At 32.4% G+C, this 57,671-nt stretch carries 52 protein-coding genes, 1 tRNA gene and 1 rRNA gene (2 of these 54 cut by a window edge); 33 read left to right on the top strand and 21 right to left on the bottom strand.

The genetic code is table 11. The features are described 5' to 3' along the window. The 9 genes from iolG to Q4Q47_RS00375 form a co-directional block, all read right to left on the bottom strand. Window positions 1-583, bottom strand: partial view of an inositol 2-dehydrogenase gene (iolG, locus tag Q4Q47_RS00415; RefSeq protein ID WP_303304676.1) — the 5' portion only. Its footprint begins 422 nt before the window's first position; only the first 583 of its 1,005 coding nucleotides appear in the window; its start codon is at window positions 581-583; its stop codon lies off the left edge, out of view. Window positions 584-589: 6 nt separating this feature from the next. Then, complete coding sequence (locus Q4Q47_RS00410) at window positions 590-1,495, bottom strand: sugar phosphate isomerase/epimerase family protein (RefSeq protein ID WP_303304675.1); 906 nt, start codon at window positions 1,493-1,495, stop codon at window positions 590-592. A 13-nt stretch (window positions 1,496-1,508) separates the two neighbouring features. Next, window positions 1,509-2,984 (bottom strand): CoA-acylating methylmalonate-semialdehyde dehydrogenase, encoded by a 1,476-nt coding sequence (locus tag Q4Q47_RS00405; protein WP_303304674.1) that lies wholly within the window; start codon window positions 2,982-2,984, stop codon window positions 1,509-1,511. 28 nt (window positions 2,985-3,012) lie between these two features. After that, window positions 3,013-4,611, bottom strand: coding sequence for a solute:sodium symporter family transporter (locus Q4Q47_RS00400; RefSeq protein ID WP_303304673.1), 1,599 nt, complete (start codon window positions 4,609-4,611; stop codon window positions 3,013-3,015). A 209-nt stretch (window positions 4,612-4,820) separates the two neighbouring features. Continuing rightward, window positions 4,821-6,680, bottom strand: coding sequence for a 3D-(3,5/4)-trihydroxycyclohexane-1,2-dione acylhydrolase (decyclizing) (gene iolD, locus Q4Q47_RS00395; protein WP_303304672.1), 1,860 nt, complete (start codon window positions 6,678-6,680; stop codon window positions 4,821-4,823). 163 nt (window positions 6,681-6,843) lie between these two features. Further along, entirely contained in the window at window positions 6,844-7,857 is a 1,014-nt protein-coding gene (iolC, locus tag Q4Q47_RS00390) for a 5-dehydro-2-deoxygluconokinase (protein ID WP_303304671.1), read from the bottom strand. Further along, complete coding sequence (gene iolB, locus Q4Q47_RS00385) at window positions 7,847-8,728, bottom strand: 5-deoxy-glucuronate isomerase (RefSeq protein WP_303304670.1); 882 nt, start codon at window positions 8,726-8,728, stop codon at window positions 7,847-7,849. Before iolB ends, iolC begins: the two co-directional genes overlap by 11 nt. Window positions 8,729-8,731: 3 nt before the next feature. Then, complete coding sequence (locus tag Q4Q47_RS00380) at window positions 8,732-9,709, bottom strand: class II fructose-bisphosphate aldolase (protein ID WP_303304669.1); 978 nt, start codon at window positions 9,707-9,709, stop codon at window positions 8,732-8,734. 463 nt (window positions 9,710-10,172) lie between these two features. Beyond that, window positions 10,173-11,765, bottom strand: coding sequence for a fibronectin type III domain-containing protein (locus tag Q4Q47_RS00375; RefSeq protein WP_303304668.1), 1,593 nt, complete (start codon window positions 11,763-11,765; stop codon window positions 10,173-10,175). A 370-nt stretch (window positions 11,766-12,135) separates the two neighbouring features. Between Q4Q47_RS00375 and Q4Q47_RS23755 the strand changes: the two genes are divergently transcribed. Continuing rightward, window positions 12,136-12,306, top strand: coding sequence for a winged helix-turn-helix transcriptional regulator (locus Q4Q47_RS23755; RefSeq protein ID WP_408612107.1), 171 nt, complete (start codon window positions 12,136-12,138; stop codon window positions 12,304-12,306). Here the strand turns inward: Q4Q47_RS23755 and Q4Q47_RS00370 are convergent. Both Q4Q47_RS00370 and Q4Q47_RS00365 read right to left on the bottom strand, forming a co-directional pair. Further along, on the bottom strand, window positions 12,296-13,321 hold the full coding sequence (locus tag Q4Q47_RS00370) for a LacI family DNA-binding transcriptional regulator (protein WP_303304667.1): 1,026 nt from the start codon (window positions 13,319-13,321) through the stop codon (window positions 12,296-12,298). The genes Q4Q47_RS23755 and Q4Q47_RS00370 overlap by 11 nt on opposite strands. A gap of 24 nt (window positions 13,322-13,345) precedes the next feature. Next, window positions 13,346-13,555, bottom strand: coding sequence for a hypothetical protein (locus Q4Q47_RS00365; RefSeq protein WP_303304666.1), 210 nt, complete (start codon window positions 13,553-13,555; stop codon window positions 13,346-13,348). Between the two features lie 1,274 nt (window positions 13,556-14,829). Here Q4Q47_RS00365 and Q4Q47_RS00360 point away from each other — a divergent pair. The 15 genes from Q4Q47_RS00360 to Q4Q47_RS00290 all read left to right on the top strand — a co-directional run bounded on the left by Q4Q47_RS00360 (window position 14,830) and on the right by Q4Q47_RS00290 (window position 28,028). After that, the gene (locus tag Q4Q47_RS00360) at window positions 14,830-15,603 is read left to right on the top strand and encodes a LytR/AlgR family response regulator transcription factor (protein ID WP_303304665.1); all 774 of its coding nucleotides are present in this window, start codon (window positions 14,830-14,832) and stop codon (window positions 15,601-15,603) included. A gap of 268 nt (window positions 15,604-15,871) precedes the next feature. Then, on the top strand, window positions 15,872-16,546 hold the full coding sequence (locus tag Q4Q47_RS00355; protein ID WP_303304664.1) for a hypothetical protein: 675 nt from the start codon (window positions 15,872-15,874) through the stop codon (window positions 16,544-16,546). A 33-nt stretch (window positions 16,547-16,579) separates the two neighbouring features. Beyond that, window positions 16,580-16,990: a hypothetical protein gene (locus Q4Q47_RS00350; RefSeq protein WP_303304663.1), complete on the top strand. Its 411-nt coding sequence runs from the start codon at window positions 16,580-16,582 to the stop codon at window positions 16,988-16,990. A 513-nt stretch (window positions 16,991-17,503) separates the two neighbouring features. Beyond that, window positions 17,504-18,523, top strand: coding sequence for a DUF6620 family protein (locus tag Q4Q47_RS00345; RefSeq protein ID WP_303304662.1), 1,020 nt, complete (start codon window positions 17,504-17,506; stop codon window positions 18,521-18,523). A gap of 24 nt (window positions 18,524-18,547) precedes the next feature. After that, a complete protein-coding gene (locus tag Q4Q47_RS00340) occupies window positions 18,548-19,159 on the top strand; it encodes a hypothetical protein (protein ID WP_303304661.1) in 612 nt (203 codons plus the stop codon). Window positions 19,160-19,165: 6 nt separating this feature from the next. After that, window positions 19,166-20,020 carry a hypothetical protein gene (locus tag Q4Q47_RS00335; protein ID WP_303304660.1) on the top strand — a complete coding sequence of 285 codons (855 nt, stop codon included), beginning with the start codon at window positions 19,166-19,168 and terminating at the stop codon, window positions 20,018-20,020. Window positions 20,021-20,044: 24 nt separating this feature from the next. Continuing rightward, a complete protein-coding gene (locus Q4Q47_RS00330) occupies window positions 20,045-21,067 on the top strand; it encodes an SPFH domain-containing protein (RefSeq protein WP_303304659.1) in 1,023 nt (340 codons plus the stop codon). Window positions 21,068-21,534: 467 nt separating this feature from the next. Next, entirely contained in the window at window positions 21,535-22,170 is a 636-nt protein-coding gene (locus Q4Q47_RS00325) for a hypothetical protein (protein WP_303304658.1), read from the top strand. A gap of 28 nt (window positions 22,171-22,198) precedes the next feature. Beyond that, on the top strand, window positions 22,199-22,747 hold the full coding sequence (locus Q4Q47_RS00320) for a DUF2867 domain-containing protein (protein WP_303304657.1): 549 nt from the start codon (window positions 22,199-22,201) through the stop codon (window positions 22,745-22,747). Between the two features lie 13 nt (window positions 22,748-22,760). Next, entirely contained in the window at window positions 22,761-23,561 is an 801-nt protein-coding gene (locus Q4Q47_RS00315) for a hypothetical protein (protein ID WP_303304656.1), read from the top strand. After that, window positions 23,558-24,028, top strand: a complete 471-nt coding sequence (locus tag Q4Q47_RS00310) for a hypothetical protein (RefSeq protein ID WP_303304655.1) — start codon at window positions 23,558-23,560, stop codon at window positions 24,026-24,028. The genes Q4Q47_RS00315 and Q4Q47_RS00310 overlap by 4 nt, the downstream gene beginning before the upstream one ends. 11 nt (window positions 24,029-24,039) lie before the next feature. Continuing rightward, window positions 24,040-24,768, top strand: coding sequence for a DNA alkylation repair protein (locus Q4Q47_RS00305; RefSeq protein ID WP_303304654.1), 729 nt, complete (start codon window positions 24,040-24,042; stop codon window positions 24,766-24,768). After that, the gene (locus Q4Q47_RS00300) at window positions 24,746-25,660 is read left to right on the top strand and encodes an SPL family radical SAM protein (protein WP_303304653.1); all 915 of its coding nucleotides are present in this window, start codon (window positions 24,746-24,748) and stop codon (window positions 25,658-25,660) included. Before Q4Q47_RS00305 ends, Q4Q47_RS00300 begins: the two co-directional genes overlap by 23 nt. Window positions 25,661-26,186: 526 nt before the next feature. Then, on the top strand, window positions 26,187-27,197 hold the full coding sequence (locus Q4Q47_RS00295) for a helix-turn-helix domain-containing protein (protein WP_303304652.1): 1,011 nt from the start codon (window positions 26,187-26,189) through the stop codon (window positions 27,195-27,197). A 189-nt stretch (window positions 27,198-27,386) separates the two neighbouring features. Continuing rightward, the gene (locus Q4Q47_RS00290) at window positions 27,387-28,028 is read left to right on the top strand and encodes a class I SAM-dependent methyltransferase (RefSeq protein ID WP_303304651.1); all 642 of its coding nucleotides are present in this window, start codon (window positions 27,387-27,389) and stop codon (window positions 28,026-28,028) included. Window positions 28,029-28,707: 679 nt separating this feature from the next. Here Q4Q47_RS00290 and Q4Q47_RS00285 read toward each other — a convergent pair. Further along, window positions 28,708-28,780 (bottom strand) — tRNA-Lys (locus tag Q4Q47_RS00285). A 140-nt stretch (window positions 28,781-28,920) separates the two neighbouring features. On the opposite strand from Q4Q47_RS00285, the gene Q4Q47_RS00280 reads away from it, so the two are divergent. Next, window positions 28,921-29,442, top strand: coding sequence for a shikimate kinase (locus Q4Q47_RS00280; RefSeq protein ID WP_303304650.1), 522 nt, complete (start codon window positions 28,921-28,923; stop codon window positions 29,440-29,442). On the opposite strand, the gene Q4Q47_RS00275 is transcribed toward Q4Q47_RS00280, so the two are convergent. After that, a complete protein-coding gene (locus Q4Q47_RS00275; protein WP_303304649.1) occupies window positions 29,434-29,937 on the bottom strand; it encodes a phosphoribosyltransferase domain-containing protein in 504 nt (167 codons plus the stop codon). The two genes, Q4Q47_RS00280 and Q4Q47_RS00275, sit on opposite strands and share 9 nt — an antisense overlap. A 232-nt stretch (window positions 29,938-30,169) precedes the next feature. Next, entirely contained in the window at window positions 30,170-30,556 is a 387-nt protein-coding gene (locus tag Q4Q47_RS00270; protein WP_303304648.1) for an RNA-binding S4 domain-containing protein, read from the bottom strand. A gap of 196 nt (window positions 30,557-30,752) precedes the next feature. Between Q4Q47_RS00270 and Q4Q47_RS00265 the strand changes: the two genes are divergently transcribed. Beyond that, on the top strand, window positions 30,753-31,802 hold the full coding sequence (locus Q4Q47_RS00265; RefSeq protein ID WP_303304647.1) for an FKBP-type peptidyl-prolyl cis-trans isomerase: 1,050 nt from the start codon (window positions 30,753-30,755) through the stop codon (window positions 31,800-31,802). Window positions 31,803-31,863: 61 nt separating this feature from the next. On the opposite strand, the gene Q4Q47_RS00260 is transcribed toward Q4Q47_RS00265, so the two are convergent. Further along, entirely contained in the window at window positions 31,864-32,403 is a 540-nt protein-coding gene (locus Q4Q47_RS00260; RefSeq protein WP_456298833.1) for a hypothetical protein, read from the bottom strand. A gap of 321 nt (window positions 32,404-32,724) precedes the next feature. Between Q4Q47_RS00260 and tgt the strand changes: the two genes are divergently transcribed. The 6 genes from tgt (at window position 32,725) to Q4Q47_RS00230 (ending at window position 40,099) form a co-directional block, all read left to right on the top strand. Then, window positions 32,725-33,855 (top strand): tRNA guanosine(34) transglycosylase Tgt, encoded by a 1,131-nt coding sequence (gene tgt / locus Q4Q47_RS00255; protein ID WP_303308428.1) that lies wholly within the window; start codon window positions 32,725-32,727, stop codon window positions 33,853-33,855. 5 nt (window positions 33,856-33,860) lie between these two features. Then, a complete protein-coding gene (locus Q4Q47_RS00250; RefSeq protein WP_303304645.1) occupies window positions 33,861-34,937 on the top strand; it encodes an LptF/LptG family permease in 1,077 nt (358 codons plus the stop codon). A 132-nt stretch (window positions 34,938-35,069) separates the two neighbouring features. Next, window positions 35,070-35,981: a DMT family transporter gene (locus Q4Q47_RS00245; protein ID WP_303304644.1), complete on the top strand. Its 912-nt coding sequence runs from the start codon at window positions 35,070-35,072 to the stop codon at window positions 35,979-35,981. Between the two features lie 70 nt (window positions 35,982-36,051). Next, complete coding sequence (locus Q4Q47_RS00240; RefSeq protein ID WP_303304643.1) at window positions 36,052-37,005, top strand: acetyl-CoA carboxylase carboxyltransferase subunit alpha; 954 nt, start codon at window positions 36,052-36,054, stop codon at window positions 37,003-37,005. 168 nt (window positions 37,006-37,173) lie between these two features. Beyond that, complete coding sequence (gene dnaB, locus Q4Q47_RS00235; protein ID WP_303304642.1) at window positions 37,174-38,715, top strand: replicative DNA helicase; 1,542 nt, start codon at window positions 37,174-37,176, stop codon at window positions 38,713-38,715. Window positions 38,716-38,839: 124 nt separating this feature from the next. After that, complete coding sequence (locus tag Q4Q47_RS00230; protein ID WP_303304641.1) at window positions 38,840-40,099, top strand: asparagine synthetase B; 1,260 nt, start codon at window positions 38,840-38,842, stop codon at window positions 40,097-40,099. A gap of 177 nt (window positions 40,100-40,276) precedes the next feature. Here the strand turns inward: Q4Q47_RS00230 and Q4Q47_RS00225 are convergent, their stop codons facing one another. Continuing rightward, window positions 40,277-40,711 carry a lipoprotein gene (locus tag Q4Q47_RS00225; RefSeq protein WP_303304640.1) on the bottom strand — a complete coding sequence of 145 codons (435 nt, stop codon included), beginning with the start codon at window positions 40,709-40,711 and terminating at the stop codon, window positions 40,277-40,279. A gap of 121 nt (window positions 40,712-40,832) precedes the next feature. Here Q4Q47_RS00225 and Q4Q47_RS00220 point away from each other — a divergent pair, with 121 nt between their 5' ends. Then, window positions 40,833-41,255 (top strand): secondary thiamine-phosphate synthase enzyme YjbQ, encoded by a 423-nt coding sequence (locus Q4Q47_RS00220; RefSeq protein ID WP_303304639.1) that lies wholly within the window; start codon window positions 40,833-40,835, stop codon window positions 41,253-41,255. 378 nt (window positions 41,256-41,633) lie between these two features. Here Q4Q47_RS00220 and Q4Q47_RS00215 read toward each other — a convergent pair whose 3' ends face one another. Further along, the gene (locus Q4Q47_RS00215; RefSeq protein WP_303304638.1) at window positions 41,634-41,879 is read right to left on the bottom strand and encodes a DNA/RNA non-specific endonuclease; all 246 of its coding nucleotides are present in this window, start codon (window positions 41,877-41,879) and stop codon (window positions 41,634-41,636) included. Window positions 41,880-42,131: 252 nt separating this feature from the next. Between Q4Q47_RS00215 and Q4Q47_RS00210 the strand changes: the two genes are divergently transcribed. The 7 genes from Q4Q47_RS00210 (at window position 42,132) to Q4Q47_RS00180 (ending at window position 52,947) form a co-directional block, all read left to right on the top strand. Further along, window positions 42,132-42,722 carry an RNA polymerase sigma factor gene (locus tag Q4Q47_RS00210; RefSeq protein WP_331497761.1) on the top strand — a complete coding sequence of 197 codons (591 nt, stop codon included), beginning with the start codon at window positions 42,132-42,134 and terminating at the stop codon, window positions 42,720-42,722. 118 nt (window positions 42,723-42,840) lie between these two features. Further along, the gene (locus Q4Q47_RS00205) at window positions 42,841-43,905 is read left to right on the top strand and encodes a FecR family protein (RefSeq protein WP_303304637.1); all 1,065 of its coding nucleotides are present in this window, start codon (window positions 42,841-42,843) and stop codon (window positions 43,903-43,905) included. A 446-nt stretch (window positions 43,906-44,351) separates the two neighbouring features. After that, window positions 44,352-47,822, top strand: a complete 3,471-nt coding sequence (locus tag Q4Q47_RS00200) for a TonB-dependent receptor (protein WP_303304636.1) — start codon at window positions 44,352-44,354, stop codon at window positions 47,820-47,822. A gap of 30 nt (window positions 47,823-47,852) precedes the next feature. Then, complete coding sequence (locus tag Q4Q47_RS00195) at window positions 47,853-49,685, top strand: RagB/SusD family nutrient uptake outer membrane protein (RefSeq protein WP_303304635.1); 1,833 nt, start codon at window positions 47,853-47,855, stop codon at window positions 49,683-49,685. Between the two features lie 22 nt (window positions 49,686-49,707). Further along, window positions 49,708-51,363 carry a LamG domain-containing protein gene (locus tag Q4Q47_RS00190; RefSeq protein WP_303304634.1) on the top strand — a complete coding sequence of 552 codons (1,656 nt, stop codon included), beginning with the start codon at window positions 49,708-49,710 and terminating at the stop codon, window positions 51,361-51,363. Window positions 51,364-51,732: 369 nt separating this feature from the next. Next, the gene (locus tag Q4Q47_RS00185) at window positions 51,733-52,620 is read left to right on the top strand and encodes a glycoside hydrolase family 16 protein (RefSeq protein ID WP_303304633.1); all 888 of its coding nucleotides are present in this window, start codon (window positions 51,733-51,735) and stop codon (window positions 52,618-52,620) included. Window positions 52,621-52,746: 126 nt separating this feature from the next. Next, entirely contained in the window at window positions 52,747-52,947 is a 201-nt protein-coding gene (locus tag Q4Q47_RS00180; RefSeq protein ID WP_303304632.1) for a hypothetical protein, read from the top strand. Between the two features lie 215 nt (window positions 52,948-53,162). Here Q4Q47_RS00180 and rplT read toward each other — a convergent pair whose 3' ends face one another. From rplT to thrS, 4 genes are all read right to left on the bottom strand, one after another. Continuing rightward, the gene (gene rplT / locus Q4Q47_RS00175) at window positions 53,163-53,507 is read right to left on the bottom strand and encodes a 50S ribosomal protein L20 (RefSeq protein WP_102754534.1); all 345 of its coding nucleotides are present in this window, start codon (window positions 53,505-53,507) and stop codon (window positions 53,163-53,165) included. 143 nt (window positions 53,508-53,650) lie between these two features. Beyond that, complete coding sequence (gene rpmI / locus Q4Q47_RS00170; RefSeq protein ID WP_173282254.1) at window positions 53,651-53,848, bottom strand: 50S ribosomal protein L35; 198 nt, start codon at window positions 53,846-53,848, stop codon at window positions 53,651-53,653. A gap of 92 nt (window positions 53,849-53,940) precedes the next feature. Further along, a complete protein-coding gene (infC, locus tag Q4Q47_RS00165) occupies window positions 53,941-54,450 on the bottom strand; it encodes a translation initiation factor IF-3 (RefSeq protein ID WP_303308426.1) in 510 nt (169 codons plus the stop codon). A gap of 68 nt (window positions 54,451-54,518) precedes the next feature. Further along, window positions 54,519-56,453, bottom strand: a complete 1,935-nt coding sequence (gene thrS / locus Q4Q47_RS00160; protein WP_303304631.1) for a threonine--tRNA ligase — start codon at window positions 56,451-56,453, stop codon at window positions 54,519-54,521. 1,026 nt (window positions 56,454-57,479) lie between these two features. On the opposite strand from thrS, the gene Q4Q47_RS00155 reads away from it, so the two are divergent. Beyond that, window positions 57,480-57,671 (top strand): 16S ribosomal RNA (locus tag Q4Q47_RS00155); it runs 1,326 nt beyond the window's last position.

Raw genomic sequence — 57,671 nt, 5'->3', positions numbered from 1 at the left:
TAGCATATACCTCTTCAACTTCTTTTCCTACAACAAAGCGCGCCATATCAAAATCATGGATAGTCATATCTAAAAATAATCCTCCGGATTTTTCAATATAACTTACAGGTGGCGCTCCCGGATCTCGACTTGTAATCTTTACTAAATGAGCGTCACCAACGGCGCCATCTTTTACAAGTTGTTGTACTTTTTTAAACTCTTTATCAAAGCGCCTATTAAAACCTAGCATTAATTTTACATTGGTATCTTTTACAACATCTAAAACTTCCACAACTCTTTTCAAAGAAAGGTCTAAAGGCTTTTCACAGAAAATATGTTTACCAGCTTTTGCAGCCAATTCAACATAATCGGCATGCGTATCGGTTGGAGAACAAATAACAATGGCATCGAAGTTAGTAGATGCTAATAACTCTTTATATGTAGATGTAATGAACGGAATCTTTTTCTCCAGTGCATAGTCACGAGATTCTTTCATTGGATCCATAACAGCGACCACTTCAATAGTATTTATTTGAAGTAAATTTTCAAGGTGAATTTTCCCAATTCTACCTAATCCAGCTACAGCAAACTTTATTTTTTTCATAATGATTTATAAACCTAATGTTTTTATATAATCTCTATTGGCTTGAGCGCATACTTTCGGATTTCCCATTCCGGGTAAAATATCCTGTTCTACTACAATCCAATCTTTATAGTTTTGTTCGTTTAAAATGTTTACAATCGATTTAAAATCGACTGAGCCTTTACCTAATTCACAAAATACGCCTCGTTTAACAGCATCAAAATAATCGCCATTTGTTAAAGCTGATTCTTCAGCTACTTTTGGATTGAAATCTTTAAAATGTACATGCCAAATTCTATCTGAATATTTTTGCAAAGCTTCAGCAGGGTTACCACCTCCAAAAGCATAGTGCCCCATATCTAAACAGAGTCCCACTAATTCGGGATTTGTTAAGGCCATGAGGGTTTCTATTTCTTGAGGTGTTTCAATATATCCGGCACAGTGATGATGAAAAACTGTGCGAATACCAAACGTGTCTTTTACCACTTTAGCGATCTTTTCAACGCCTTGTGCATAGATATACCATTGTGTTTCGGTGAGCCCTAAACCTGGTTTTATTCTTCCTGCATTTTGAGTACGTTCTAAAACACTACAGTTGTCATCTGCTAATACAATAAAAGCATTTTTATAACCAGCTTGATACATGAGTTCAGCAACTTTTAAAGCAGAAGTAATCCCTTCCTGATGCTTTAAGGGATCAGCCAAAGCAACAGGAACAAAAGCGCCTATTAAATCTAATCCCCTTTTATCTATTTCTCTTTTTAAAAGGTTCGGTGTTGTTGGCATAAACCCCCAATCTCCAAGCTCTGTACCAATGTACCCAGTTTCTTTAATTTCATCTAAAACCTGTTCAAAACCAATTTCTTCAGATTTTTCTTCTAAATCAAATTCTAGTGCTCCCCATGAGCAAGGGGCATTTGCGATTTTAATCATGATACGCCTTCTTTTAAAATTTACGAGACCAAGCTTTTGGCCATCTTTCTATAACGACTTTTGTTTGTGTAAAAAACTCAATAGCATGTTTTCCTTGCCCGTGTAGATCACCAAAAAAACTATCTTTCCATCCACTAAAAGGAAACTGTGCCATAGGAGCTGCTACTCCAATATTAATTCCTATGTTACCAGCATTAGCCTCGTTTCTAAACTTACGTGCACTGGCTCCGCTATTAGTAAACAAACAAGCCATATTACCATAGTTTCCGCCATTTACAAATTGAATAGCATCTTCTATAGTCTTCATAGAGATTAAGCTCATTACAGGCCCGAAAATTTCAGTTTGAATCAACTCTTTGTCTAAGGCTACATTTTCTAAAATAGTTGGGGTTAAAAAGTTTCCTTTTTCAAAACCAGAAACAGAAGCATTTCTTCCATCTAAAAGCACGTTAGCGCCTTCGTCAATGCCTTTTTGAATTAAACCTTCAATTCTATTTTTACTTTCAGAAGTAATCACAGGTCCCATATCTACTCCAGCATCCCAACCGTAACCCGTAGTTCTGGATTTTACAGTCTCGTAAATAGCATCTTTAATTTCGTGTTTTTCATCTCCCACTGTAATAATGGTTGAAGCCGCTAAACAACGTTGTCCGGCACAGCCATATACAGAATCTGCAATAATTTTTGCAGACATATCTATATCAGCATCAGGTAATACGAGTACTGGATTTTTAGCACCACCTTGAGCTTGTACCCTTTTTCCATTGGCAGTTCCTTTTGAATAAATATAACGTGCTACCGGTGTACTACCTACAAAACTTATAGCTTTAATTTCCGGGTGTTCTAAAATAGCATCAACACTATCTTTACCACCATGAACTAGACTTACCAAACCTTTAGGTAAATCCAGTTGATCGATAAAATCAAAAATCTTCATCATGGTTAATGGTACTTTTTCTGAAGGTTTTACTATAAAGGCATTACCAGTTGCAATAGCATATGGTAAAAACCAAAAGACGATCATACTCGGGAAGTTAAATGGTGTAATACAAGCTGAAACACCTATAGGTTGGCGAATCATCATTTCGTCAATCCCCGAGGCAATATCTTCTATAACATCACCAGCTATTAGCATGGGGGTGCCACAAGCTACCTCAACATTTTCTATGGCTCGTTGTATTTCACCAATAGATTCTACTTTGGTTTTACCTGATTCGTTAGTAATTATTTCGGCTAATTCATCTCTATTAGCTTCTAATAATGCTTTTAATTTATATAAACATTGTACACGTTTCATTACGGGTACATGGCGCCACTCGTTAAAAGCTTTGCTTGCAGCTTTAGTTGCAGTTTCTACATCATTTTTTGTGGCTTCTCCGTAAGGCACTTTTGCCAACACCTCTTGTGAAGCAGGGTTCAACACATCAATGGTTTCGTTCGAGCTACTCGAAACCCATTCTCCGTTAATATAATTTTTTAAAATTGTCATTGTATTTTCTTTATCTGTTTTTAATTTTTTAACTGTTATTTCCTAATAAAATATAAATCAATAGGGTTACCACACAAAGCATGATAGATACTGGTTTTGTGTATTTCCATTGGGTTAGATCTACCGCTTTTACATCGGTGACTTCGTACATATTTATGCGTGGTGAATAATGTGACACGGCATACATAATGATAACATTCAACACAAACTCAATACCCCAAAGATGTACAAAGTGAATACCGTGATCTGTATAAATAAAGGACATGAAAATGTAAAATGCGAGCCCAAATATTAAGGCTGTTTTAGCAGCTATAGCTGATACCTTTTTCATAAAGAATCCTGCTAATAAAATGGAAGCAATTGGAATAAAGAAAATGCCATTTAGCTGCTGTAATAATTGATAGAGTCCATCTGAAGCATTAGCAACCATTGGTGCTGCAAATATGGCTGTAACTGCTAAAATAGTTGAGGTTAATTTTCCTATGCGCACTAATTTTTTATCAGACACATTTTTATCTATATGTCTTTTAAAAATACCAACACTAAATAAGGTTGCCGCCGAATTTAATACCGAATTAAATGTACTTAATACAGCACCCATAATAACTGCTGCAAAGAAACCAACTAACCATACAGGTAACACTTTCTTTACCAATTCAGGGTAGACCATATCTTGCTTATCATAAAATGTGTCTTGAAAGTAATAATAACAAATAACGCCCGGAAGAATGATTACCAAAGGAATTAATATTTTAAAAACACCTGTAATCAACAATCCTTTTTGTGCTTCTTTAAGATTTTTTGCACCTAAAGCACGCTGAATAATAGTTTGATTCATTCCCCAGAAATACAACTGATTAATGATTAACCCCGTGAATAATACCTCAAAGGGTAATACCGAATCTTTAGCACCAATGACATTAAATTTTTCTGGTGCATATTCATATACTTTTACCAATCCATCCCAGACATTACTATCACCAATGGCATATAAGGCTAAAAACGGAATTAATAAACCGCCTATTAATAATCCAAACCCATTAATAGTATCAGAATAGGCAACCGCTTTTAACCCTCCAAAAATGGCATAAATAGAACCGAGAACACCAATTATAACTACGGTAATCCATAGACCTTCCGTTTTTGAAACTCCAAAAATGTCTGAGATTCCAAACAAGCTTTCAATACTTATAGCTCCTGTGTATAATACTATTGGTAATAAGGTGACTACAAACGATACAATTAAAAATACGGCTACCAATGTTCGTGTTAACCCATCAAAACGATTTTCTAAAAACTGTGGAATGGTCGTTAATCCCATTTTTAAATATTTGGGAATAAAATAAATCGCTGCAATTACCAAGGCTATAGCAGAAGTGACTTCCCATGCAATAATTATAAAGCCATTGACATATGAATTGCCATTCATACCAATTAAATGTTCAGTAGAAATATTTGTCAATAACATGGATCCCGCAATGACGATTCCAGACAAACTTCGCCCTCCTAAAAAATAACCTGCTGAAGATGTTAAATTTGTTTTACGCAAGTTGTACCATGTAAAAAAGGCAACAGCTGTTGTAAACAATACAAATGAAGCAAGTGTAATAATTAAATTTGAATCCATATAATTGGTTTTATGGTTAGTTAAATTGATATTATTAGTTCATACATTATCAAATATTTTCTACATGTCAGGTCGAGCGCAGTCGAGACCTCCCAACTATATATTATTATTATTATTATTATTTGATTTAAATAACCTCTCAACTGCTCTCAAGGAGACATTATAATATTTTAAATGCCTAACTATTTATTGTCATTTACTAAAGAATACTACATATAATACTTTTGTGACTTTTTATTTTCTTGATAGGTTTTAAGCGATTCTTTTACAGCATCTTTTTCTGAAACTTCAGCAATAGCGACATCCCACCATGTAAACCCAGGAACGCCTTTCTTTCTGTCAACATCTATATAAATAAGGGTTGTTCTATCTATAGTTTTAGCTTCCTTTAAAGCGTCTTTTAATTCTGAAACATTTTTAGCTTTAATAACATACGCTCCCATACTTGCTGCATTTGCTGCATAATCTATAGGAAGTAAACCGCCATCTAACTGTTGGGTTTGTTCATTTCTGTATCTGTAATAAGTTCCAAAGCCTTCGGTGCCAACAGCGTTAGATAAGCTACCAATACTAGAATAGCCATCATTATTCAACAGCACAATAGTCATTTTTACCCGCTCTTGAATGGCAGTAACTATTTCTTGAGACATCATTAAATAACTACCATCGCCCACCATGACATAAATGTCACTTTCAGGACTGGCCATTTTGGCGCCTAAACCACCAGCAATCTCATACCCCATACACGAATAGCCATATTCTAAATGAAAGCCTTTAGGATGTGTAGTACGCCATAGCTTATGCAAATCTCCCGGTAAGCTCCCTGCTGCACAAAGCACGATGTCTTTTTCTCCAGCAAAATTATTGATAGCACCAATCACTTCGCCTTGAAACGCTGGTGTTTCATTTTTTTCTGAATAAATACCAGAAACAAAAGCATCCCAAGAGCTGTTAAGATCCGCAACTTTTTGTTTGTACTGCTCTTCGACTTTATATGTTGAAAGCGCTTTATTTAAACCTTCTAAAACAACTTTAGCGTCTCCTACCAATGGTAAAGCACCATGTTTAAACGAATCAAACTCAGCAACATTAATATTGATAAATTGTACATTCGGATTTTGAAACGCCGATTTAGAAATGGTGGTAAAGTCGCTATAACGTGTTCCAATACCTATAACGACATCGGCATCTTTAGCGATTTCTATGGCTCCTGGGGTTCCTGTAACTCCCATGGCTCCGAGGTTATGAGGGTTGTCGTAAGGTAAGGATCCTTTACCGGCATATGTTTCTGTAACAGGGATTCCTGTATTTTCAACCAACAATTTTAAGGACTCCGTAGCATCACTATAAATGGTCCCACCACCAGCAATGATTAATGGCTTTTTACTATTTTTTATAAGTGTTATGGCTTTTTTTAATAAGGTAGTGTCTGGTTCGGGTCTTCCAATATACCAAATGCGTTTTTCAAATAATGTTATAGGAAAATTGTATGCCTCTGCCTGTACATCTTGAGGAATACTTAAGGTAACCGCTCCTGTTTCGGCAGGCGATGTTAATACACGCATCACTTCCGGTAAGGCTGTAATGAGCTGCTCCGGGCGGTTGATACGATCCCAATATTTTGAAATGGGTTTAAAACAATCGTTTACTGAAATATCTTGTGTTTGTGCTGATTCTAATTGCTGTAAAACGGGGGCTACTTGCCTGGTAGCAAAAATATCACCCGGTAGTAATAATACAGGGATTCTATTAATGGTTGCACCTGCTGCTGCCGTAATCATATTGGTAGCACCTGGTCCTATAGACGTGGTACAAGCAAAAGTTTGCAATCTGTTTTTAACTTTTGCAAAAGCTGCTGCTGTATGCACCATACCTTGTTCGTTTCGTACTACATAGTAAGGGAAATCAGGGTTTTGATGCAATGCTTGACCTATCCCGGCAACATTACCATGTCCAAAAATCCCAAAACAACCTGCAAAGAATTTGTTTTGCACACCATCACGTTCTACATATTGGTTTTTTAAGAACTCTATAGTTGCTTGTGCTACAGTTAATCGTTTTGTCTTCACCTTTTTTTATATTTAATGATGTCATTCCGAACGCTATTGAAATCAAAATATATTTTGATTGAAAATACCTAAGCGAAGCTTATGAGGAGGAATCTCATCAATTTAAGAGTTCTCGTCGTTTATTCTTCACCCTGTCGAAATGACAAAGTATTATTACTCGTTATTAAAAGCCTCCTTTTTCTTCAATAAACTGTAAAGATTCTTGAAGTGTTGGCATAAAATTAGCGCAACCCTGTTTGGTTACTACTTGTGCGCCACTTGCATTTCCCATTCTACATGCCTTATATAAATTCCACCCTTGTAAAATGCCATATAAAAAACCACTAGCAAATGCATCACCTGCTCCTAAAACATTTAATACTTCAACAGGAAACCCAGGAACATCTTCTTTCGTGCCATCATTTTTATAAATACTGACACCATCGGCACCTCTTTTTACTAATAATATTTCTATTCCTGAAGCTATTAATTGTTGAATAGAAGCGTTTATATCTCCTTTAATTTCAGGCGCAGAAATTTGTTGATCTTTGATAACTACTTGAGAGGTATCACTTAAAGTAGCCGCTAATATTTCTTCTTCGGTTCCTATGGCTATTTTTACCTTTGAAAGAATGGCTCTTACCGTTAATCCGAATGCTCTATAATCATGCCATTGGTCAGCTCTAAAATCTAAGTCTAAAACAACATCTACATTATTTTTATTAGCTATTTCAGCAGCATAAAATGTGGCGCTTCTCGTAGGCTCCATATTTAAAGCCGTTCCATTGATGAGTAAAATTTTATAATCTGGAATATTTGCGTTTTGAACATCATCAATATCTACTTGACTGTCTGCAGCATTATCACGATAATATACTAAAGGAAACTTATCCGGGGGCTCAATACCTAATACCACCGCACTACTTCTTGAGTTGTGTTTTACGGGAATACAATAGGTATTTATGTTTTCATTATTTAAAAAATTAACAATAAATTCACCTACTTTATCATTTCCAACTGCGGTAAGTAAACTAGCATTAACTCCTAATCTGGCACATCCTACAGCAATGTTTAATGGTGACCCACCAACAAAAGCATCAAAACCTTTAATATCATTAAACGAAGCACCTATATTTTGAGAATACAAATCTATAGATGATCTTCCTACGGTTATTACATCGTATTTTTTATGCATCATTTTTTTTATTCATTTCTGCGATTACTAGAGGTAACCTATTATCTTGAGATGACCACGAATCATATATCCATTCATGATCGGGATCTGTAGTATTTTCTAAACATTGATCTGAACCTGCTAAAAAATTCAGGTAATAGCAATGAAAACCATGTTCAGCAACAACAGGATGAAACCCTTTAGGAATTAAAACCACATCATTATGTCTGGCTTTAACTATTTCGTCTAACGATTTATCTTTGGTATAAACTTGTTGAATGGCATAAGCCTCAGGTTTTTGAAACTTATAAAAATAGGTTTCTTCCTGAATGGGCTCCAAAACGTTTCCGTCATTATCTAAGATACGTTCATCGTGTTTATGAGCAGGGAAGGAACTCCAGTTTCCTGAAGGGGTGTATACCTCTCTAACAACAATTTTACTACATCCAAATCCTGGAGGCACTAAATCATTAAATTGTCGTGTAGCATTATCACCGCCAAAGATAACCACAGGTGTATCTTCTGGTGTTACAAATTTTGCAGGAAAATCTTCATCAGAAAAACACCATCCATAAGCAATATCTAACTTTTGACTAATTGCTTCTAGTGTGAATTTTGTATGTCTTGGTAAATATAAAGTATGGGCAACACCACTAAATACATCTTTTCTACCATTAATGGTTTTCCAAGTGCCTTTATCACTTTCTACCTTATAATTTCCACTTAGTAATACGATTACTATTTCGTTTTCTTCTGTATTATGACTCCAGGTGTCACCCAAACTCATTTCTCTGGCTTCAAAATAAAGCGACTCCCAATTAGCAGATTCTGGTGTGATTTTTTGATACACTGTTGAATCTGAATTTGGTTTAATTAATACATGCGATGTACTCATAATCTATATTTTTAATTGACTGACCTTTCCTGTGGCTTTTAACAAGTCGAATTTTTCTAGCATAAATGTTTCGTAAGCTTCCATATACTTTTGTCCAGGTATTATGGGATCAAATAATTCTGGAGATGTGTTAAAAAATTCTCTATGAACTCGTGCCCAGATAAGCCGAGTATCTGTAGCTATATTAATTTTACAAACACCATATGTGATGGCTTTTACTATTTCTTCTGGGGCAACACCAGCAGCTTCTTTATTTAAGGAGCCTCCATTTTTATTTATTCTATTAATTTCTTCTTTATTGACCGCTGAACCTCCATGTAATACAATTGGAAAGTTTGGTAAACGCTTTTGAATTTCTTTTAAAATGTCAAACTGAATCCCTTGACCTCCCGAAAATTTATAAGCCCCATGACTAGTTCCTACAGCAACAGCCAAACTATCGCAGTTGGTTTGATTTACAAAATCGACAACTTCTGAGGGTTGCGTATATTTTGCATGTTTTTCGTCAATGGAGATATCATCTTCAACACCACTTAGTACACCTAATTCAGCCTCAACCACCACATTGTTTTTATGAGCTGCTTCTACAACAGTTTTAGTTCTGCTAATATTTGTTTCAAAGTTATCGTGTGATGCATCAATCATTACCGAATTGTAGCTATTAGAAGTGATAGCATCAAAAGCATGAGGTTCATTGCCATGATCTAAATGGATAGCATATACTGCCTTTGGATATATTTTAGCAGCAGCATCAATCATTGCTAATAGCATTTTTGAATGTGCATAATTTCTAGCAACGGGAGTCATTTGTACTATAAAAGGTGCATTTGCTCTTTGACCAGCCTTAAAAAGCCCATGAATTTGCTCCATAGTAAAAACATTTACAGCAGCTATTGCATATTTGCTGTAACAATTTTTATAAAAAACAGTTGGAGATACACCCATAATAAATACTACTTTTATGTTGATTTTGCTTTTCAAAGGAAGTGTAAAAAAGTAAAATCTTAAAGGAAAGAGTGCATTAATTCTATGCAAAGGTTTGCATAAATAGGGCAGATGTATAGCTAAAAAAGTGTAATTTATATTTAGATTTTAGAGATGTCATTTAACCGAACCATTATGTGTTAAGAGTCTAATTCATAGTTGGTTACTTCTAATGGTTCGGTTAGGAATTTTAGTATTTAATCGAGAAGAATTCCCGGATGCTTGCGTCGGGGTTTCCGTTGAAATTGTCATTCCCGTGAAAATGGGAATCTAAATAAAGCTTTTCCCATGTTTGAATCTGAAATTTTTATACTTAACAATTTGGCAATTGATGTAGCCATTTGATTAGTGAATATTTGTTCAGAATCTTTAATGTTTTTTGTTGTTTACATTTACAGTAAAAGTCAAGACTAAAAATAAATACAATAATAATTCGATTTTTTATTCATACTATTTTCTCTTATTCTTTGGTTGTAAATATCAATGTTTTGGACCAATCACTCCAATTCAGGTTTTGATCTCTATAGCGTACTCTCCAATAATAGGTTGTGTTTGGTTTGAGACGTTTTGTTTTTTCATCTGTTAAATCATCATTTTTTTGTCTATTTTCTTTGTAGTACCAGTTTTCAAATTGTTTCCAATTGTTCAATACAGGTTTAGAAAAATCTTTTGTTTTAGATACTTGCCAATGGGAAGCGGCGTGAAAAGCACCATTGTAAGTACTCTTGAATTCTCCAGCTTTCAATACGGTTCCTGTAATTGCTACAGTTTCGTTATTTGGTGATATAGATTCCGGAGTTATGGGCTTTCTTTCTTTTTTCCAAATTGTAATACTATCCCTAAGCTCGTTGTTTCTAGGCATTTCTTCATTACCTCTACTAATTCTTTTTACAGTAAATTTAGGATCATGTTCGCTACCGTCCACTTCTACCATTACAAAACCATATTCATCTTGCGTTACAGTAAATTCGTCATAATCTCTGCCTTCAAACTCGCCCCAATTATCAATGGCTCCACCTGCAGATGCTACATTTACCCATAGATGTTTATGGTCTTTAGATTGCCCTCTTGAATAGCCGTGGGTATGTCCAAAAAAATGAATACTTGGCTTACCTGTTTCTGTAGTAAACTTTTCTAAAGCTTTTACTACTTTTCCTGTGATATCTGCTTCACCTGGAATCCATAATTCTGATTTATGAGGATGATGAATTTGAGCAAAAACAAAATCAATATTTTCATCTTTTGCTGTTTTATTTAAAACGTTTTCTAACCAACTGATTTGTTGTGAAGTACTTATGAAGTCTGTGTTGGAATCTAACCCAATAATTCTAGTATTTCCATAATCTTTATACCACCAATGCTCTGCATAAGCTGGTGTACCATTATCTGGAAGGCTAAAATACTTAAAATAAAAAATTGAATTTCTTTCATGGTTCCCTAACACAGGATATAGAGGTACATCTGTTAAAAGTTTTTTTGCAGGATTAAAGAACTTGTCTTTCCACTCATTATAATTAGTTCCATTTGGCACTAAATCGCCAGGAACTAAAACCATTGCTAAGTTTTTAGAAATACTGCCTTTAAACTTTTCTTCAATATAAGACAAGACCCCCTCATTAACAATTTCAGAAAATTTATTTGGATTTTGTGAGTCGTATTGCATATCGCTCATCGCTACTATTTTAAAAGACTCATTATCACTAGCAAAAGGAGGTGTTTTAAACTGAAAGATATCTGAAGTTGCTTTTTCGGTCTTAACACGATAATAATATTCTGTAAATCGTTTTAAACCATTAATCTTTACTTCATGAATTCTGGATGCGCTAAAATTAATATCAAAAGCATGTCCTCTTGCTTTCTTCCCTAATTTAGGAGTTAATCCCCATTCTACGATGCTTTCTTCTCCACTAGAAGTTTCCCATAGTATTTTAATAGAATTTGGAGTTACGTCTTGTAAATAAGGTTGTACTATAATAGATATGTCATTTTTTTGTGCATGTCCTATGAAAACAGACAAAAAAAGGATGCTGGTAATTCTTCTAATTATTTGCATGTCAATATGATTTTAGTTTTTATGTGTATACCTTGATTTATTTAGATCAGTATTAGCTGCATATAATTTTTTTGACGAACCTTACTAATCCTAACCATTTTGATTATTAAAATATTGAGGTTTTACTTATAAGTTATGAAATCATCTACTGAGCTCTATTCATTTAAATATGTTAAGCTATGAAGCATTATTTGAAATTTAAACAAGAACAAATCTACTGTAAAACGTACTTGTTTTGTATTAAAATGCTTTATTTTTTTTAAAAACAGTAAATAAATTTATGTATATGAATATTTATAGTTGTATTGTTCTGTTTGTTTTGATCAATAAATAACTTTTTAGTTTAAAATTACTGTTCTATGAAACTTGATTGAAAAGGCTTAAATTATTGAACATTTTACAGGAAAATGCTAATATTAGTAATAAAGAAATAACAGACCTTACTTTGACTCTGGTTTATGAACGTATTAAAAAACTAGCTACTATAAAGAGAATAGGCAAATGTTCAACTATTAGCTTAGGCATTAAACTTAAATTTTAATAGAAGAATGTCTAATAACAAGTTCAGGTTTAAAAATCTCTTTTCTAAGTTTTGGAGTGTTGTCGGGATTTTTCAAATGACTTAATAAAATTCTAGCCGAGAGCATGCCAATACTATAAACGGGTTGCCAAACCGTTGATAAGGCAGGTTTAAAATAGCGCGTATGTGGTTCGTCATCAAAGCCTATGATTGAAATATCTTCAGGAATTTTAAAATCAAGTTTTTTTGCTATGTACATAGCAGAAATGGCTATGCAATCATTTATTGCAAAAATAGCATCTGGTGGATTTTTTAAACGTAATAATGTTTTTGTGGGTTGTATGCCTTCTTCATGAGTGAATCCTGATGCATGAACAATATACTCTTCTTTAACCGGGAGATTATTTTTTTTTAATGCATCCAGATATCCTTGAAGCCTATGATTGGTTGTTGATAGATTTTTTGGACCACTTAGATGTGCAATTTTTTTACAACCTGACTTTATTAGGTAATCTATAGCTTGAAAAGCACCATCATAATCATCTACCAAAACTTTATCTACTTCTAAATTAGGGCAATCCCGATCAAATACAACAATAGGAACACCACTTTGTTTGAGTTTAGAGAAATGATTAAACTTTTTTGTTCTTGAAGAAGGAGACACTAAAACGCCATCTACACGAATTCTTAATAAATTTTCTACAATAGCAAGTTCTTCCTTATACGATTCATTTGATTGGCAGATAATTATATTATATCCTGAATTTACAAGAACATCTTGTATTCCTGTAATTATGGATGAAAAAAAGTGGCTAGTTATTTCTGGGATAATGACACCTATAGTATTCGTTTTTTTTTGGCGTAAACTTAATGCTAAAAGGTTGGGCTGGTAGTTTAATTTATTTGCCAAATCCTGAACTGCCTTAATCGTTTCTTTTTTTAAAGCAGGATGATTTTTTAATGCTCTAGAAACGGTAGATGCAGATATATTAAGCTTTTGTGCAATATCACTTATAGTAACTCTTTTGCTGCTCATGACATATAATAATAGGATTAAAAACTAAACACATAAAAATAACTTACCTCTATAAAGAATGTTCAAAACACCCCATTGCACTAATACATAGTTTAGAGCAAAAACGACTACATGGCAAGGGGCTCCAAATATTTTAGTATGTGAATCTACTAAAAATGGACGATTGGAGATATCTAAAAGAAGCCAGTTTTGGAATAATTCTGTAACCCTCTTTAGAATTGGTAATATTCCCATATTTATTAGAACTTGACAGTTATTGCTCTTATTATATTATAAATTTTCAATTTTTATAAAGTTAAGTTATAATATAAGCTTAATTTATTTTACCATTTGTTAAAAATAACACATGTATTTGACAAATAGTATAAAAATTTGATTAAAATGTGTTTATTAATGAACATCAGCTAGACTTTATTTAATTCATATTCCTTAAAAATGAAATATTTATTAGAGTATTTTTAAATTTAGAAAAAACAAAATTGAAAATCTATAAGTCATAATTGGATTTATTTATTCTATTGCAAATACCAAAACAATAAATTATAGATCTATACTTCATTATTTTATAAACAGAAGTGCCAATGCTTCGGCTGAACTCTTTCAATGCTAAGATTAAAGCCTTTAGGGGCCAGTTTAGAGGTATCAAAAACGTAGAATTAGTTCTCTTTATATTAACGCAAATTTTGCCTAAATACAGCTTTTGGGATTGATCTTTTATAAATGGCATCAATTGAAAGTAATTAAAACGAAAAAGTCCATAAACATAACGTTTAGGGACTTTTTGAATAATCTTGAAGTGATTCCAGTGACCGGGCAGGAGTCAGAACTTAATGCTTGAAACCCAGTACCGGTAAGCTATTTGTTGAATTTCACAATCCATGTTGACGAGCTGTGAACCTTACTTCATTTATAATATGTCAAATTAACTTTCGTTGATTGCAAATATAATTAATTCCAAACTCTAAGAAGTATATTGTTCTACTTCCTAACACTTTAAATTATTCTTCTTTTTAAAACACGTACTAAAATATTTAGGCTTAGAAAAGTGGAGAGAGACTGTTTTTGGTTACAGATTGGATGTTTTTGGGTATGTTAACTTCCATTGATACGCTTATTTTGTTTATGTAAAATTAATTTTAATATAATGGAAACGAAATCGTACTTCACAAAAGAGCACAAACGCGGATTCTTCACAAATCTTACCATTACCATAATTACTGGTATAATTTTAAAATGGATTTGGGTTAAAGTATTAACAGACTTGTTTCAGCTACCAGAAATAAAATTTATCCATGCTTTTGCCTTCGTTGTTTTTTTACGTCTAATGATGTTTAATAACAACATTATTAACTATCGTAGTCATTCCAAAAAGTTAGGATAAAGCTAAAAAATACCAAGCAGAAAGTAATAATTTTCATTTTATGTACTATTTCAACAAGTTTAAGCTTTTCTCAAAATTTAGAACAACGTGGGGCATTTGAATCAAAATATAAATTAATACAGAGTTTATGATCAAAGTTACTGTTGTTGAAGACGAGAGTGTTTCAAGTAATCATATTGTTAATTTATTAAATAAATATTGCTCTGAGGAAATTATTGTTGAAAAAGAAATTGATAATATTCTTGATGCATTAAAATGGTTTGCAGAAAATGATAATCCAGATTTAATTTTTATGGATATTCAATTAAGTGATGGTTCATGTTTTGAAATTTTTAACTATGTAGACATTAATTGTCCAATAATTTTCACAACAGCTTATGATGAATATGCTATAAAGGCTTTTAAAAACAATGGAATAGATTATTTGTTAAAACCTATTACAGAAAAAGATTTTTATCAAGCTATCATGAAGTTTTTTAAGATAAGGAGAGAGAAGTCTTTTAGACAGGAAGTAAATGAAGTAAAAGAAAAAGTTAAAAGTTTAGAGCAGGTGGCTAAACCTAAATTGTTTAAAGAGCGTTTTTTGGTAAAATTAGGCAATAAATACACACCATTAAAAATTGATGATATAGCATACTTTTATAAAGATGATATTGTTTTTATTAGATCATTTAATGGGAATAATTATCCTATTAATGGCTCTCTATCTAGTATTGAAAGCTGTATAGATGCCAACAAGTTTGTTAGAGTTAACAGGAAGGTTATAGTTAATATTAATGCAATAGAATATTTGGCACAATATAAACCAGGACAATTGGTAATTAAACTTAATCCAAGGTTTGAAGATGTAATTGTATTAAGCCAGGAAAAATCTAGTTATTTAAAGAACCTTTTGAATTAGTTTTAATACCTCTGGAAAAAGAAAAGATAGATTTAACAATGTATATGATATGCAAATCAAAACCATAAAAATATTAAAACTCTATTTAAACACTGTCGGAAAAACGAGAAGGTTGCGCGACCTATTTAAATATAAATGAAAAGTTTAACCCTCTAATATGGTCTTTTAAATCAAATATATTCCTTTTTAAGAGTAGTCTTTTCTTGTTTTTAACTTTAAAAAATAACCTTTGGATTTATGTACCCCCTAATCTATATAATTTAATAAAATGATTTTAACCGAAATGATTCCTTTTCTTAAAGCAGAAAAGCCTTTAGATATATTATGGAGGGTCATTACTTATAATCAAAAAATAGTCGATAACAAAAAACTATTAACGGTTAGAATGGCTCTAACAAATACTAATGTTGTTGAAGGAGTTCCAATAAATATTGATCATGAAAACAATGTTGTAGTCTTAATTCTAGAGAGAAAAAGCATCTCCTATGTCACTTCAAACCATCTGATCTCAATAGAGATTTTACATCCTGAATTGATTTTAGATAAGTTAACAGGTGGAGAATACTTAGAAGTTCCAGTTAATAAAGTACCGACTGTTTTAGAATTGAAAAGAAAATTCAATGAAATAGAAAATACTCTTAATAGAACTTACGCTATTAAGTTGACAAGTGATATTATAAATGATACATCAAATTCAGATAAGACTAAGTTTCAGTTTAGTTGTTTTATTGAAATTTTAAGCAATTCATTAAATGATATAGCAAAAGATAGTTTAGGAAATGAAGCTCTATTGAAACTCAGCGAAATTCATATAAAAGAAACTAACAAGGAAACCTTTGTTGCAAAAGGCAATGATCAATTATTGATACATATCAATTTTGGCAAGAACTTTCCTGCTCAGTTTGAGCAGGAGCTTAAAAAATTAATAGAAGAAAAATTATAAACACAAATTAAATATTTATTATTAACAAACATTATGGGATTAGCCGAAAAAAGAGTAGTAAAAGCGTTTCAGGAAGGAACTTACAAAGAATTAGAAAGTAAAATACTTGAAACGTTAGGAAAACAAATTGAAATAGAGGTAAATTGGAATTCTCTTGCAAAAGATGGAATGAGCCATTTGTATGAAGAAGCCTTTCCTAAGGTTTACTTTTTTCCATTAATTAAAGCATTAGAGAATATTTGTGCTGACGATATGGGAAAAGAAGCCATTGCAGAAAGTCTTAATAAAATTGTTATTGAACATAAGGACAATGAAGGAAATACAAGAGCATGGAGTTCTTTTAGCGGTGGCGTATTAACCTTAGATGCTGCACCAACTACCAATATCGATTTGGTTTCGAATAGAGCAGAATCATTGCAAGAACTATTAGAGAATAGCTTATAGTTTAAGTTTTTGAGCTTCTCTACTATACAATAATTAAATGTGTGGTAGAGAAGCTTTTTTTATTTCATTTCATATACAGAATAATTGAACTTATTAAATGATAATAAAATGTATATAAAGTATTTTAATCATTGGGTTTTTATCAAATAGTTGTGATGACTATTCTACTAAAAAAGCAGAGCAAGTCCAAAAGTTGAAACGGTAAACAATACACCTAACAATTGACTACTATTTTTTGATCACTCTTGAGAATGGATAAGGAGGATAAATAAAAAAACATGAATAACTTAAGCTACGTTATAAAAATAGTTCTGTTCTGTATTTTGATACTGTTTGTGTACTCATGTGGTAATTACAGAAAAGAACAAAAAGAGGGTAAAAACTATTTTATGATTATAGCTTTCGATCAAACCTTTTCAGGAATTAGTATGAAAGATTTCAGATGTCATTAAAATAATTTAAATCACATTATATATAACTATTTATAAAAAAAATTAATTAAAACTAAAAAAGATGGGATTATTTAACAACCTAAAAAACAAAGCAAAAGAAATCGCTAACAAAGCAAAAGAATTAGCGGAAAACGAAGAAAAAAAAGATGAAAAAGTAATTGAAAAGGATGAGTATGCTAGCGAATCGGAAAATGAAACAGAATACGATCAAGAGTATGATGAGGATGAAGAATATGATGAGGATGAAGAGCAAGATGAAGATGAAGAACAAGAATTAGGTAAAGATATTCCTTATCCACAAGGTTGGGAGAATCTTTCTGAGATAGAAATCGCTGATAAACTTTTAGCTGTAAGTGAAAAGTATGCTGTTATGGAAGAAGACATGGATGAAGATGATTTTCATGATGGACTAGATAACTTTTATGCGGAATTTGGATTTAAGAATGAAGAGCATTATAATGATTTTTTAGCAGCTGCGTACACTTCTTTCAATGAACATTCTTTTACACAAGCAACACTTGATCGAGCGAAGGAAGTACATGAAGCACAGTTACAAGAGCAAATTGACTCCAATCGTGAAGATTTACAACCAGTAGATGGTGTATCGTTAGAAGATTGGGCAAAAGCATTCGCAAGTGTAGCAAATAATGGAACTGTTGACGAAGCCCTGCGTATTACAAAAAAGGACAAAGCAGGATGGGATAAAGTCAGCGAAGAATGGATGACAAGAATGAGCAATGATGAAAGTGGTACAATTGCGACAATCTATGCGGATGCATTTACAAGTTCTGCCACTGGAAACTTAGGAGAATCCAGTAATATCAATGCTGAATCTTTTCCATTTGAGAAATATATAGAAGTTCGAATTGCGCTGGATTTACTTTGTCAACAAGGAAAAGATGCACAAGATGTATTAGCTATGTTTGATATGACTGCTGTGGATTGGTCTAACTCATCGACTTTTTGGATGTCTGAATATATGTCTGATACAGTCAAGTATATTCCATTAGAAAAAGAGTATACTGCTAAGTACGAGGCGAAATATATGGCTGGAGATAGTAATTCGGACATCGATTTTTAATCAATTATTTTTTATCATAGTAAAATGAGTATAAAAAAAACTACTCCAACTGATAATTCGGTTCAGGGACCGGAAGATCTCCCTGAACCGAAATTGTCGAAAGCTTTATTGAAAGAATTCATTGATCAATTCAATGCTAAATTGAAAGAAATCAATGATACGGCCAGATCGAGCCATACAAAATGGCGTATACTCTTGGAGCAAGAAGGCATTGAACCTAGCTCCGAAAAAGATAAACAAAATGCTCGGCAATCTAAACAATTCAATCTAGCAGTAGCTTTTCCTGCAGAATATCGAAAAGTACTCCAGCAATTACAAAAAAACACCCAATCTGAACTTGAAAGTTTGCAAAACCGACCAACTGAATCTTCAGAAGCAAGTAAATTATTAGACTCCTTTAATAGGTTTACATTAAGTGACCTTGTTACCATTGAGCTTCAACGATATTTGGGAGACATCAAACCGAAAGTTTCAATGGCAGATGTGTTTGCCAATGCAGCAGGTAGTTTGAATAAATATTCTGCAGGAGATTCAGGAGATAAATCATATAGCGTCAAATGTAAAACTTGTGGGGCTGCAAGATCGGAAGAAGAGCAATATGGAGATTGTTTTTATTGCGGAACACCTTTATTTTAAACAATTATGGAATCTAAGGAAGAATTAGTAAAAAAATGGGATACTTTTCTCAGTAAAATTGAAGAGCGATTCGACTTGATTATTGACCAATCAAAAGAAGGAACTCAAATGTTAATAGATCAGATTACATATGATTCTGTTAGTATTATTAATGCATGGAATGGGGTGCAAAGTCAACTTTTGTCACTTATGCGCAAAACAGATGACACTTGGGCAAACAAAATGGAGCAATCATTTGAAGCTATAGATTATGCTAAATATGAAGATGAGGATGAAAATTATGATGAAAATGAAAATTATGATGAATATGAGGATGATGCTACTGATAAAGAGCGAATGGAACAGTATAATAAATACCATGACCTAAATCATAAAATGCTTACAAAATATAAATTCGAATCCAATAGAGCTTTTGCTAATGCAGCTCGCAAAATTCAAGAGAATGTTATGGCTCATATTGATTTAAATAAAATTCATAACTGTAAACAATGTGGCGATATAATGGACATTACCATTTATTCTTTTATGGCAAAAAACGTAAAGTGTCGTTCATGTGGAACAGTAAATTCTTATGAACCAGATGATAGAATTTTAGCTATTGAACATAACTGTGTTATCCATTTAGCCAATGAGCACGTAATCGATCTTACTATAAAAGAGGCAAATTTAGAGCATGAATTGCTTAAACTTGATCGTTGGGTTACTGATGAAAAAACAAAGATGGATCAAATTCAGAACGATTTAAATAAAAATAAGGTAGAATACATTAACAAGTACTACGATTTTATTGTAGAACTTGTTCCAGATAAAGAAGCATTTTATAACCGTAAAAGGGTTCATAGACTGGAACAAATAAAATGATATAGACATTAAATAAGAAGTAAAATGAACATAAAAAATCAATTAAGGTCAGTCATTCAATGGGAAAATCCTCAGCAAGACCAACTTTTTATTAAGTTTACGGATAACGGAGATGAAATAAAAAATGCATCAAAACTTATAATAGGGCCTGGACAAGGTTGTCTATTTACTTACGAAGGTAAGATAGAAGCCATTTTTGAAGAAGAAGGGTTATACGATTTAAAAACAGATAACATTCCTTTTTTAACCACCATTAAAAAGTTTATCACTTTTTTTGGTGATGCAGAAAGTGAGCACAAAACAGGATTGTGGTTTTACAAAAAAACAGATATGTTAAATATTCGTTGGGGCACTCGTTCACCAATAAAATATGATGATCCTGTTTATACTTTTCCTGTTAGGTTAAGAACTTTTGGAAATTATTCTATTAAAATTACCGAACCCAAGAATTTCTTTACCCAGGTAGTTGGAGGGCTAGAATTATTTACTGTAGAAGAAATCCAAGAAATATTTGTTTCTAGAATTGTACAACCCATTACTAATTATTTAGCCAATGCTAAATTCTCTTATGCAGAAATTGATAGTAATGTAAATGAAATAGCTAATTATTCTAAAAAAAATACCGAAGCCATTTTTAAAGAACTAGGGTTTCAATTGCTTGATTTTAGAATAGAAGGTACTTCATTTGATGACGATACTGAAAAACGAATTGGAAGAATAGCAGATGTTAATGCAGAAGTACAAGCAGCAAAATTGGCTGGGCTAGATTACACAAAAATAGAACAACTAAAGGCATTACGAGATGCTGCCAAAAATGAAGGAGGAATAGCCGGAATAGGAGCAGGTTTGGGTGCAGGAATGCAAGTGGGCAGTATGATGGGAATGGGACAAAATGTAAACACCCCTAACCAATCACAAAACCAAGCTCAGCAGAATACTAATGATCCTTTGGAAAAGCTAAAGAAACTCAAAGAAATGTTTGAAATAGAGTTGATTTCAGAAGAAGAGTACAAAAATAAAAAGCAAGAGATATTGAAAGATTTATAGGACTATGTTTCTCATTCCCTATAAAGAACAATTCATTTGATGAATGAACTAGCTTACAAAGATAAATCTTTTTAAAATGTGCAAACCAGTAATAGAAATTAATAGAACAAACCAATATACTAATAAGGCAAGGGCAATTGGAATTTATATTAACAAAAAAAAGTTGACACAATTAATGATGGAAAAACTAAAACTTTTGAAGTCGATTTAAAAGAGAACAAAATATATGTGAAAATTGATTGGTGTAAAACAAAGCCTCTTAAAATTATTAGTAGAGAAAATGAAACTACATAACTAGAGGTAGGTTCTAATTTATCAGGTTGGAAATTATTGCTAGGCATTTATTATGTATTTATTAAACCTTCTGAATATTTATACTTGAAAGAGAAATAAAAAATGAAAAGTATGGGGTTTTTTATGTCTCTCTTTGCAAATTCATTCGCTAAAAAAACACCTAAACTAGAAAGATGGAAAAAAAACTAAATATTATTGACAAACTAGCATCCTCATTAGACAGTAGAGATGAGGTCCCTAATATAGAATTGGCAGAAGAAATTATACAGACCGCAGATAAAAAGGCTGTTAAAGAATTGGTTAAAAACCTATCCAACAAAAAAGCAATACAAAATGATTGTATTAAAGTGCTTTATGAAATTGGAGAACGAGCACCAAAGCTTATAGCTGATTATATCGATGAATTTATGGAGCTATTAGACCATAAAAACAACCGACTTCAATGGGGAGCAATGACAGCTCTTGGTACCATTGTAAACGAACGACCAAAAGCAATATATGATGCACTTCCGGTCATTCTTTTTGCTGCCGACAGAGGATCTGTTATTACCAAAGACCATGTAGTAAATATTTTAATAAAATTGTGTGCAATTAAAAAATACTCAAAAGATGCTTTTAATCTACTAATGGAACAACTTTTAAAAAGCCCTACTAATCAACTTCCAATGTATGCTGAAAGAGTAATACCTGTAATTAATGAGAAAAACAAGGCACTTTTTATAAAAACACTTAATTCTAGACTTCATGACATTGAGAAAGAAACCAAAAGAAAACGAGTAGAAAAAGTGATAAAGAAGTTTAAAGAATGAAAGAGAATAAAAAGCAATGCATTCTAAAATGAAAATTCCAGCAGATTCAATATTAAATATTTCAAAACACACACACGATTATGTTAGCAGTTTCCAAGGGTGTTATAGAGATTGTAATAATTTAATAACATCAGCTGATGTTGGAAGGGCTTTTTTTGGAAGCATACCCAAATGGATTAACCTATTAATAATATTTCGAGACAAAGTTGTTGGGATATTTGGGATTAAGAAGGTAGGGAATATAAAGGTCCAAGAAAAACAGTTAACCAATTTTAAATGTGAGCAAGGAGAACAAATAGGACTTTTTAAAGTGATTTTTAGAAATAACAAGGAAGTAATTTTAGGAGAAGACGATAGTCATTTAAATTTTAGAGTTTCATTGTATTCTGAAATGGACAAAATTCAACATACAAAAAAAAGACTTACTCTCACAATCGTAGTTGAATTTAAAAATTGGTTCGGGAAACTTTATTTTTTACCAATCCGTCCATTTCATAAGATTTTTGGACCATCCTTATTAAAAGGAATACTAAAAGAAATTGAAATTTTAACAATAAAAGATATCTGTAATGCATAAATTTTAAATAAATATGAGATATAGAGCAATATTGATTTTCTTTTTGTGCAATTCATTCATGCAAGGGTTTTCCCAAAAAACAGATACGCTGTACTGGCATAATGCTTTAAACAAGTATGATATAAATGAAATTAGAGAAATAAAATTTACGATTAATGATTCAACCTATAAAAAAGTTGGGTATTGGAAAGGAAAAATAATCTCAATTAAATATACAGGTAGAGTAAACAAGTGTTTAATATCAATAAAACAAGATACATTATATACTCAAAATGGAGCTGAAATTCATTCAATAATAAAAAATGAAGCCTTTCAATTAGGTCAAAAATCTAATTGTGACTCTCTCTTATTAATTAAAAAGATCAAAAAATATAGAAAAGGACAATTAATTCAAGAATCAATACTTAAAAGAGTTGGCGAATTTTCAGATTGCCCATGTGGAGAATGGAAATTTTATAAGAATACTAAATTAGTAGGTAGTAAAGAGTTCAGTTCCTGTTATGATAGCAAACAGGACAACATAACTTTAATGAAGACCGTATGGAATCCTGATAAACAATTCAAACTTGAGTTATATGAGGAACAAATGCCTTTTGCAATGCCTGGGGGAGGAAGTGATAATATGGCAACAATAATTTTAAAAGATAAAAATGGCAAAATGTTAAATTATATTAGCAGTAACTCTACAGAAAGTACAATGTATAGAAATATTGAAATAAAGTGGGATATGGATGAAAAAATAGTTTGGTATGGGAAAGCCAGACTTTTTGAATTAAAAAAGAAAACGCCACTTAACAACGATAATAAATTATGAAGAAATCCACAATAATTATATTGGCTATATTAACTACAGCACTTGTATTAATTGGTCTATTCCTTTGGTTTATACTTTATGAGTCAACCACAGATATCTCCCAAAACCCACGCTTCAAAAACTATTTAAACAATCCCTTTATTGTCACACGACCAGTAGCACTATACCAAAACCCTAATCTCGCAAACAGATACAGTGATTATTATGTTGATTCCTTTTCAGAAGAAGACACAACCCTCCTCAAAAAATACAACATTGGAGACACCATAACGTTCACAAAAGCAAAACGATACTTCAACAACCATGTCGGAGAAACCTATTACTTACTAGGTAGAGAAAAACTAGACACAGGAGAAACCATAGAATTTGAATATTCACTACGTCTCTTTGAATATTACCCTACCATTTGGGAAACTGATGAGGAATTTTCAGAACGAAGAACACCAATGAAAGACCTACTTAAATAAGCCCGTCAAAAATGAACATAGTAACCAGAAAAAGCGAAATAAAGATATACCTAAGCAACTGCATACAAGCATATCACCAAAAAGGAATCACAGCTTGTTTAGCAGAGCTAAGTAACCAAATATTAAACAGGAAAGTGAAATTTCCTCTACTTGAATTCTGTGCACATGAGTTGTCACGAGAAATAAAAGAAAATGAGCAAATTCTGTTATGCGATAAAATAGAAGCTTTAAAGACAGAGGGAGGCAATGTTATCCTTGGGATTATACTACAAAATAGACTTGAAGATCATTTTGAGGAATCCCTAGACAAAACCACTGAATACACTTCAAAAGCCGATATTTGGTATGTATGTGATATAATAGGCGAAAGAACTTACGGTTATGCGCTGCGACACTACCCGAAAAAAACCATTCCTGTGATGACAAAACTTTCAAATCACCCGAAAAAATGGGTTATACGATCATTAGGAGCAGGAGTGCATAATGCCGTTAGAAAAGGATTGGACAAGCAACATGTAGCCACTGTATTTTTAATTCTTATTTCAATGGCAAACACCCAAGAAAAAGAAATACGACAAGGAGTTGGTTGGGCAGCAAAAACTACAGCAAGATTTCACCCTGATGTTATTGAACAATACCATGCGGAAATTCACAATCAAGAAAAAGTAGCCAATTGGTTTCGAAGAAAAATCATTATTGGTCTTGAAAGACATAATTATGACAAAAGAAATTCAGGTTAAATCCGTCTTAAACAAGACAAAGAAAAGAGACAAATGGTTTCTAGACGACTATACCTTCAACCCGTATAGCAGTTGCTCATTTAATTGCCTGTATTGTTATATAAGAGGAAGCAAGTATGGCTTTAACTTAGAACAAAGTTTGTCAGTTAAGACCAACGCTATAGAATTATTGGATAAGCAATTAGCAAACCGAGCGAAGAAAAAGCAATATGGAATCATAGTACTTTCCTCAGTTACCGACCCATATCTTCAAATTGAGAAAAAATATAGGTTGACACAGCAGGCTTTAGAAGTAATTCATAAGCACAAGTTTCCAGTTCATATTATTACAAAGTCAGATATGATAGTACGTGATTTTGAACTATTGAAAGAAATAGAAAGAGACGCTATACTACCATCAGATTTGCCCCAATTAAAAAAAGGAGTAATCATTAGTTTTTCGTTCTCAACAATACAAGATGAAGTCGCAAAGATTTTTGAACCAGGAGCAACTTTACCTTCCAAAAGATTATTAACCTTACAAAACACCATCAATCAAGGATTCTTTACAGGAGTGAGTTTGATGCCATTAATTCCATATATATCAGACACGTCAGAACAATTACATCAATCATTTTCCTTGTTCAAAAAGATTGGCATTGACTACATTTTTCCAGCGACTATCACTTTATTTGGGAATGGAAAAGCTGATAGTAAAACATTGATGTTGAATGCTATAAAAAAACACTATCCAGAACTAATAGAAAAATATGAAAAGTTTTTTACAGCAAATAATACCCAAATGCCAAATTATTATCAAGTAGCCTTCCGTAAAAAAATGAATGACCTTTGTAAATTGTATGAATTAAATAATAATATCTTAATTGCAGCAGCTAACAAAAAAGGTGTATAGTGCATAACACCCTACGCGATACTACAATGCCATACACAAACTACTACCTGCATTTAAAAATCAGATTTTAAAAGAAAAAGAAAAATATTATTTAGGAGTATTAACAATTCTTATTATTGGTTTTTTAATCCCACAGAATTTGAAAATGCCTGTTAAGGGAGCTAATAAATCTGATTATAATTCAAAATCATTTTGGTATTACCCTTAGGGAAAGTCTGTCACTCACAAAGGTGTCGATATTTTTGCAAAGAAAGGAACTAAAATAAATTCTTCAACCTCAAGGGGTAGTTTTGTATGCAGGAAAAATAAATATGGGTGGAAATTTTGCGCTGATTCAAGGACCAAAATGGCGATTACATTAATCGACTTAAGTTACAATTGGAGCGTAGGTTACTAAACAGTTTTAGTAATCATGAGTTTTTAACTTCTACGGGAAGGATCGTTTTTTAAAATTCAAATTGTCCTATTATTTGTAATAATTGATACGGATTTAGATACAATTTTTAATATTTTTACAATCTATATTATGGCATATAAAGGACACGCATTAGAACTTTTTTTTTCATCAAACCATCCTTCCGAATGGCTTAAAAATATAAGTAAACAGTTTGGTCAGGATATAGTTGATAATAGTATTGAATTTCCTAGACCTTTGGGAATTGGAAGTATAGTACAATATGAAATTGAGGAAGGGTTGGCTGTCACTATCATTCAGGGAAAGTTAAGTAAACCTGTTATTGCTGTTAGAACAGCAGTAAACGATAGTGAATATTATCCCATTATTTTCTATGCTTCTGAAAGTGAAGTGTTTCAAACGGTAGATGCTCAAGCTCTTAATACCAATCTAGAATCTCCTTATGGTATTTTCTTTGCCTCTCCGCAAATAGGAAGTCGTATCCATTTTCCAAAAACCCAGTCATTAACGTTGTTAACCATTACGGTTTCAAAGAAGTGGCTCAATAAAATATTTATTGGCTTTCGGAGTTTAACAATAAGCCAACAAATTAATCAACAAATACCTTTTTATTTTTTTGAATCTTTCGATTATACGCTTAAATCTATTTTAACAAACTTATTAGAGCATTCATTTAAATCACCTACACATATAAACTACCTTAAGGCTAAAACCTTAGAGGCTCTTACGCTCTTCTTTGATAGATTGGAAAATAGAAAACTTGGCAATGAACGCTTTGATTTGAACATTTTAGATGTAGAGCATCTGTTTGAAGTAAGGAAAGAAATGCTAAAAGACCTTTCTAATTTTTCATCTGTTTCCCTATTGGCTTCAAAGGCCAACATGAGTGAGAGTAAATTTCAGAAAAGTTATAAGAAAGTGTTTGGTTTATCTCCCTATCAGGATTTTCAAAAAGAGCGAATGTTGTATGCACTGGAACTTTTACGTACTTGCAGGCATACGGTTACACAAGTTGGCTATGAAATAGGGTATTCTAATATTAGCCACTTTATTGATGCTTTTAAGAAACAATTTGGAAATACACCAAATGAAATTCTTATTCTCGAAAAGCGAAAGAATTAAAGTATTACTTTTCTATTATTTGAGTATTCAAAAATTGTAAATGAGCATTTTTGAGCCAGTATTCTTATTAGCTTTGAGTAAACAATATCATAAGACTTCAGATCAAAGAGAATCAAAGAGAATATAGTAATGCATGTATAAGATATCATCAATTCTATGAATATTGGGAGAATAAATTCAAAACTAATTTTGAAAAGAGAAAACAATGGAGGAAACAAAAAGATAATTAAAAAGTATTTTTTTCAACAGTTTCAAAAACCAACAGGCTATATAGGAAGCCTCATAGGAAAGTTAATGAACATAAAAAATAGTGAAAGAATAAACTATACCATAGAAAAAGTAAACCCTATTGAACTTGAAACGATTTTAGAAATTGGCTATGGTTCTGGTCTGGCTATCAATAGAATTTGTGAAAAATCTGACCCCCAACTTGTATTTGGTGTTGACCACTCAGAGATTATGCATAAACAAGCCTGTAAGTTAAATAAAAAATATATTGATAAAAACAAGGTCAGGTTATATTGTTGTGAATTAGAAGATATAATAAATGAATTACCTTGGTTTGATACTATATTCTTATCAAATGTGCATTTGTTTTGGAACAATCCAGTGAAAAAATTTATACTAATAAATAGCCTTTTGGAACCCCACGGAGATTTTATTTTAACTTATCAGCCTCATGAGGCGAAAAATGAGGCTCAAATAAAAAAGATAGCAAAAGAAATAGCAATTCAGCTAAAAGAAGCAGGTTTTTCTTATATAGGAATTGAATATAAAAAAATGAAACCCGTAACGTGTATAGCTATTACCGCGTCTATGGAAGATAATTAATGTGCTATATCATAAAAAACGGCAAGGAATCATGATGTCTAGCTATTCAGTTTAAAAAGGTAGTTTGTGATATTTATGCTAATATATTGATAAGGTTAGATGGTAGTCAAAACTATATCTTTTCTCAAAGCCAATTTAATGACTCTCAAAACTAAAAAAACAATGCAGATGTTGGGGTTATTAATATGCTTATAGGAAATCATATTAATTTAACTCATTAAAAATGAGGAATTAAACATCCCACCGTGAGTTCAACTATGGAATAGAATCCAATAAATCATTTCAATTTTGTAAAACGAAAGTCAAATCGGTTATTGTTCATGTAATCAGTAAGTTACAAGAGTAGTGGTCAACATTTTTTCAGCGAATCAAAATGTTGACGATTTGTGAATCTTTAAAACCAAATCGAATCAAATTAAATGATTGCCTAAAAACTATAAAGCCTTGATAGTCATATAATTAGTAAGGTTTTGATTTTGGATGATATCCTATTTAGTGACCGGACAGGGGCTCGAACCGCTATTTTAAACAGCTGATATTTAAAAAGTTAACCTGTGTTTAACAAATGTAGGCACCGATTAACGCACCTTTTTGATGCTAATAATTATGTCAATTGAAAGTAATTAAAATGAAAAAAGCCCATAAACATAAGTTTTAGGGCTTTTTGGTTGATTTTAAGTGACCGGGCTGGGGCTCGAACCCAGGACCCTCTCCTTAAAAGGGAGATGCTCTACCAACTGAGCTACCAGGTCATTATTTCAATACTAACGTTGTTGTTAGCGGGTGCAAATATAAAATGTTTTATTAATTAAACAATACTTTTTTTAAAGATTTTTTTGTTTTTTTGCATCACTAAAACGTATGTTTTTAATAATCAATTTATAACAAGAAAATGATTGTAGTTTTAATTGGGTATATGGCTTCAGGAAAGTCGACTTTAGGTAGAATTTTAGCAAAAAAATTAAACTATGATTTTATAGATCTAGATGATTATATAGAAGAAAAAGAGCAATTACTAGTTAGTGACATTTTTAAATCTAAAGGCGAAATATATTTTAGAAAGATAGAAACATTGTATCTAAAAGAACTTTTAGATAATAAAACTAAATTAGTTTTATCGCTAGGAGGGGGGACGCCATGCTATAGTAATAATATGGATTTTATTAGAAGTAAAGTTGGTGTAAAGAGTATTTATTTAAAAGCTTCAATACCTACTTTGGTAACAAGGCTAAAAAAAGAAAAGAGTAAGCGCCCACTAATTGCTCATCTTGAAACAGACGAATTATTTACAGAGTTTATTGGAAAACACCTTTTTGAACGTTCTCAATTTTATAGCTTATCTGAAGTTACTATAACAAGTGATAACAAAACAGAAGAAGATATTATTGAAGAACTAGTATTACAATTATTCTAGAACAGCTTCAAAAGCTTTGCCTTCCAAAACCACATGTACATGTTCATGTAGAGAAGTAGATAAAGAAATTCCTTTAAAGTCTGCTTTTACAGGATATTTTTTATGGTTTCTGTTTACCAAAACGGCTGTTTTAAATTGTTTAAGTGGAACATTTAAAAAATGTCTAACACCATAAATCAAAGTAGTACCGGAATTTAAAACATCATCAACCAGTACTAAAGACTTGTTCTTATAATCGTCTGATGAAATAGAGGTTTCAATAGCAGCAGAAGGATTCTTTTTATCAATAGTTACTTTACATAGTACAGGATTTATCTCAGATATTTTTTGAAGTACAGTTTTTAATTTTTTTGCAAATACATAACCATTTTTATCAATACCAGCAAGAATAACTTCTTTTTCATTGACATTGTTTTCATATATCTGAAAAGCAATACGTCTTATTTTATGATTGATTTCGTTATGATTAAGGATGATGTTATTCTTAACAGCCATAATAGTTAATTATAAAATTAAAGGATAAAATTACTCATTTTTATTTGTTTATTAGTGAAACTCTGTTTTGAAAAGTAGCAAAAGCAATGCATTCAAAACAGATAGTTGAACTAATCCTGCTTTTCAGCGGGATCTTTGAATTTGGAATTTTCTTTTTTTTGGGAATTTAATACCTCATGGCTTGCCCTGAGAAAGTTTATTTTTTTTAATAGTCATATTGAACATCCAATAATTAGTCATCTTTGTGATTAAAATTTTCATCTGTAAAATCATCAATATCTCTTCTATCTTTTTTAGTAGGTCTACCAACTCCTTTTTTTCTATAATAATCCTTAGAATATTTTAAAAGCTCTTGGGCCTCAAATTGTTCTTTGGGCGTAATATCTGTTCTATAAATATCAACTAACTTGGCACCAACTCTACTTTCTGGAATATCATTTACAGTAAGTTTATAGTTTATTTGGTTCTTTCTTAATTCGATAGTGTCTTGAGCATAAACTTCTCTACTAGGTTTAACAATTTCCTGATTTACTCGTACCTGACCTTTTTTACAAGCAGTTGTAGCAAGTGTTCTTGTTTTGTAATACCTAATACACCATAAATACTTATCAATTCGCATACAATTATTCTAAAAACTACGTTAATGTTCTTGTGCAAAATTATTTTAAAATTGTATCTTGCGCACCAAAAATAAGCAATAATGAAACATTCGAAGGCTTAAAATTTAAATTGAGAGCTAATTGATTAAATGAATGTAACATTCGTGTTCGGCACAGTATAAATGAGGTCGTTCAAAATAGCAAATAAAAATAAATATGAAATTAAGAAAAATAGCTTTAATTGCGTTATGTTTAGCTGTATGCTTTTTATCCTGTAATAAAGATGATGATGATGGTACGGTTCCTGTTGTTGAAGTTAGGGATAGAGGGGAACAACAAGATAAAGATAAAGATTCATTGTTGAAGTATTTTGCAACGCATTATTACAATTCAAGTGAATTTGAAGCGATTACAAATCCAACGATTGCTGATTTAAAAATCACCAAACTTGCAGATGGAGCAGATGTTCCTGATGGTAGTACATTACTTGAAAAGGCAATGGAAACGAATTTGGAAACTAAAGAGGTTGTTTTTGCAGATACAAATTATGAGTATTATATACTAAAATTAAAACAAGGAGGAGGCGTTGAATCACCAACATTTGCAGATAATGTCGTGGTGAAATATGAAGGTTTTACTTTAGATGATGCGATTTTTGATAGTGCAGTAAGCCCTATAGGGTTTGATTTAACGACATTAGTGCCCGGCTGGAGAAAAGTATTCCCTCAATTTAATATAGCAGAAAGTTTTGTCGAGAATGGAGATGGCACTGTTAGTTTTGTAAATCAAGGTATAGGCGTTATGTTTTTACCTTCTGGGTTGGGATATTTTTCACAAGCTCAAGCTGGAATTCCAGCTTATGCTCCGATTATTTTTAAGTTTGAATTGTTACAAACGTCACAAAATGACCATGATAATGATGGTATTCCTTCTTATTTGGAAGATATAGACGGAGATGGAGAAGTTTTTGATGAAAATACTGATGAGGATTTTGACGCTCGTGCTGGTTTTATATACAATTATATAGATTCTGATGACGATGGCGATGGTGTTTTAACCAGAAATGAATTAGAGCGAATAACTTATGTGGTTGACACAAATCAAGGAGAACAAGAACCTGTGCTCGATGAAAAGGTTGAGTTTGAAGTCGAAAGATCTGATAATGCAGGTGTGATTACTATAAAAACGTTAAAGATTGTAGATTCTAACAATAATGATGTTGATGATTATTTAGAGAAAGATGTAACCACCAACTATAATGAATAAGTAAAAAAAAGAGCCACTTTAAAGTGGCTCTTTTTTACTATTTGCAAATTTATAATTTTGCTTATAAAATAACAGATAAACTCAAAATTAATTGATCAGGTCTGGTATCAAGCCTACTGGTGTTAACATTGTTATTATTTAAAAAGGTGGCTTCATTTTTACTAAAGCCTCTTTCATAGCGTACATCGATACCAATTTTATTAAGGTTAAATCCGATACCAAAATTAAGCCCAACGGAGAAATCATTTTTTATGTTATTAATAGAAATACCGTCAAATTCAGAATCTAAAATATATTGAAGCGAAGGGCCTCCAAATACACTAATAGGACCTAATATTCTGGTGCCAACTAATAAAGGTGCATCAATTTTCTGCATTTTAAAATCATCGTCTGCATAATCACTTTTAGTAGCAGTATAAACTAATTCCGGTTTAAAGTATAGCCTACTGTTTCCAATTTTACCAAATAAACCAATGTGGTATCCAATATTTCTATCAGGATTATCAGCATTCGTGCTAATTGATTCAAAATACTTACCATTTGCATTGTAATTTAACCCAGCTTTAATTCCCATACCAGTGACCATTTGGCTCTGAGCCATTGTAGCAGTTGGAATAATTAATGCAATTGCCAAAATAAAAAATAGATTTTTACTCACGCCACTTTTATTTTTAAAGTGTTCGTGAAAGTTTTTTAAACTTTTCATAATATTCGTTTTTAGATTTGATTCTTAATATCAAAAACGTTGCCAAAAGCATATTATTTCCTTTTTATAATTATTGCTATAGATTTTTTGTTATTTATCTTTACTTACATTTTTATTTCAATAAATTGGATCAGTGGATCTACATTAATTTGATATAATAAAACTAATTTAGAATTAAAAAAATATGTAGGTTTGCCAACTTATAATGATGTAGAGATGAAATTTGAATTAAAAGCAAAAGATGCTCAAAGTAAAGCAAGAGCAGGTAAAATAACCACGGATCATGGTGTTATAGAAACACCCATTTTCATGCCTGTTGGTACGGTTGCTACTGTAAAAGGAGTGCATCAACGTGAGCTAAAAGACGATATTAATCCCGACATTATTTTAGGTAATACCTACCATTTGTATTTACGTCCTCAAACTGATATCATTGAAAAGGCAGGTGGACTCCATAAATTTATGAATTGGGATAGGAATATCTTAACAGATTCCGGCGGATATCAAGTGTATTCTTTGTCAGCAAATAGAAAAATCAAAGAAGAAGGCGTCAAGTTTAAATCTCATATAGACGGAAGCTACCATACTTTTACGCCAGAAAATGTTATGGAGATTCAACGAAGTATAGGAGCAGATATTATTATGGCTTTTGATGAGTGTACACCATATCCTTGCGACTATAGTTATGCAAAACGCTCTATGCACATGACGCACCGTTGGTTGGATAGATGTATTAATCACTTAGAAAAAACACCTTTAAAATACGATTATAGTCAGGCATTTTTTCCAATAGTACAGGGGAGCACATATAAAGATTTGCGTATACAATCTGCAGAATATATTGCAAATTCTGGTGCCGTTGGTAATGCCATTGGTGGTTTATCAGTTGGAGAACCAGCAGAAGAAATGTATGCTATGACCGATGTGGTTTGTTCTATTTTACCAGAAGACAAGCCCCGTTATTTAATGGGAGTAGGGACACCAATCAATATTTTAGAAAATATAGCGTTAGGAGTAGACATGTTTGATTGTGTCATGCCAACGAGGAATGCTAGAAATGGCATGTTATTTACAGCGCATGGCACTATAAATATTAAAAACTTAAAATGGGCAGACGATTTTTCACCTATCGATGATATGGGAATAACATTTGTAGATACAGAATATAGTAAAGCCTATTTAAGACATTTATTTACAGTTAATGAGCTACTTGGCAAGCAAATAGCAACGATACATAATTTAGGATTCTATCTATGGTTGGTTCGAGAAGCAAGAAAACATATATTAGCAGGAGATTTTAAAACATGGAAAGACAAAATGGTGAAACAAATGGATAATCGTTTATAATATTTATGAAAATTCTTGATTGGTACATATTAAAACGCTATTTGTTTACATTTTTAATGATGTTACTGCTGTTTATTCCTATTGGAATCACAGTACATTTAGCTGAAAAGATTGGTAAAATACTGGAGAATGAAGTCCCTTTTGGAGAAGTCATGATTTATTTTTTAGACTTTACAATCTATTTTGCTCACTTACTTTTTCCATTATTTTTATTCCTATCGGTTATTTGGTTTACATCTAAGCTTGCCAATAACACAGAAGTTATTGCCTTTTTAAGTTCTGGTGTTTCTTTTACACGTTTTTTAAGACCTTATATGATTGGCGCCTCTGTGGTTGCTGTATTGGCTATTGTTCTGGGGTTATTTTTAGCACCTAAAGCAAGCGAGGGCTTTAACAACTTTAGCTATAAATATTTAAAAAAAGGTAGAAGTGCTGTAGATAACAAGAATGTATTCAGGCAAATAAATGATAACGAGATTATTTATGTGAGCAGTTTTGATGTTAAAAATAAAGAAGGAAGAAATTTTACTCTAGAGCATTTCGAAAGAAACGAGCTTGTTACTAAAATAACAGCTAATAGAATAAAATACATAGAGAAAGATACTATGTATAAACTAACTGATTATGTTAAAAGAGATATTGGTAAAAATGAAGATAAAATAGAAAGAATCCAAAAAAAAGACACCCTTTTTTCTTTTCATGTAGATGACCTTATTCCGGTAATATATGCCGCAGAAACTAAAATGTATGGAGATTTAAAACGTTTTATAGCAAAAGAAGAAGCGCGTGGATCTTCTAATGTAGGTCGTTTTCAATTGGTTTTATATAGAAAATGGAGTTTACCTGTTTCGGTATTTATTTTAACAATCATTGCCGTTGCAGTTTCGTCAATAAAAAGGCGAGGAGGTATGGGGGTTAATTTAGCCGTTGGTATTTGTATCGCTATGGTCTTTGTGTTTTTCGATAAGATTTTTGGTGTTATGGCAGAACAATCTGATTTTCCACCACTGATTGCAGTATGGTTTCCTAATATCATTTTTGGTATTTTAGCAGCTTACCTTTTGTACAATGCCAAGCGTTAAAGGCTTATTTTGAAATAAAATGCACAGAATTGACGATGGTATTTTGTGCAGTTACAAGACAAAAAACGTAGATATAACTATAGCTAAATAGAGGCTTTTTAACGAAGTTAATGTGCAAAAGAGCAAGTCAAAATGTATAAATTGTTTCATAAAAAACCTAAGCTAAAAAATTATCTACATCTTCATTTTTTAGTTTTTATAGCTGGTTTTACTGCTATTCTTGGTGAGTTAATTACAATAAAAGCGATTCCTTTAGTTTGGTATAGAATGGTCATGGCATCTATTTTAATGTTTATTTATATTAAAGTAGCCAAAGTTAAATTAAAGATCACACCAAAGTCCCTTTTCAGGCTTTCAATAGCAGGAATCATAATAGCCTTGCATTGGATTACTTTTTTTGGTGCTATAGACGAATCTAATATATCAATAGCATTAGCCATGTTTTCAACGGGGGCCTTTTTTGCTTCTTTTATAGAGCCTATAATTTACAAGAGAACCATCATTTGGTATGAAATTCTGTTTGGAGTTATGGTAATAATAGGCGTTTTCATAATTACACAAAGTGAAATAAAATACCTTACAGGGATCCTTTTAGGAATTTCATCAGCATTTTTTTCTTCATTATTTGCGGTGTTAAATGGCAAGTTTTTAACACAACATACCGCAACAGTTATTTCGTTTTATGAATTTTTAAGTGGTGTATTATTCATTTCTATATATATTCTATTTTTTGGTGAAGGATTTTCTTCAGACTTTTTCAATTTATACGCCTCCGATTTTGTGTACCTTTTTATATTGGCATCTATTTGTACAGCCTATGCTTTTATTGCATCAGTTTATGTCATGAAACTTATTAGCCCATATACAGTTGTGCTTACTTACAATTTAGAACCTGTTTACGGTATCATTATGGCTATTATATTGTTTCCGGAAAAAGAACAAATGAGTGCATCATTCTATTATGGTGCTATAGTGATTATAGCTACCGTAGTCCTAAATGGCATCTTAAAAAACTCAAGAAAACTAAAAAGAAAGCATAGTTAACTGTTTAAGAAAATTAAAGTTTTTATATTTGTACGCTAACCTTAAAATTAATGGCTAAAACAAAATTCTTATGGAATATTTAGAATTTGAACTCCCTATAAAAGAGCTAGAAGATCAACTACAAAAATGTAGAGTGATTGGAGAAGAAAGTGATGTAGATGTTACAGAAACTTGTTCTCAAATAGAAAAGAAACTAAAAGAGGCTCAGAAGGATATTTATAAAAACTTATCCCCATGGCAGCGCGTGCAATTATCTCGCCATCCAAATAGACCCTATACATTAGATCATATAAAAGCGATCTGTGGCGATTCATTTTTAGAATTACATGGTGATCGTAATATAAAAGATGATAAAGCGATGATTGGTGGTTTAGGGAAGATAGGAGATCAAAGTTTTATGTTTATTGGTCAGCAAAAAGGCTATAATACTAAAACTAGGCAATATAGAAATTTCGGAATGGCAAACCCAGAGGGTTACCGTAAAGCATTACGTTTAATGAAGTCTGCCGAAAAATTTGGAATCCCAGTTGTTACTTTAATTGATACACCAGGTGCATATCCTGGTTTAGAAGCAGAAGAACGTGGACAAGGAGAAGCCATCGCTAGAAATATTTTAGAAATGACACGTTTAAAAGTTCCTATAATTACTGTTGTGATTGGTGAGGGAGCTTCAGGTGGTGCTTTAGGCATTGGTGTTGGAGATAAAGTATTGATGCTAGAAAATTCTTGGTATTCTGTAATATCACCAGAGAACTGTTCTTCAATTTTATGGCGTAGTTGGGAATATAAAGAACAAGCAGCAGAAGCTTTAAAATTAACCGCTACAGATGCTATGAAGATAAAAGTAGTAGATGGCGTTATTAAAGAACCACTTGGGGGTGCACATAGAGATCGTGAAAAAACATTTTTGGCAGTAAGCAATGCTATAGTAAAATCTTATGGGGCACTAAAAAACTTATCACCAACAGATTTAATATCTCAACGAATGGAAAAATATGCAAATATGGGAGTGTATAAAGGGTAAGCCTTTTAAAACCATAAGATAATAAAATCTGAAACCTATAGTTTTGGATTTTTTTATGCTTATTAACAATATTTTTAAGTTATTAACAGTTAAATTGTTAATGACCAGTGAGCAATCCTAATTCATTTTTTGTTTAAAAAACCTTTCTTTTTAATTACTTTCGTAGATATGAAACAACCTAACCAAGTTCAAGGATATAAAGTTGATAAGAGTACCATTATTAATCTTGAGAAAGGAAAAATACCACCTCAAGCACTTGATTTAGAGGAGGTTGTGCTCGGGGCTATGATGATTGATAAAAAAGGAGTTGATGAAGTTATCGATATTTTAAGCCCAGAAGCATTTTACAAAGAAGCACATCAGCATATTTTTGAAGCTATTTTTCAGTTGTTTGAAAACAGTGAACCTGTTGACTTATTAACCGTTTCAACACAGTTAAAGAAGAGCTCTAAGCTGGAATTAGCCGGAGGCGATTTTTATCTTATTTCTTTAACTCAAAAAGTATCTTCTTCAGCGCATATAGAGTTCCATGCGCGTATTATTTTACAGAAATTTATTCAGCGTAGCTTAATTAAAATATCTAGTGAAATTATTGAAGATTCTTATGATGAAACTAAAGATGTTTTCGATTTATTAGATAAGGCTGAAGCAAAATTATACGAAGTAACCCAAGGAAATATTAAAAAATCGAGTGAAACAGCTCAAGATTTAGTTATCCAAGCCAAAAAGAAAATTGAAGAAATTTCAAATAAAGAAGGGCTTAGTGGTATTCCGACAGGTTTTAACAAACTAGATAAACTAACATCAGGTTGGCAGCCATCCGATTTAATTATTATTGCTGCACGTCCAGGGATGGGTAAAACGGCTTTAACGCTTTCTATGGCAAGAAATATTGCCGTAGATCAGAATATACCTGTGGCATTCTTTTCTTTAGAAATGGCATCAGTGCAATTAATTACGCGTTTAATTTCTAGTGAAACAGGTTTATCATCCGAAAAATTACGTACAGGTAAATTAGAAAAGCATGAATGGGAGCAACTTAATGTAAAAGTAAAAGGATTAGAAAAGGCACCACTTTTTATTGATGATACACCATCACTATCCATTTTTGATTTAAGGGCAAAAGCACGTCGTTTATCATCACAGCATGGTATTAAATTAATTATGATTGATTACTTACAACTAATGACTGGTGGTAGTAGCCATGGTGGAAACCGTGAGCAAGAAATTTCCATGATTTCTAGAAACCTTAAAGCATTAGCTAAAGAATTAATGGTTCCAGTAATAGCCTTATCACAATTATCGCGTGCTGTTGAAACACGTGGAGGGAGTAAGCGTCCTTTACTGTCTGATTTACGTGAATCTGGTGCCATTGAGCAAGATGCCGATATTGTATCGTTTATTTTTAGACCAGAATATTATAAAATTGAAGAATGGGATGATGAAGAGCGCTCTCCAACAGAAGGACAAGCAGAGTTTATTGTGGCAAAACATAGAAATGGTGGTTTAGAAAATATACGTTTAAAGTTTATTGGTCATTTAGGGAAGTTTGATAATTTGGATGATTTTGACTCGCCTTTTGAGTTTCATTCTAAAATGAATGCCGCGGCTAATGATGATACTTTTAAAACAGATAATTTCAAAGCAAGTCCAGATCAAGCTTTCGGGAGTTCGTTTAATGATGATGATGATAATGATGTACCATTTTAAAAATTAATCTTCTGTTAAACATATTAAAAAAAGAAGAATATTTAAGTATCTTTCAGTCTCAATAAGAGTTTCAGTCATTTCGAAGAAAGAAAGACTGAGAAATCTCATAAAGTTTTGCTTCAAATTGAAAAAGCTATTTATAAGTTTATTTTTTATATTAATTGGTATTAATACCTATGCTTCATATATTCTTATACCTATGGATGCAGAAAGCCAAAAGAATCATCTAAAAGCGTATGGTATTACTTATTGGACACTCAATAAGGAATTAAAAGTAAAATGGCTTTTAAATTATAGAGGCGGTTCTTTTTTATTACCAGATACAGATGATATTCAGCGAGAATGCCAGATTCGCGGTATTTCTTTTGAAGTCATTTCGAATTCTAAAGTAGAAAGTATTTTAGAAGACATAAGTAGTCCAAGTAAAAACATGGAAGCCGTAATTTTAGAAAAAGCACCTAAAATTGCAGTGTATACACCTAAAGGGAAGTTGCCTTGGGATGATGCTGTAACTATGGTGCTACAATATGCAGAAATTCCTTATGAAACTGTTTATGATGAAGAAGTATTAAATGATGGTTTGTTACTGTTTGATTGGTTACACTTACATCATGAGGACTTTACGGGACAATATGGTAAGTTTTATGGTGCTTATAGAGCTTCTTCCTGGTATATTCAAGAAAAAAAGGATGCTGAAGCATTGGCAACAAAATTAGGTTATGATAAAGTGTCTCAAGAAAAATCAGATGTCGCTTTAAAGATTAGAGATTATGTTATTGGTGGTGGATTTATGTTTGCCATGTGTAGTGCTACAGATAGTTTTGATATTGCTTTGTCTGCAGAAGGTGTAGATATCTGTGAACCTATGTTTGATGGCGATGGTAGTGACCCTGCTTATCAAAATAAAATTGATTATAATAAAACCTTTGCGTTTACTAATTACACGTTAGAACGAAGCCCAATAGCATATGAGTTTTCTTCAATAGATATGACACGTAAACGTAGAGTGACCAGAACAACCGATTACTTTTCTTTAATGGAGTTTTCGGCAAAATGGGATCCTATCCCAACCATGTTGTGTCAAAATCATACCGCTTTGGTGAAAGGCTTTATGGGACAGACAACATCTTTTACAAGAGATGAAATAAAATCAAATGTATTGGTTCTGGGGGAAACAAAATCGAATGGAGAAGCTAAATACATTCACGGTATAAAAGGAAAAGGTTTCTTTACTTTTTATGGCGGACATGACCCCGAAGATTATCAACATAGAGTAGGGGATGCTAAAACAGAATTAGATTTGCATCCAACATCTCCAGGGTACAGGCTTATTTTAAACAATGTGCTGTTTCCGGCCGCTAGGAAAAAGAAACAGAAAACATAATAAATAAAAACTATATTATACCATTTCTGATTTAAAATTACCCACTAAAATTTGCCCTTTTTCGTTGATGCTTCAAAATAAAACTTAATCTTAACTAGTGTTATGATTGCGTTTTCTTTTTTGCCTAAACGAAAAATTACTGTTTTTTATTTGAATACTTTTAAACCAAAAATGGTATTAGTTAGCAGTTTCAAGCGTTTTTTGGAACGTATATACAAAGCCATCTGCTCCACTACCTTGAGATAAGTCATTTTGATCTATGACAAGTTGACTCGACGTTATTTTAAATCCACCAAATTCATTCTCACTAATACTAAGGTAAGAATCGTCATTATTTTTTGCCACAGAATAGTCATAAGTTCCAGAATCTAAAGCATCCTGTTTAGTGTCATCAGTATTATTGTTTACAACTGTAAGTTTTAAATTTGCTTCATCAAAAGTCCAAATGACGGTTTTTAAAGGAAATGTATGATTAACACCAGCAACTCCACCAGTGGTTTTAATTAAATTCCAATGGGCAATTACAACTTGTGGGGTAGGGTTGTTGTTGTCTACAGAACACCCTGTTAATATTAATGCACTGAATATCGCGGTTAGAAAATACTTTTTCATGATTTTTAAATTTAGGATTTATCTATATAGATGAAAAAAGAATAAAATGGTTGCGTTATAATTTTAATAAAAGCATGATAATATATAATTTGGCTCTAGTTAAGTGCATAAGTTATTTAATATGAAATTTTTTCAAAAGGAAATAAAATTACAGGCCTGTTCAAGAGGGTTTCATTTAATTACAAATAATATTTTAGACGCTATTCCTGATATAAAGCAAATAAACATTGGGCAATTACAAGTATTTATTAAGCATACGTCTGCTAGCTTAACTATAAATGAAAATGCAGATTATACTGTAAGAGATGATTTTGAAAAACACTTTAACGTTCTAGCTCCAGAAAACGCTCCTTATTATAAGCACACTTATGAAGGTTCGGATGATATGCCAGCACACATTAAAGCATCATTACTTGGAGCATCTGTGAATATACCCATTACAAAAGGTGAATTAAATTTAGGGGTTTGGCAAGGCATTTATTTATGCGAACATAGAAATTATGGTGGTTCAAGAACCATTGTTGTGACAGCCTTTGGAGTATAAATACATTGTCTTTTATGAAATTTTCTTCTAATTTTTAGTTTATACCAATTGAATTTCAAAATAAAACATAAATAATTTAAATTATTTTTTTGCTTAAATAAGTCAAAAAAACTGAGTATGTAAGAAGTTATGATTCTGTTTTTCCAAACCTTTTTATTCTGTTCCTCGAAAAGAGGATGGATTTGTAGTTAAAAACGATTCACATTCTATATAAGTAGAGCTATTATACTAGCTATTCAGGTTTTTCTTTTGTTCATGAAGATCCCCCCCCACTAATATGACCTCAGAATCAGCTCTAACTAGTTGTTCAGCATCGTATGTTGAAACAAGATAACCTTGAAACTGTTCGTCTAGTTTATTGTTCTCCATTTTAAATGCTTAAAGAGATAGCCTTCCTCTAATATCTTCAGTTAAAACACTTTTAACGAAAGCATGTGGTATGAGTATATCAATACCATATTCATTGATGTTATCTCCAATAGTCTCTATTTTTATATTAAAATGAAAAGCTGGAGCTGTAAGGACTGAGGTTTCTAGGACTTTACCTCGATTGTTAAGTTTTCTTATTTCCTTTTCAAGAGTTTGCCATTTCTCACGATTGAAATTTGGTTTTTGTGGAGACATATTCGATAACAAAAAAAGTCTCGCTATTTTGTATTTCTATAATATCTTGATTTGCACGCGTAACAAAATAACCTCTATTGCCGCGATGAGCCTTCGTTTGGAAGTGGTATAAATAAAACTAGCTGGTATTTGTCAAACAGCATATTTTTCATACAATAACTAATGTGAAATTAAAAAAATACATATAAAAAGCCGTATATTGTAATGAAGTAGCTATTTTTACACTAAGTTTTTAATTCAAATTTTAAAAAACTGGGATACCCTAAAAACATTGATGGCATTTTATGGAAAAAACTAAAGGCTGGAGATACAAAAGCCTTAGGGGATTTATACGATTTATTTATCGATATTTTATTTGCTTATGGTATACAATTGTCTTCAGACAAAGCCTATGTCATGGATTGTATTCATGATTTATTTTTAGATTTGTATAAGTATAGAAAAAAATTAGCTTTCACTACTAATGTTAAATATTATCTATTACGATCTTTAAAAAATAAAATTCTTAAAGCAGAAAAAGGAAAACTCATATATCTTTCAGAAGAGGCCTTCCATATTAAAAATGACAAGCAAAATTATTCTGAGTCATTTGAAAACAAAATGATTGAAAAAGAGTTTTTAGATGAACGGTTAGTAAAACTTTCTAATGCTATCACTTTCTTGAGTAAAAAGCAAAGACAAGGTTTGTTTTTAAGGTTTACAGAAGAAAGAGAATATGAAAACATTGCACAAATAATGAACGTATCTGTTGAAACTTCCAGAACCATTATATATAGAGCAATAAAAGTGCTGAGAAAGCACTTAACAATGCTTATAATCTTCTATCAAAACATTTTTTTTTAAAAAATTTAAAAAAAGTGTCTATATAATGACGATTGTCTACTTATTATAGTAGTTAGATGATGAATCATGTCTTTTACGCACTTGATCTCAAAAGTATTTAACCTATTAAATTAAAAAGATGAAGAAGCAAGAGTCTAATAATGCAAACTTTACAGATCTCTCAAATAATGAAAAAAATCAGTTAAAAAATAGAGTAACAGATTCTATATACACCTATATTCAGAGAAAAAGATTTGTGAAATACGCTATCAGTATAGCAGCGGCATCAGTTGTTGGCTTTTTCTCTGTAGGAATATTTAATAAGATAAATAACAATAACAACCAATTTTCAATTGAAAATTTTGTTAGAACTACAGAAGGCAAGAATTTAGAGCCTCTCGAAAATGTAAAATTGTTATTAAATGGTAATCAAGATATTGAAATAGATGATGAAAACTCATCGATAGCGTATTCAAGCACAGGTCAAGAAATTAAAATTGGTAATGAAAAATCTGTAAATCAAGATATTATAAAGGACAAGAATATTGTTTTTAATACATTAATAGTTCCTTACGGAAAGCGATCTGAAATTAGGCTAGCTGATGGTAGCAAAGTTTGGTTAAATTCTGGGTCGAAATTAATTTTTCCTGTTTCTTTTATAGGAAAAACAAGAGAGGTCTATATAGAGGGCGAGGGCATTTTTGAAGTCGCCCACGATAAAAATCACCCATTCATAGTTAAAACAAGTAATCATGAAATTGAAGTATTGGGTACCGTTTTCAACGTAAGCAATTATGCCGATGATAATGCAGTCAATACGGTACTTCAAAGTGGTAGTGTACAAATAAGCTTCAAAAACAACTCTTTTTTTAATTCAAAGAAGAGTATAAAAATAACCCCTGGTACCATAGCTATTTATAATAAAGCTAATAAGTCTCTTAATACAAATGAAGAAGACATTGAGAAGTATTTTTCTTGGCGTGAAGGTATCTTTATATTTAAAAATGATCCTCTACACATTATCATGAAAAAAATTGCTAGGTATTATAATATAGAAATCGTTATAAATGATGCCAGTTTAGCTAACGAAACGTTCTCAGGACATCTTGATGTAAAAGATCATGTTGAGAATGTTATTACTACCATTAAAGAAACTACAGAATTTCAATACCATATTGATGATAATAAAATAACCATTAACTAAACTAAAATTAATTAACCAAAACTATAACTATATGATGCAAAACCAACTATTTTAAAAAATATCAGAAGTCGCTCGAACAGCTTCTGGTTAAAGAAATTGACATCACCGTATCACAAGATTTTTTTTAATTGTAAATGCTATATCTCCAAGTTATATAGCTATTAAGTATCGTTATAAAGGATACTCATTTGACCTATTAAGCATTCTACAGATACCATGATGTATAAAGATCATGTCGAGAATGTCATTAACACTATTATTAATTTAAATATAAAATTAATGATCATTAAAATTACAACCATCAATTAAACTAAATAATTAACTAAAATCATAACTATATGACATAGAGCTAACTACAAAAAAACCAGAAGCTGCTCTAACAACCTCTGGCTAAAAAAATTAACATCACTGTATCGCACAGAAATATTAACCGTAAATACAAAATTATGAATAAAATTGTTAACCTTAACCTTAATAAGGAAATAAAAACCTTAAGGTATTATTTGTTAACCATCATGAGAATTTTTCTTTTATTAATAACTATAGGCTTGAGCTCTGCTTTTGCAAATTCTTCTTACTCTCAAACCAAAATTAATATAGACGTAAACGATGTAACTCTTGAAGATTTATTTAAAGAAATTCAGAATAAAAGCGAGTTTGTATTCTTTTATAAAGACAATACTTTAAATAATGAGGTAAAAATATCATTAAACTTAAAAAGAGTAACGCTTTCTACTATTTTATATAAAGCGTTTTCTGAGACCGATTTAAGTTATAAAATTGATAATAGACAAGTGGTGGTTATTAAAAATTCAGAACCAACAATTGTCAAAGAAGAACTTAATGATCAACAATCCTCAATATCGGGAATTATTGTTGATGCTCAAGGGGTACCTCTGCCAGGTGTAAATATCGTAAAAGTTGGAACCTCTACCGGAGCTCAAACCGATTTTGATGGAAAGTATAGTATAAATGCCACAAAAGGAGATGTTTTAGAGTTTTCTTATATAGGTATGGTAACTCAACGTATTACAGTTGGAGACTCTAACTTAGTTAATGTAACTATGAAAGATGATATTTCGCAACTGGATGAGGTCGTACTTGTAGGTTACGGAACTAGAAAAGTTTCCAAAGTATCAGGATCTGTGAGTACTATATCTACAAAAGTTTTAGAAAATAGAACCATTAGAAGTATTGGTGAGGCTTTGCAAGGTACGGCGGCTAATTTAAATGTAACAATTGCCGACGGACGTGCTACAAGCGTACCAAATATTAATATAAGGGGATTTGAATCTATTAATGGAGGTTCTCCTTTAATTATTATCGATGGAGTATCTGCAACAGCTTCAGAACTGGCACGATTAAACCCATCTGATGTAGAAGCTATATCTGTATTAAAAGATGCATCTACCGCAGCAATTTATGGAGCCAGAGCTTCTTTTGGAGTCCTTTTAATTAAAACCAAAGAAGGTAAGGGGAAGTTGAGAGTTGATTATAATGAAAATGTTAGTTTTAGACAACCTACTTTTTTACCTGAAATTGAATTGAATCCTGAAATTGTGTTTAGATCTAAACATGATGCAGCCTTTCCTTATTATAACCTTTATAACGATGCTATATACGATTATGCGGCTCAGGTTGCAGCCGGACAAGCACCACCTGTATTCCTAGACGAAACGAATCAAAGATTTTGGCAATACTATGGTTCAACAGATTGGTTTAAAGAAGCCTATAAGACCAATGCGCTATCTATAAATCGTAATGTTTCCGTATCAGGAAAAAATGAAAAAACATCTTATTATTTCTCACTTGGTTCCCTTCGTGAAGATGGAGCTATAAAATTTGGAACAGATAAGTTCAATAGATATAATTTAAGAAGTAAAGTAAGTTTTGACTTTACAGATTGGTTAACGATAGGTAATAACACAGCTTGGGAGAGCTCTAAATATGATGAGCCATCTGGTTGGAATCGAGACCGTTATTTTCATGATCTTAACAGAACGCCATCAACTGAAGTTATTTACAATCCAGACGGATCTTTCACAAGAGCAGGAGCAGGTTTAATTGGTATTACTCAAGATGGAGGTCGTCGAAAAGAAGTTGAAAACACTTTTAGTACTCAATTAACGGCACAACTATCTTTAATAAAGGATATTTGGAAAGTTAATGCAGATTATACAGTAAAAAAGGGTTATGGAAATACATCTAATTTCAGAAAGCCGGTTTTTTATAAAACGGGACCAAATGAACCTTTACAACCTTTTTATGGTCAATCGAATGTAACTTCTGCATCTCGATCTAATTACGAAACGACATATAAAGCAATTAATTTATATACTACAGTAACCAAAGAGTTAAACAAGCATTATATTTCTGGAGTTGTTGGTTTTAACCAAGAAGAGAAAGTTTCTAAAAGCTTTTATGCCAGCAGAGAAAATTTAATCTCAACGAGTTTACCAACTTTAGCATTAGCTACTGGAGATTTTGATGCTGGTGCTGGTTTTGGAGATTGGGCTGTAAGAGGTGCTTTTGGACGTTTAGAATATAGTTTTGACGATAAGTATATTGTGAAACTTGTTGGGCGTTATGATGGGTCTTCTCGTTTCCCTAAAAAAGACAGATTTGGCTTTTTCCCTTCAGCTTCTGCTGCTTGGAGAATTGATAAAGAACCCTTTATGCAAAACCAATCTGTAATATCTCTATTAAAACCTAGAGTCTCTTGGGGAAGTTTAGGAAACCAAAGTGGTGATACAGTAGGTAATTATCCATATATATCATCAATGGGTTCAGGTACTATTAATCAACTTTTAGATGGTGTACAACCAGATGCTATATATCAACCAGGTCTTGTTGCTGGTAGCCTTACTTGGGAAACGGTAGAAACTAAAAACTTAGGTATTGATGTCGAGTTTTTTAGAGGAAAAATATTTGCACAATTTGATATTTATGAGCGTGAAACTAAAGACATGCTAACAAAATCTAAAACATTACCAGCAGTTCTTGGAGCTAGAGAGCCAAATGAAAATGCAGCAGATTTAATAAATAGAGGATGGGGACTAACCGTAAAATGGAACGAATCTGTTAAGCTGGGAAAATCACCTCTTAATTTTAGTTTAGGCTTTAACCTTTCAGACAGTCGTGCATGGATAACCAAATTTGATAACCCAGATTCTAATATTAATGATTTTTATATTGGACAAGAAATGGGGGAAATATGGGGGCTTACTTCAGATGGTATTTTCCAAACTGTCGAAGAAGTTCAAAATGCTCCTTTCGCAGATCATAGAGCATCTGACGAAGTACGCTATATGGCTGTTGGAGATGTAAAATGGAAAGATTTAGATGGTGATGGTATTATTAATTTTGGTTCACAGCGAGTAGGCGATACAGGCGATTTTCGTGTTATAGGTAATGAGACAGCCCGTTATAGATATGGCATAAATTTATCTGCTAATTGGAATAATTTTGATTTTAGAATCTTTGGACAAGGTGTAGGTCAAAGAGATTATTACGCTAGCAGAGGTAGTCATTATTTCTGGGGTATTTTTGCTCAACCATGGGCAAACCCATCAAAGCATATTTTAGATAATTTATGGAGTCCAGAAAACCCAGGCGGATTATTTCCACGTTTAAAAGCATATGCAGCGGAAGATTTTTCAGAATTAGGAATTCCTCAAACAAGATTTTTAATTAATGCAGGGTATTTTAGAGTAAAAAATGTGACACTTGGTTATTCCTTACCAGCTTCTCTATTAGACAAATTAAACATTAAAAGACTTCGTGTTTATGTAAGTGGGGAAAACTTACTTACTTTTTCTGATATCACAAAATTTGGGATGGATCCTGAAACTCTAGATGGACGGGGAGCTTACCCAGTGCAAAAGAAATTTTCATTTGGCGTGAATTTAGGCTTTTAATATAAAGATTAACTATATAATATAAACATTATGAATAAATATATAATATTAATATTAATATTGTTTTCTGCACTTTCATGTAATGATGATTTTTTAGAAAGATTTCCTGAAACATCAATTAGTAAAGAAAACTTTTTTAAGACAGCAACAGATTTAGAAATATACACGAATGGTTTTTATGGTGGAATTAGTGGATCTTATGATGATATAGGAAGTGATAATATTTCAACACGAGAAGCTCAAGATGCTACCTGGGATTTAACTCACGGTGCTGTTAGTGAACTTACTCAAGGAGGTTGGTCTTGGACAAATTTAAGAAGTATAAACTTTTTTCTTGAAAACTCCAACGCTGAAAATGCCTCCCCAGAAGAAATTGGTAATTACCAAGGGATTGCACGCTTTTTTAGAGCTCAATTTTATATAGATAAAGTAAAGACTTTTAGCGATGTTCCTTGGGTTTCTAAACCTCTTGCAACTACAGATGAAGAGGATCTTTTTAAAACTCAAGACCCTCGAGGACAAGTCGTAGATTCAATTATCAAAGATTTAAAATTTGCTGTTGATAACATTTCATTATCTAATGACAGTAAAACACGTATATCGAAGTGGGCAGCTTTAGCTAGCTTAGCAAGGTTTGCATTGCATGAAGGTACCTTTAGAAAATATGGAATGCAAAACGCTACTGAAGCAGCATACCTTACAAGTAAAGGTGCTTCAAATTATACTGAGTTACTTGAAATAGCGAGAGATGCCTCTCAACAATTAATGAATGAAGGTGGTTTTTCTTTATCAGATAATTATGACGGATTGTTTAATAGTACAAACCTGTCTAATAATCCAGAAATTATTCTTTTTGAGGATTATGAAAAAGATGTTCGATTCAATAATTCTTTTACACGTCTGGATTGGCAATATAATTTAAGTCAGAATTTATTAGATGAATATCTAAAAACAGATGGAACAGCCTATACACGTACAGAATTAAATACTTTAGAATATAGAAACTCATTTACAGGTAGAGATCCTAGAGTATTTTCTACTATAAGTTATCCAGGTTGGACAGCTCCAAATAGTGGAACTCCCCATGTAGCAAAAATGCTTTTTGGTGGCATTGGTCAAATAAAATTTACACCAAAAGAAGCAGATGGATGGTCTTGGGCTGTAAGCTATAATGACATTCCTGTTTTTAGATATGCTGAAATTCTTTTAATAAATGCAGAAGCTCATTCTGAACTAGGTACCTTATCTGATGCTATTTTAACTAATACCGTAAATGCCATCCGAGATAGAGCTGGATTAACCAGTGGAGCACATGTAACTACGGCAACTCCTGTAGACCCTATATTAAATGATAGATATCCTAATATTGATGCACAAAATAAAGGTGCAGCATTAGAAATAAGAAGAGAACGTAGAATAGAATTAGCATGCGAAGGCTTACGTTATAACGATTTAATGCGCTGGCATGTAGGCGATGCTATTCTTACATCAAATGGAAAGCCTGAGAATATTCAAAGAGGACTATATGTTCCACAAATGACCGTTTTAGGAGGTGCCACATTCTCACTACTTGAAGTAACGGGAGATAGTGTAGAAGATATTATAGTAGCAGCAACTGCAGGTGATTTAGCAAAAGCTGAAGCATATTACAGTGGCTTGGGGCAAGATGCCTTTTATCAGGGTTTAAATAAGGTGTCTTTAGATGATGGTATTGAATTAGCCAATGGAGATGAAGGACATGTTATTTTTGACAGGGAGGTAGATGACCCAGGAACGTTTGTAGAACCAAAATATTATTATAGACCAGTACCTGAGTCTGATATTTTAGTTAATCAAAACTTGGTACAACATGATTTATGGTAGAATTAATTTAAAATATAGAAATATGAAATTTAAAATAAAATTTATATTAATATTACTACTAGGAGGGATATTCCTTAATGGTTGTGATGAGGTTGAAGTTGTTAAGCTGGAATTTAGTGACAGTAGCTTTAAAGAAGTTAGGATGTATCTTAGAGAATTAAAAGATGACCATACTTCAAGAAAGGATTTAACAATTTCATCTACTATTGATAAAACGGCACGAACTGTTGCTATCGTTATAAAGTACGATGCAGATATAACTAATTTATATGGTATAGCAACCATAGAAAGGGGAGCTATGGTAAACCCAGTTGGAGGTGCTCCGGGATTTGGAACTGTTGGAGATTATTCAACACCACATAAATATACCATTGAATCACCTGATGGAGGTTCTGTAGAATGGACGGTAACAGTTACTTTAGCAGATCCACCACCACCAGTAGTTGGACCTACAGGATTTGAATTAATTCGTCAAAGTGGTGAGAGTAAGCATATCGCTGTAGAAACTTTTCCGAGTAGAGATTTAGAAAGTTTCATAGGTAATCTATTAGGGTTTAACTACAATGGAACAGATCAATATGCTGTAGTTAATGATGATGACGATATAAAATTTAGATACGAATCTGATTACTCTATATCTTTTTGGGTAAGAACGACTTCAACAGATAGTGACCCTGTTATGATAGGTGATCAAAACTGGGCAAGCTCTAATAATCCAGGTATGACTATAGCTTTTAGAGGCGATAACTGGAGAGTTGCAGTTTCAGATGGTGGTTCTAAAGCTGATGCTGCTACATCGGGTGTTCCTTTTAATGATGGTAATTGGCATTTATTATCTGTAACTTTTGATAGAGATGGTAATATGACCATGTATCAAGATGGTTCTCCAGTCCAAAGCGCCAGTATGGTTGGTGTTGGTAGTATTGATAGTGGTAACCCATTAAACATTTCGCAAGATGGTGAAAGTGATTATGGTCAATTTTTTGATGGAGATATTGTTGAAGCAAAAATTTACGATTATGTTTTAACACCTCAAGAAGTTACTGATCTTTCAAAAGCTCAGACAGGAGCTTCCTTAAGATCTAAAAATGGTTTAGATTTAAACTTAGATGTAACAACTTCTGGAGGAGCAGTATTAACAACTTTTGACAATAAGTATATTGGTTATGATCTGGACGGATCTTCTCAATATATTACCATCGATGATGGTGGTGCATTAGATTTTAGATATGCATCTGATTATTCCATATCTTTTTGGATGAATACAACTTCAACAGATAGTGACCCTGTTATGGTTGGTGATCAAGATTGGGGTAGTTCTGGTAATCCAGGTATAACCATTGCTTTTAGAGGTACTAACTGGAGAGTTGCTACCAATAGTGATGGTGGCACCAAAGCAGATACCAGTGCAGGTGATAGCCCAACTAATGATGGTAACTGGCATATGTTAACTGTAACCTTAGATAGAGATGCTAACATGATTTTGTACCAAGATGGGGAGCCAATATCTAGCGCAGATATGTCTGGTGTTGGTGATACAGATCATGGTGCCCCGCTACGTATAGGACAAGACGGTACAGGTGGTTATGGTCAATTTTTTCAAGGAAAAATAGCAAATGTTGAAATACATGATATAGCCTTAAATGAAACTGAGGTTAAAAATTTATTTGAACTTTAAGAAATAAAAATTTAGTTTAGAGTTAGTTAAAAAAGGGGGGGGTAACAATTATGTTATGCCCCTTTTTTGTTTTTAAATCTTATTGGTATTGTGGAAACAGGGCTAAAATAACCCAAAAGGATATAGAAGTTTAAATAATAAAAAAAAAGATTAAAGATATTTGCGTTGTTGTATATAAAATGATGAAAGTCCCCCCCCCTAAAAGCAGAATTAAGTAAAGAGACAATAAAATGTGCACCTACATATTCTTACCGAAACAAAGTTTCCAACTTACCTCACCATTAGTTGAAATTGCTAAAGTAACCCTTTATAAGTTGAAAAAATTAAACCTCTATACTAGAATAATTATTAATTGAAAAATATATAAGCATGAAAACAAAAAGCATTATTGTTGTAGCCATTTTATTCATCGCAGCGTGCACAAAGTCTAATGTAATACCAGAAAATAATGAAGAACCTAAAATTGATTCAACCAGTTATTCTTTAATATTTGAAGATAACTTTAACGGATCTTCAATAAATAATTCAAATTGGACAGTCGTATTTAGTGGAGGCTCTAATTGGAACAACACGGCAGTGGATGAACCGCAGGTTGTTGAAGTTTCGAATGGTACATTAAAATTAAAAGGTATCAAAAACCCAAATTTTACAGGTAATTTAGCAAATGTTCAAAACATTAATCGCTCTACAGTATGGACGGGAGCCATAGAATCTGCACATAAGGTGGATTTTACTTATGGCATAGTTGAAATTAGGGCAAGGGTAGAAAAAGCACCACGAGTATGGCCTGCTATCTGGTTGCATGCAACAGATAATGTATACGGTGGTAACCCAGACAGTGGGGAAATTGATATGTTGGAATCTCTTAATCTTGATAGCTACTTTTATTCTACAATACATACCCAATACCATTGGGCCAATAATAGACAATATAGTAATGATCCAGAAAGGTATACTACAAAAACTGTCAATGTAGACAGCTGGAATGTCTATAAACTAGAGTGGACTCCCAACAAGATCGATTTTATCTTTAATGGATCTGTATATCATACATTTAATAAGGGAAATAATAATGTTGTGAGTGGATTTCTTCGTTGGCCTTTTGATAAAGATTTTCATATAATTCTCAGTCAGCAAATCGGAGGTGGCTGGGTAGACAGCGAAGCCAATTCCAAGGGTTTGGTTCTTACGGAGTCTAATCTTCCTGTTACCATGGAAATTGATTATGTGAAAGTCTATCAAAAGAAACAAAATTGAAATGATGATAAGAATTAGTACATAAAAGTTAAAATGAATGGTAATAGTACAAATCAATGAAATAATTTAACAGAGGTTGCCCTATATAATAATGGCACACAAGTTACAATTCCAACAGGAAATAATTTGCCAGCTGTATTGGTAGATGGTATTGGAGTAAACGATGGAACAGCCAGGGACTGGCCAGGAGGTTCTGAAATGGTAATAAATCTAGAGCAAGTTATAGAATTTGATGAAGTAAAATTGGGAGTTTATAATGGCGATAACCGAACATATCATGGCGTAAATGTTTCACATTCAGTTGATGGTGTAACCTATTTCAACTGAAATCGTATCCAATTGTTCAAAACTAAAACTTTGTGCTCAACTTGATTAGGTATGAAACTGGCGAAATACTCCTATGGCTTACCTTGGGGATAGCCCGTTTCAAGAATTATCTTATTTATCGTTTCAGCCTTTGGAGTATAAAAAAATCCGATTCTAAATTTAGAATCGGATTTTTTATTAAGCGAATAATATGTTTTACAATAGGCAAAAACGCCTTATTTTACTTTCTCTATAACAGCTTTAAAAGCCTCAGGGTTATTCATAGCTAAATCTGCTAAAACCTTACGGTTTAATTCAATATCATTAGCTTTTAATTTCCCCATAAATTGAGAATAAGATAAACCATGTTCTCTGGCTCCTGCGTTTATACGCGTGATCCATAAAGCACGGAATGTTCTCTTTTTGTTTCTACGGTCTCTATACGAGTATTGCATCGCTTTGTCAACCGCATTTTTTGCTACTGTCCAAACGTTTTTACGTCTTCCAAAGTAACCTTTTGCTTGTTTAATTACCTTTTTTCTTCTGGCTCTTTTTGCTACAGAATTTACTGATCTTGGCATAATTTTAATTGTTTTTTGTAGTAGGCGGTCGATAATCGACACTTTTTTTATTTTTTTAATTGTAAATCAAAAATCTACAATCGTTAATCAATAAGCCTAACTCCAGGGTTTATAAATTTGTTTAATAACCGATTAAAACAATATTACTTTAAACGTAACATGGTTTTAATGTTGTCTTCGTCTGCCTTATGCACTAATGCATCATGAGTCAGAGCAAGTTTACGCTTTTTAGACTTCTTTGTTAAGATGTGACTTTTAAAAGCGTGCTTTCTTTTAATCTTCCCAGTACCCGTTAACTTAAAACGTTTTTTGGCACTAGACTTTGTTTTCATTTTAGGCATTTTCTTTTCCTAGTTTTAATTATCTCGCTTAATTACTTTAGTGCTGAGCTTGTCTCAGCATCATATTTTTAATATATAACTATATATTTCCGTTATTTTTTTGGAGCAATAAACATGGTCATACGTTTACCTTCTAAACGTGGCATTTGCTCTACTTTACCAAGTTCTTCTAAATCCTGTGCTAAACGCAACAATAAAATCTGACCCTGCTCTTTAAATATAATGGATCGTCCTTTAAAAAATACAAAAGCTTTAAGCTTTGCGCCTTCTTTTAAGAATTTTTCAGCATGTTTCTTTTTAAAGTCATAATCATGATCATCTGTTTGAGGACCAAAACGAATTTCTTTAATGATAACTTTGGTAGCTTTAGATTTTAAAGCCTTATCACGTTTCTTTTGCTCATAAAGAAACTTTTTATAGTCCATAACCTTACAAACAGGAGGATCAGCATTTGGAGAAATCTCTACAAGATCTAATCCTTGCTCATCAGCTATTTTTAAAGCATCTCTAGTAGAGTAAACACCAATTTCAACGTTATCTCCAACAAGACGTACGTTTTGTGCTGTAATCTTAGAGTTTATTTTATGTTTATCCTCTTGTATAACCCTTCTATTGGGTTGATTTCTTCTTCGAATTGCTATGACGTTATGGTTTTAAATTAAACTTTGTTTTAGAACGATTTTAACGTTTTACTTATTTCTTCTTTTATAATTTCGGAGAATTCTTCAATGGAAATCATTCCTAAATCTTCTCCACCATGCTTACGCACAGTTATTTTGTTTTCTTTCTCTTCTTGCTCACCTATTATAATCATATACGGGTGTTTTTGCATTTCAGCCTCCCGAATTTTCTTCCCAATAGTCTCATTTCTATGATCTACAAGGGCGCGAATTTCGTCATTTTCTAGCAAATTTAAAACTTTTTCCGAGTATTTTTCATATTTCTCGCTAATTGATAATATTACAGCCTGTGTAGGCATTAACCAAAGCGGGAAATTACCGGCTGTATGTTCTAACAAAATAGCAATAAAACGTTCCATACTTCCAAAAGGAGCACGATGTATCATTATAGGTCTGTGTAGCTCATTATCACTGCCTTTGTAAGTCAAATCAAAACGCTCAGGTAAGGTGTAATCTACCTGAATAGTACCAAGTTGCCAGCGTCTTCCTAAGGCATCTTTTACCATAAAATCTAATTTAGGACCATAAAATGCGGCTTCACCAGTTTCAACAACGTAATTTAATCCTTTATCTATAGCAGCGTTTAGTATCGCTTGTTCTGCCTTATCCCAATTTTCATTGCTTCCAATATATTTTTCTAAATTTTCAGGATCTCTTAATGAAACCTGAGCAGTAAAATTTTCAAATCCTAAAGAGCCAAACACATAAAGAACTAAATCTATAACATCTTTAAATTCTTTATCTAATTGATCTGGTGTACAGAATATATGTGCATCATCTTGAGTAAAGCCTCTAACCCTTGTTAAACCATGTAACTCACCACTTTGCTCATATCTATATACGGTACCAAATTCGGCGTAGCGCTTTGGCAAATCTTTATAACTCCATTGGGCACTATTATATATTTCACAATGGTGCGGACAGTTCATAGGTTTTAACAAAAACTCCTCATCCTCTTTAGGTGTATGTATTGGTTGAAAACTATCTTCACCATATTTTGCATAATGGCCAGAAGTAACATATAATTCTTTCTGCCCTATATGTGGTGTAACAACCATTTCGTAACCAGCTTTCTTTTGGGCAGCTTTTAAAAAATTCTCTAAACGTTCACGTAAAGCTGCACCTTTTGGTAACCATAAAGGTAAGCCTTGTCCAACTTTTCTCGAGAACGTAAACAATTCTAATTCCTTACCTAATTTTCTATGATCACGTTTTTTAGCCTCTTCTAATAATTCTAAATAAGCAGTGAGCTCTTTTTGTTTTGGAAATGAAATCCCATAAACACGTGTTAACTGCGGGTTATTCTCATTACCTCTCCAATATGCCCCAGCAACCGATAAGATTTTTACTGCCTTGATAATACCAGTATTAGGAATATGGCCTCCGCGACATAAATCAGTAAAAGTAGAATGATCACAGAAGGTAATGGTGCCATCCTCAAGGTTTTCAATCAGTTCAGTTTTAAACTCATTATCACTATATAACGATAAAGCCTCAGTTTTTGTAGCAGAACGCATTTTAAAATCATGTTTCCCGCGTGCAATCTCCAGCATTTTAGTTTCAATAGCTTTAAAATCTTTTTCGGAAACAGCATGCTCACCAAAATCTACATCATAATAAAATCCATTTTCAATGGCAGGACCAATCGTAAGTTTTGCATCAGAATATAATTCCTCAATAGCCTGTGCTAATACGTGCGCAGAAGAGTGCCAAAAAGCAGTTTTACCCTCGTCATTATTCCAGGTGTATAAAACTAAAGAGCCATCGGTGGTTAAAGGAGTAGCAGTTTCAACAGTTGTACCATTAAAACTTGCAGAAATCACATTTCTGGCAAATCCTTCACTAATGCTTTTAGCAACATCCATAGGTGTAGCATTTTTTTCAAACTGCTTGACACTTCCATCGGGTAATGTTATATCTATCATAAAATAATTTAAAATCAGAATGCAAAGATAATAGTATAAACAAACCCACACAATATATATATACGTATAATTTTATATGAAATTAATTTTGGGCGTTCCTCTGCTTATAACATAGTCAGGCTGTCCATTATATCTTTCTATGCTTAACAAGTTTTAGCATTCTTTTCATAAGTTTCTAAATCATATTACAGAGAAGTAAAAATTTTTAGATAAAGCATAAAAAGGATGCCATTACCATCCTTAACGCAGATACAGTTTAGATATTAAGCTTTATATTATTTAGGAACTTGTCATTTTTTGTGCCCTTAATGTTGTTTAATATTTATAATCAACAATTAGAAATACACCATAAGTATCCAAGAATAAAAAGTTGTTATAATAATAAGGACAAGTTTAAAAAGGGGCAGTTATGAGGCAAGGGTATTATTTTAACGAAAAAGGGCAAAAAAAACGGGGCCATAATCCCTTAGTATTCAGGGGCTAAAAAAGCAAGTAAAAAGAATATCAAAAAAAGGTTAGGATATGTCGCAATGAGTAGTATCTTTGCACCCGCTTAGCGCACGGGATCGTATAGATCGGGTGTTAAGAGAAGTTCATATAAGTACGGAGATTTAGAAAGGAAAAAGGGATTAAAAATTTTTTCAAAAAAAAGACCGAAGGAGTGTTGTAGAAACAAAAAAGGTTGTATGTTTGCAGCCGCTAAAACGGGCAGTGGTCCGTTGGCAAAAAGTTCATACGGATTTCGGGATTTTACGATAAGAAAAAGGATTTAATTTTTTTTCAAAAAAAGATCAAAAAAGTATTGTAGGAATAAAAAAAGGGTTTTATATTTGCACCCGCTAAACGAGGAAACGAGATTAGGAAAGAAAAAGAAAGTTCATAAACATATTGAATTGACAGCGTAAGATTCTTACTGGAAACGGTAAGGATTAGACAAAGAGAATAGACCATTTTGAGTACTAGAAATTCCGATTAGTTGTTAAAGCTGTTTTGTGTATCTATGATATACGAGACACATACAAATTAACGATGAAGAGTTTGATCCTGGCTCAGGATGAACGCTAGCGGCAGGCCTAACACATGCAAGTCGAGGGGTAACGGGGTAGCTTGCTACCGCCGACGACCGGCGCACGGGTGCGTAACGCGTATACAATCTACCTTGCACTGGGGGATAGCCTTTAGAAATGAAGATTAATACCCCATGGTTTATGGATATGG

Source organism: Flavivirga spongiicola (assembly GCF_030540825.1).
Taxonomy (GTDB): domain Bacteria; phylum Bacteroidota; class Bacteroidia; order Flavobacteriales; family Flavobacteriaceae; genus Flavivirga; species Flavivirga spongiicola.
This window is presented reverse-complemented; position numbering and strand designations above follow the sequence as displayed.

What these genes read in the sequence shown, in the direction of transcription:
- Q4Q47_RS00295 (WP_303304652.1), top strand. Translation starts at nt 26,187, where the DNA reads ATGGCATATAAAGGACACGCATTAGAACTTTTTTTTTCATCAAACCAT.
- rpmI (WP_173282254.1), bottom strand. Translation starts at nt 53,848, where the DNA reads ATGCCTAAAATGAAAACAAAGTCTAGTGCCAAAAAACGTTTTAAGTTA.
- Q4Q47_RS00325 (WP_303304658.1), top strand. Translation starts at nt 21,535, where the DNA reads ATGGAAAAAAAACTAAATATTATTGACAAACTAGCATCCTCATTAGAC.
- iolC (WP_303304671.1), bottom strand. Translation starts at nt 7,857, where the DNA reads ATGATGCATAAAAAATACGATGTAATAACCGTAGGAAGATCATCTATA.
- Q4Q47_RS00340 (WP_303304661.1), top strand. Translation starts at nt 18,548, where the DNA reads ATGAGTATAAAAAAAACTACTCCAACTGATAATTCGGTTCAGGGACCG.
- Q4Q47_RS00320 (WP_303304657.1), top strand. Translation starts at nt 22,199, where the DNA reads ATGAAAATTCCAGCAGATTCAATATTAAATATTTCAAAACACACACAC.
- Q4Q47_RS00280 (WP_303304650.1), top strand. Translation starts at nt 28,921, where the DNA reads ATGATTGTAGTTTTAATTGGGTATATGGCTTCAGGAAAGTCGACTTTA.
- Q4Q47_RS00250 (WP_303304645.1), top strand. Translation starts at nt 33,861, where the DNA reads ATGAAAATTCTTGATTGGTACATATTAAAACGCTATTTGTTTACATTT.
- Q4Q47_RS00185 (WP_303304633.1), top strand. Translation starts at nt 51,733, where the DNA reads ATGAAAACAAAAAGCATTATTGTTGTAGCCATTTTATTCATCGCAGCG.
- Q4Q47_RS00405 (WP_303304674.1), bottom strand. Translation starts at nt 2,984, where the DNA reads ATGACAATTTTAAAAAATTATATTAACGGAGAATGGGTTTCGAGTAGC.
- rplT (WP_102754534.1), bottom strand. Translation starts at nt 53,507, where the DNA reads ATGCCAAGATCAGTAAATTCTGTAGCAAAAAGAGCCAGAAGAAAAAAG.
- Q4Q47_RS00345 (WP_303304662.1), top strand. Translation starts at nt 17,504, where the DNA reads ATGGGATTATTTAACAACCTAAAAAACAAAGCAAAAGAAATCGCTAAC.
- Q4Q47_RS00370 (WP_303304667.1), bottom strand. Translation starts at nt 13,321, where the DNA reads ATGAGCAGCAAAAGAGTTACTATAAGTGATATTGCACAAAAGCTTAAT.
- Q4Q47_RS00365 (WP_303304666.1), bottom strand. Translation starts at nt 13,555, where the DNA reads ATGGGAATATTACCAATTCTAAAGAGGGTTACAGAATTATTCCAAAAC.
- Q4Q47_RS00375 (WP_303304668.1), bottom strand. Translation starts at nt 11,765, where the DNA reads ATGCAAATAATTAGAAGAATTACCAGCATCCTTTTTTTGTCTGTTTTC.
- Q4Q47_RS00240 (WP_303304643.1), top strand. Translation starts at nt 36,052, where the DNA reads ATGGAATATTTAGAATTTGAACTCCCTATAAAAGAGCTAGAAGATCAA.
- Q4Q47_RS00360 (WP_303304665.1), top strand. Translation starts at nt 14,830, where the DNA reads ATGATCAAAGTTACTGTTGTTGAAGACGAGAGTGTTTCAAGTAATCAT.
- Q4Q47_RS00350 (WP_303304663.1), top strand. Translation starts at nt 16,580, where the DNA reads ATGGGATTAGCCGAAAAAAGAGTAGTAAAAGCGTTTCAGGAAGGAACT.
- Q4Q47_RS00260 (WP_456298833.1), bottom strand. Translation starts at nt 32,403, where the DNA reads ATGGCTCAGAGCCAAATGGTCACTGGTATGGGAATTAAAGCTGGGTTA.
- Q4Q47_RS00200 (WP_303304636.1), top strand. Translation starts at nt 44,352, where the DNA reads ATGAATAAAATTGTTAACCTTAACCTTAATAAGGAAATAAAAACCTTA.
- Q4Q47_RS00310 (WP_303304655.1), top strand. Translation starts at nt 23,558, where the DNA reads ATGAAGAAATCCACAATAATTATATTGGCTATATTAACTACAGCACTT.
- Q4Q47_RS00270 (WP_303304648.1), bottom strand. Translation starts at nt 30,556, where the DNA reads ATGCGAATTGATAAGTATTTATGGTGTATTAGGTATTACAAAACAAGA.
- Q4Q47_RS00205 (WP_303304637.1), top strand. Translation starts at nt 42,841, where the DNA reads ATGAAGAAGCAAGAGTCTAATAATGCAAACTTTACAGATCTCTCAAAT.
- Q4Q47_RS00225 (WP_303304640.1), bottom strand. Translation starts at nt 40,711, where the DNA reads ATGAAAAAGTATTTTCTAACCGCGATATTCAGTGCATTAATATTAACA.
- Q4Q47_RS00220 (WP_303304639.1), top strand. Translation starts at nt 40,833, where the DNA reads ATGAAATTTTTTCAAAAGGAAATAAAATTACAGGCCTGTTCAAGAGGG.
- Q4Q47_RS00400 (WP_303304673.1), bottom strand. Translation starts at nt 4,611, where the DNA reads ATGGATTCAAATTTAATTATTACACTTGCTTCATTTGTATTGTTTACA.
- Q4Q47_RS00300 (WP_303304653.1), top strand. Translation starts at nt 24,746, where the DNA reads ATGACAAAAGAAATTCAGGTTAAATCCGTCTTAAACAAGACAAAGAAA.
- Q4Q47_RS00335 (WP_303304660.1), top strand. Translation starts at nt 19,166, where the DNA reads ATGGAATCTAAGGAAGAATTAGTAAAAAAATGGGATACTTTTCTCAGT.
- Q4Q47_RS00215 (WP_303304638.1), bottom strand. Translation starts at nt 41,879, where the DNA reads ATGTCTCCACAAAAACCAAATTTCAATCGTGAGAAATGGCAAACTCTT.
- Q4Q47_RS00275 (WP_303304649.1), bottom strand. Translation starts at nt 29,937, where the DNA reads ATGGCTGTTAAGAATAACATCATCCTTAATCATAACGAAATCAATCAT.
- Q4Q47_RS00410 (WP_303304675.1), bottom strand. Translation starts at nt 1,495, where the DNA reads ATGATTAAAATCGCAAATGCCCCTTGCTCATGGGGAGCACTAGAATTT.
- Q4Q47_RS00190 (WP_303304634.1), top strand. Translation starts at nt 49,708, where the DNA reads ATGAAATTTAAAATAAAATTTATATTAATATTACTACTAGGAGGGATA.
- tgt (WP_303308428.1), top strand. Translation starts at nt 32,725, where the DNA reads ATGAAATTTGAATTAAAAGCAAAAGATGCTCAAAGTAAAGCAAGAGCA.
- Q4Q47_RS00315 (WP_303304656.1), top strand. Translation starts at nt 22,761, where the DNA reads ATGAGATATAGAGCAATATTGATTTTCTTTTTGTGCAATTCATTCATG.
- iolB (WP_303304670.1), bottom strand. Translation starts at nt 8,728, where the DNA reads ATGAGTACATCGCATGTATTAATTAAACCAAATTCAGATTCAACAGTG.
- thrS (WP_303304631.1), bottom strand. Translation starts at nt 56,453, where the DNA reads ATGATAGATATAACATTACCCGATGGAAGTGTCAAGCAGTTTGAAAAA.
- Q4Q47_RS00305 (WP_303304654.1), top strand. Translation starts at nt 24,040, where the DNA reads ATGAACATAGTAACCAGAAAAAGCGAAATAAAGATATACCTAAGCAAC.
- Q4Q47_RS00195 (WP_303304635.1), top strand. Translation starts at nt 47,853, where the DNA reads ATGAATAAATATATAATATTAATATTAATATTGTTTTCTGCACTTTCA.
- Q4Q47_RS00330 (WP_303304659.1), top strand. Translation starts at nt 20,045, where the DNA reads ATGAACATAAAAAATCAATTAAGGTCAGTCATTCAATGGGAAAATCCT.
- dnaB (WP_303304642.1), top strand. Translation starts at nt 37,174, where the DNA reads ATGAAACAACCTAACCAAGTTCAAGGATATAAAGTTGATAAGAGTACC.
- Q4Q47_RS00265 (WP_303304647.1), top strand. Translation starts at nt 30,753, where the DNA reads ATGAAATTAAGAAAAATAGCTTTAATTGCGTTATGTTTAGCTGTATGC.
- Q4Q47_RS00245 (WP_303304644.1), top strand. Translation starts at nt 35,070, where the DNA reads ATGTATAAATTGTTTCATAAAAAACCTAAGCTAAAAAATTATCTACAT.
- Q4Q47_RS00355 (WP_303304664.1), top strand. Translation starts at nt 15,872, where the DNA reads ATGATTTTAACCGAAATGATTCCTTTTCTTAAAGCAGAAAAGCCTTTA.